This window comes from Sphingobium sp. WR1 (assembly GCF_059693745.1).
The window spans coordinates 1-56,022 of the sequence record NZ_JCATID010000018.1 but is presented as its reverse complement, the minus strand read 5'-3'; the positions used below and the strand labels follow the sequence as shown (position 1 = coordinate 56,022).

At 65.5% G+C, this 56,022-nt stretch carries 55 protein-coding genes (1 of these 55 only partly in view); 30 read left to right on the top strand and 25 right to left on the bottom strand.

All coding sequences use genetic code 11. The annotated features are described in order from the left end of the window. On the top strand, positions 1-359 hold the 3' portion of the coding sequence (locus AC58EF_RS19200; protein ID WP_497277977.1) for a ferredoxin--NADP reductase. It extends 457 nt beyond the left edge of the window; 359 of the gene's 816 nt are visible here — the last part of the coding sequence; its start codon lies beyond the left edge, outside the window; it ends in the stop codon at positions 357-359. 143 nt (positions 360-502) lie between these two features. On the opposite strand, the gene AC58EF_RS19195 is transcribed toward AC58EF_RS19200, so the two are convergent. After that, a complete protein-coding gene (locus AC58EF_RS19195) occupies positions 503-2,350 on the bottom strand; it encodes a DUF885 domain-containing protein (RefSeq protein WP_497277976.1) in 1,848 nt (615 codons plus the stop codon). Positions 2,351-2,818: 468 nt separating this feature from the next. Then, the gene (locus AC58EF_RS19190) at positions 2,819-3,634 is read right to left on the bottom strand and encodes an HpcH/HpaI aldolase/citrate lyase family protein (RefSeq protein WP_497277975.1); all 816 of its coding nucleotides are present in this window, start codon (positions 3,632-3,634) and stop codon (positions 2,819-2,821) included. Between the two features lie 97 nt (positions 3,635-3,731). On the opposite strand from AC58EF_RS19190, the gene AC58EF_RS19185 reads away from it, so the two are divergent. The 4 genes from AC58EF_RS19185 to AC58EF_RS19170 all read left to right on the top strand — a co-directional run bounded on the left by AC58EF_RS19185 (position 3,732) and on the right by AC58EF_RS19170 (position 6,214). Further along, on the top strand, positions 3,732-4,703 hold the full coding sequence (locus AC58EF_RS19185; RefSeq protein WP_497277973.1) for an SPFH domain-containing protein: 972 nt from the start codon (positions 3,732-3,734) through the stop codon (positions 4,701-4,703). 136 nt (positions 4,704-4,839) lie between these two features. Continuing rightward, on the top strand, positions 4,840-5,286 hold the full coding sequence (locus AC58EF_RS19180) for an NfeD family protein (protein WP_497277971.1): 447 nt from the start codon (positions 4,840-4,842) through the stop codon (positions 5,284-5,286). A gap of 15 nt (positions 5,287-5,301) precedes the next feature. Further along, a complete protein-coding gene (locus tag AC58EF_RS19175) occupies positions 5,302-5,910 on the top strand; it encodes a hypothetical protein (protein WP_497278067.1) in 609 nt (202 codons plus the stop codon). After that, positions 5,792-6,214, top strand: coding sequence for a GSCFA domain-containing protein (locus tag AC58EF_RS19170; protein ID WP_497277970.1), 423 nt, complete (start codon positions 5,792-5,794; stop codon positions 6,212-6,214). Before AC58EF_RS19175 ends, AC58EF_RS19170 begins: the two co-directional genes overlap by 119 nt. Here the strand turns inward: AC58EF_RS19170 and AC58EF_RS19165 are convergent. After that, the gene (locus tag AC58EF_RS19165; protein ID WP_497277969.1) at positions 6,097-6,696 is read right to left on the bottom strand and encodes a YdeI/OmpD-associated family protein; all 600 of its coding nucleotides are present in this window, start codon (positions 6,694-6,696) and stop codon (positions 6,097-6,099) included. The two genes, AC58EF_RS19170 and AC58EF_RS19165, sit on opposite strands and share 118 nt — an antisense overlap. A 30-nt stretch (positions 6,697-6,726) precedes the next feature. After that, positions 6,727-7,461, bottom strand: coding sequence for a bifunctional 2-polyprenyl-6-hydroxyphenol methylase/3-demethylubiquinol 3-O-methyltransferase UbiG (gene ubiG, locus AC58EF_RS19160; RefSeq protein WP_497277968.1), 735 nt, complete (start codon positions 7,459-7,461; stop codon positions 6,727-6,729). A gap of 202 nt (positions 7,462-7,663) precedes the next feature. Here ubiG and AC58EF_RS19155 point away from each other — a divergent pair, with 202 nt between their 5' ends. From AC58EF_RS19155 to AC58EF_RS19145, 3 genes are all read left to right on the top strand, one after another. Continuing rightward, the gene (locus AC58EF_RS19155) at positions 7,664-8,929 is read left to right on the top strand and encodes an aspartate kinase (protein ID WP_497277967.1); all 1,266 of its coding nucleotides are present in this window, start codon (positions 7,664-7,666) and stop codon (positions 8,927-8,929) included. Positions 8,930-9,052: 123 nt separating this feature from the next. Further along, positions 9,053-10,066, top strand: a complete 1,014-nt coding sequence (locus AC58EF_RS19150; RefSeq protein ID WP_497277966.1) for an NAD(P)H-dependent flavin oxidoreductase — start codon at positions 9,053-9,055, stop codon at positions 10,064-10,066. Between the two features lie 86 nt (positions 10,067-10,152). Continuing rightward, positions 10,153-11,064 carry a hypothetical protein gene (locus AC58EF_RS19145; protein ID WP_497277965.1) on the top strand — a complete coding sequence of 304 codons (912 nt, stop codon included), beginning with the start codon at positions 10,153-10,155 and terminating at the stop codon, positions 11,062-11,064. 40 nt (positions 11,065-11,104) lie between these two features. On the opposite strand, the gene AC58EF_RS19140 is transcribed toward AC58EF_RS19145, so the two are convergent. From AC58EF_RS19140 to AC58EF_RS19120, 5 genes are all read right to left on the bottom strand, one after another. Then, positions 11,105-11,572, bottom strand: a complete 468-nt coding sequence (locus tag AC58EF_RS19140) for an SRPBCC family protein (protein WP_497277964.1) — start codon at positions 11,570-11,572, stop codon at positions 11,105-11,107. Beyond that, a complete protein-coding gene (locus AC58EF_RS19135) occupies positions 11,569-12,060 on the bottom strand; it encodes a VOC family protein (RefSeq protein WP_497277962.1) in 492 nt (163 codons plus the stop codon). The genes AC58EF_RS19140 and AC58EF_RS19135 overlap by 4 nt, the downstream gene beginning before the upstream one ends. Next, positions 12,060-12,860, bottom strand: a complete 801-nt coding sequence (locus AC58EF_RS19130; RefSeq protein WP_497277961.1) for a VOC family protein — start codon at positions 12,858-12,860, stop codon at positions 12,060-12,062. The genes AC58EF_RS19135 and AC58EF_RS19130 overlap by 1 nt, the downstream gene beginning before the upstream one ends. A gap of 80 nt (positions 12,861-12,940) precedes the next feature. Continuing rightward, positions 12,941-13,303, bottom strand: coding sequence for a DUF1428 domain-containing protein (locus AC58EF_RS19125; protein WP_497277960.1), 363 nt, complete (start codon positions 13,301-13,303; stop codon positions 12,941-12,943). 24 nt (positions 13,304-13,327) lie between these two features. Next, on the bottom strand, positions 13,328-13,774 hold the full coding sequence (locus AC58EF_RS19120; protein ID WP_497277959.1) for a VOC family protein: 447 nt from the start codon (positions 13,772-13,774) through the stop codon (positions 13,328-13,330). Positions 13,775-13,898: 124 nt separating this feature from the next. Here AC58EF_RS19120 and AC58EF_RS19115 point away from each other — a divergent pair, with 124 nt between their 5' ends. After that, positions 13,899-14,591: a winged helix-turn-helix transcriptional regulator gene (locus AC58EF_RS19115; RefSeq protein ID WP_497277958.1), complete on the top strand. Its 693-nt coding sequence runs from the start codon at positions 13,899-13,901 to the stop codon at positions 14,589-14,591. Here AC58EF_RS19115 and AC58EF_RS19110 read toward each other — a convergent pair. Both AC58EF_RS19110 and AC58EF_RS19105 read right to left on the bottom strand, forming a co-directional pair. Next, entirely contained in the window at positions 14,566-14,886 is a 321-nt protein-coding gene (locus AC58EF_RS19110) for a DMT family transporter (RefSeq protein ID WP_497277956.1), read from the bottom strand. The two genes, AC58EF_RS19115 and AC58EF_RS19110, sit on opposite strands and share 26 nt — an antisense overlap. 126 nt (positions 14,887-15,012) lie before the next feature. Continuing rightward, the gene (locus AC58EF_RS19105; protein ID WP_497277955.1) at positions 15,013-15,753 is read right to left on the bottom strand and encodes an SDR family oxidoreductase; all 741 of its coding nucleotides are present in this window, start codon (positions 15,751-15,753) and stop codon (positions 15,013-15,015) included. Positions 15,754-15,851: 98 nt separating this feature from the next. Between AC58EF_RS19105 and AC58EF_RS19100 the strand changes: the two genes are divergently transcribed. After that, positions 15,852-16,289: a winged helix-turn-helix transcriptional regulator gene (locus tag AC58EF_RS19100; RefSeq protein ID WP_497277954.1), complete on the top strand. Its 438-nt coding sequence runs from the start codon at positions 15,852-15,854 to the stop codon at positions 16,287-16,289. A gap of 79 nt (positions 16,290-16,368) precedes the next feature. Here AC58EF_RS19100 and AC58EF_RS19095 read toward each other — a convergent pair whose 3' ends face one another. Beyond that, positions 16,369-17,535: a pyridoxal phosphate-dependent aminotransferase gene (locus AC58EF_RS19095; protein ID WP_497278061.1), complete on the bottom strand. Its 1,167-nt coding sequence runs from the start codon at positions 17,533-17,535 to the stop codon at positions 16,369-16,371. Positions 17,536-17,746: 211 nt separating this feature from the next. Continuing rightward, positions 17,747-18,904 (bottom strand): pyridoxal phosphate-dependent aminotransferase, encoded by a 1,158-nt coding sequence (locus tag AC58EF_RS19090; protein ID WP_497277953.1) that lies wholly within the window; start codon positions 18,902-18,904, stop codon positions 17,747-17,749. A gap of 169 nt (positions 18,905-19,073) precedes the next feature. Between AC58EF_RS19090 and ptsP the strand changes: the two genes are divergently transcribed. The 7 genes from ptsP to AC58EF_RS19055 all read left to right on the top strand — a co-directional run bounded on the left by ptsP (position 19,074) and on the right by AC58EF_RS19055 (position 28,486). Next, on the top strand, positions 19,074-21,350 hold the full coding sequence (ptsP, locus tag AC58EF_RS19085) for a phosphoenolpyruvate--protein phosphotransferase (RefSeq protein WP_497277951.1): 2,277 nt from the start codon (positions 19,074-19,076) through the stop codon (positions 21,348-21,350). 193 nt (positions 21,351-21,543) lie between these two features. Further along, entirely contained in the window at positions 21,544-22,413 is an 870-nt protein-coding gene (locus AC58EF_RS19080; RefSeq protein ID WP_497277950.1) for a helix-turn-helix domain-containing protein, read from the top strand. 182 nt (positions 22,414-22,595) lie between these two features. Then, complete coding sequence (locus tag AC58EF_RS19075) at positions 22,596-23,534, top strand: hypothetical protein (protein ID WP_497277949.1); 939 nt, start codon at positions 22,596-22,598, stop codon at positions 23,532-23,534. Next, the gene (gene tilS, locus AC58EF_RS19070; RefSeq protein WP_497277948.1) at positions 23,525-24,481 is read left to right on the top strand and encodes a tRNA lysidine(34) synthetase TilS; all 957 of its coding nucleotides are present in this window, start codon (positions 23,525-23,527) and stop codon (positions 24,479-24,481) included. The genes AC58EF_RS19075 and tilS overlap by 10 nt, the downstream gene beginning before the upstream one ends. 129 nt (positions 24,482-24,610) lie before the next feature. Beyond that, a complete protein-coding gene (locus AC58EF_RS19065; protein ID WP_497277947.1) occupies positions 24,611-24,802 on the top strand; it encodes a hypothetical protein in 192 nt (63 codons plus the stop codon). 66 nt (positions 24,803-24,868) lie between these two features. Next, positions 24,869-26,815, top strand: a complete 1,947-nt coding sequence (gene ftsH, locus AC58EF_RS19060; protein ID WP_497277946.1) for an ATP-dependent zinc metalloprotease FtsH — start codon at positions 24,869-24,871, stop codon at positions 26,813-26,815. A gap of 381 nt (positions 26,816-27,196) precedes the next feature. Continuing rightward, on the top strand, positions 27,197-28,486 hold the full coding sequence (locus AC58EF_RS19055) for an amino acid permease (RefSeq protein WP_497277945.1): 1,290 nt from the start codon (positions 27,197-27,199) through the stop codon (positions 28,484-28,486). An 82-nt stretch (positions 28,487-28,568) separates the two neighbouring features. Here the strand turns inward: AC58EF_RS19055 and dnaJ are convergent, their stop codons facing one another. After that, entirely contained in the window at positions 28,569-29,711 is a 1,143-nt protein-coding gene (dnaJ, locus tag AC58EF_RS19050; RefSeq protein ID WP_497277944.1) for a molecular chaperone DnaJ, read from the bottom strand. Between the two features lie 123 nt (positions 29,712-29,834). After that, positions 29,835-31,742: a molecular chaperone DnaK gene (gene dnaK, locus AC58EF_RS19045; RefSeq protein ID WP_497277943.1), complete on the bottom strand. Its 1,908-nt coding sequence runs from the start codon at positions 31,740-31,742 to the stop codon at positions 29,835-29,837. Positions 31,743-31,916: 174 nt separating this feature from the next. On the opposite strand from dnaK, the gene AC58EF_RS19040 reads away from it, so the two are divergent. The 4 genes from AC58EF_RS19040 (at position 31,917) to AC58EF_RS19025 (ending at position 33,669) form a co-directional block, all read left to right on the top strand. Next, positions 31,917-32,384: a copper chaperone PCu(A)C gene (locus tag AC58EF_RS19040; RefSeq protein ID WP_497277942.1), complete on the top strand. Its 468-nt coding sequence runs from the start codon at positions 31,917-31,919 to the stop codon at positions 32,382-32,384. Beyond that, positions 32,381-32,836: a vgr related protein gene (locus AC58EF_RS19035; protein WP_497277940.1), complete on the top strand. Its 456-nt coding sequence runs from the start codon at positions 32,381-32,383 to the stop codon at positions 32,834-32,836. The genes AC58EF_RS19040 and AC58EF_RS19035 overlap by 4 nt, the downstream gene beginning before the upstream one ends. A gap of 253 nt (positions 32,837-33,089) precedes the next feature. Next, the gene (locus AC58EF_RS19030; RefSeq protein WP_497277939.1) at positions 33,090-33,299 is read left to right on the top strand and encodes a hypothetical protein; all 210 of its coding nucleotides are present in this window, start codon (positions 33,090-33,092) and stop codon (positions 33,297-33,299) included. Positions 33,300-33,480: 181 nt separating this feature from the next. Then, positions 33,481-33,669 (top strand): hypothetical protein, encoded by a 189-nt coding sequence (locus tag AC58EF_RS19025; protein ID WP_497277938.1) that lies wholly within the window; start codon positions 33,481-33,483, stop codon positions 33,667-33,669. A gap of 61 nt (positions 33,670-33,730) precedes the next feature. On the opposite strand, the gene AC58EF_RS19020 is transcribed toward AC58EF_RS19025, so the two are convergent. Both AC58EF_RS19020 and AC58EF_RS19015 read right to left on the bottom strand, forming a co-directional pair. Continuing rightward, complete coding sequence (locus AC58EF_RS19020; RefSeq protein WP_497277936.1) at positions 33,731-35,533, bottom strand: acyl-CoA dehydrogenase C-terminal domain-containing protein; 1,803 nt, start codon at positions 35,531-35,533, stop codon at positions 33,731-33,733. A gap of 47 nt (positions 35,534-35,580) precedes the next feature. Beyond that, positions 35,581-35,991 carry a MerR family transcriptional regulator gene (locus AC58EF_RS19015; RefSeq protein WP_497277935.1) on the bottom strand — a complete coding sequence of 137 codons (411 nt, stop codon included), beginning with the start codon at positions 35,989-35,991 and terminating at the stop codon, positions 35,581-35,583. Between the two features lie 117 nt (positions 35,992-36,108). Here AC58EF_RS19015 and AC58EF_RS19010 point away from each other — a divergent pair, with 117 nt between their 5' ends. The 8 genes from AC58EF_RS19010 (at position 36,109) to AC58EF_RS18975 (ending at position 45,882) form a co-directional block, all read left to right on the top strand. Beyond that, on the top strand, positions 36,109-36,519 hold the full coding sequence (locus AC58EF_RS19010) for a DUF2946 family protein (RefSeq protein ID WP_497277934.1): 411 nt from the start codon (positions 36,109-36,111) through the stop codon (positions 36,517-36,519). 70 nt (positions 36,520-36,589) lie between these two features. Further along, positions 36,590-38,620: a TonB-dependent receptor family protein gene (locus AC58EF_RS19005; RefSeq protein ID WP_497278060.1), complete on the top strand. Its 2,031-nt coding sequence runs from the start codon at positions 36,590-36,592 to the stop codon at positions 38,618-38,620. After that, a complete protein-coding gene (locus AC58EF_RS19000; protein WP_497277933.1) occupies positions 38,620-39,906 on the top strand; it encodes a PepSY-associated TM helix domain-containing protein in 1,287 nt (428 codons plus the stop codon). Before AC58EF_RS19005 ends, AC58EF_RS19000 begins: the two co-directional genes overlap by 1 nt. Before the next feature lie 201 nt (positions 39,907-40,107). Next, on the top strand, positions 40,108-41,730 hold the full coding sequence (locus tag AC58EF_RS18995; protein WP_497277932.1) for an NAD(P)/FAD-dependent oxidoreductase: 1,623 nt from the start codon (positions 40,108-40,110) through the stop codon (positions 41,728-41,730). Positions 41,731-41,808: 78 nt separating this feature from the next. Next, positions 41,809-42,861, top strand: a complete 1,053-nt coding sequence (locus AC58EF_RS18990; protein ID WP_497277930.1) for a D-alanine--D-alanine ligase family protein — start codon at positions 41,809-41,811, stop codon at positions 42,859-42,861. Position 42,862: 1 nt separating this feature from the next. After that, complete coding sequence (locus AC58EF_RS18985) at positions 42,863-43,684, top strand: NTP transferase domain-containing protein (RefSeq protein WP_497277929.1); 822 nt, start codon at positions 42,863-42,865, stop codon at positions 43,682-43,684. Between the two features lie 3 nt (positions 43,685-43,687). Then, a complete protein-coding gene (locus AC58EF_RS18980; RefSeq protein ID WP_497277928.1) occupies positions 43,688-44,773 on the top strand; it encodes a sugar-transfer associated ATP-grasp domain-containing protein in 1,086 nt (361 codons plus the stop codon). Next, entirely contained in the window at positions 44,770-45,882 is a 1,113-nt protein-coding gene (locus tag AC58EF_RS18975) for a glycosyltransferase (RefSeq protein WP_497277926.1), read from the top strand. Before AC58EF_RS18980 ends, AC58EF_RS18975 begins: the two co-directional genes overlap by 4 nt. A 25-nt stretch (positions 45,883-45,907) precedes the next feature. Here the strand turns inward: AC58EF_RS18975 and AC58EF_RS18970 are convergent, their stop codons facing one another. The 4 genes from AC58EF_RS18970 to AC58EF_RS18955 form a co-directional block, all read right to left on the bottom strand. Beyond that, the gene (locus AC58EF_RS18970; protein WP_497278058.1) at positions 45,908-46,657 is read right to left on the bottom strand and encodes a 3'(2'),5'-bisphosphate nucleotidase CysQ; all 750 of its coding nucleotides are present in this window, start codon (positions 46,655-46,657) and stop codon (positions 45,908-45,910) included. 23 nt (positions 46,658-46,680) lie between these two features. Further along, entirely contained in the window at positions 46,681-48,597 is a 1,917-nt protein-coding gene (gene cysN / locus AC58EF_RS18965) for a sulfate adenylyltransferase subunit CysN (protein ID WP_497277925.1), read from the bottom strand. Then, positions 48,597-49,511 carry a sulfate adenylyltransferase subunit CysD gene (gene cysD, locus AC58EF_RS18960; protein ID WP_497277924.1) on the bottom strand — a complete coding sequence of 305 codons (915 nt, stop codon included), beginning with the start codon at positions 49,509-49,511 and terminating at the stop codon, positions 48,597-48,599. Before cysD ends, cysN begins: the two co-directional genes overlap by 1 nt. Positions 49,512-49,610: 99 nt before the next feature. Next, positions 49,611-50,402, bottom strand: coding sequence for a sulfite exporter TauE/SafE family protein (locus AC58EF_RS18955; protein ID WP_497277923.1), 792 nt, complete (start codon positions 50,400-50,402; stop codon positions 49,611-49,613). Positions 50,403-50,655: 253 nt separating this feature from the next. Between AC58EF_RS18955 and AC58EF_RS18950 the strand changes: the two genes are divergently transcribed. After that, positions 50,656-51,747, top strand: coding sequence for a mannose-1-phosphate guanylyltransferase/mannose-6-phosphate isomerase (locus tag AC58EF_RS18950; RefSeq protein WP_497278056.1), 1,092 nt, complete (start codon positions 50,656-50,658; stop codon positions 51,745-51,747). Between the two features lie 80 nt (positions 51,748-51,827). Here AC58EF_RS18950 and AC58EF_RS18945 read toward each other — a convergent pair whose 3' ends face one another. The 4 genes from AC58EF_RS18945 to gmd all read right to left on the bottom strand — a co-directional run bounded on the left by AC58EF_RS18945 (position 51,828) and on the right by gmd (position 55,916). Next, positions 51,828-52,658, bottom strand: a complete 831-nt coding sequence (locus AC58EF_RS18945; RefSeq protein ID WP_497277922.1) for a class I mannose-6-phosphate isomerase — start codon at positions 52,656-52,658, stop codon at positions 51,828-51,830. A 7-nt stretch (positions 52,659-52,665) separates the two neighbouring features. Further along, a complete protein-coding gene (locus AC58EF_RS18940; RefSeq protein ID WP_497277921.1) occupies positions 52,666-53,841 on the bottom strand; it encodes a polysaccharide biosynthesis/export family protein in 1,176 nt (391 codons plus the stop codon). 126 nt (positions 53,842-53,967) lie between these two features. Then, entirely contained in the window at positions 53,968-54,867 is a 900-nt protein-coding gene (locus AC58EF_RS18935) for an NAD-dependent epimerase/dehydratase family protein (RefSeq protein ID WP_497277920.1), read from the bottom strand. 14 nt (positions 54,868-54,881) lie between these two features. Beyond that, complete coding sequence (gene gmd / locus AC58EF_RS18930) at positions 54,882-55,916, bottom strand: GDP-mannose 4,6-dehydratase (protein WP_497277919.1); 1,035 nt, start codon at positions 55,914-55,916, stop codon at positions 54,882-54,884. Positions 55,917-56,022: the final 106 nt, after the last annotated feature.

Genomic DNA, 56,022 nt, shown 5'->3' with positions numbered 1-56,022 from the left:
CCGTCGTCCATTCGGTGCGCCGGGTGAGCGACCTCGCCTTCCGCGAGGAAATGGAAGGCAAGCTGGCGGAAGACCCGCTGGTCGCCGAACAGGCCGCGACCCAGTTCCATTATGTGCCGACCTGCACGCGCGAGCCGTTCCACAACAATGTCCGCATCGACAAGCTGGTCGAAAGCGGCAAGCTGTTCGAGGGCATTCCGGGTCCGGCGAAGTTCGACCCCGAAACCGACCGGATCATGATGTGCGGCAGCATGGAGATGATCAAGCAGTTCGCGGCCTATTTCGAGGAAAATGGCTTTACCGAAGGCTCCAATGCAGCGCCGGGGCAGTTCGTGATCGAGCGGGCGTTCGTGGGCTGAGGGCTGACACAGAGAGATTGGAAAGGGCCGGGGGTGATTCTCCGGCCCTTTTTGCGCTGAGTTCCGTTCGCTTCGAGCGAAGTCGAGAAGCAGATAGCACTGCGCTTCTCGTTTCTCGACACGCTCGAAACGAACGGAGGTAGTTAGGCGCTCCGTCGCTCCTTTACATAGGCGTCGACCGTCTTCGCCAGCACGGTCATCGGCACGCCGCCGCCCTTCACCACGGCGTCGTTGAACAGGCGGAAGTCGAATTTATCGCCAAGCGCCGTCTTGGCCATCTCCCGCAGGCGGACGATTTCGCCATGGCCGACCTTGTAGCCGCAGGCCTGTCCCGGCCAGGCGCAATAACGATCCACCTCACCCTGCACATCCTCGACCGTGGAGCCGTTGGTGGTGGCGAACCAGTGGATGGCATGATCGCGGGTCCAGCGCTTGGCATGAAGGCCGGTGTCGACCACCAGCCGGCAGCAGCGATAGGCGATGGACTGGAGATAGCCCAGCCGCCCGGCGACATCGCCGTCATAGACGCCCAGCTCGTCGCCCAGCTGCTCGGCATAGAGCGCCCATCCCTCACTATAGGCGTTGAAGGCGAGCAGCGAGCGGATCAGCGGCAGCTTGTAGGTATATTCGCCCTGCCAGATATGGCCGGGAATCCCCTCATGATAGCAGAGGGTGGGGAGCGCGTAGCGCGGCCAGATGCTGGTGTCGCGCAGGTTGATATAATAGTTGCCGGGGATGGAGCCGTCGATCGACCCCGCGCCGGCATAGGCGCCGGGCGCGCCCGCCTCGATCTCCACCGGCACGCGCTTCACGATCAGTTTCGCGGGGACCAGCGTGGCGAAGGCGCGGGGCAGGCGCGTGCGGATGTCGGCCAGGCGGCCGTCGATGAAGCTGAGAATCTGCTGGCGGCCAGTGTCGTCATTGGGGAAGAGGTAGCGCGGGTCTTTCCCCATGGCCGTCATGCGTTCGCCGACAGTGCCCCTGGTCATGCCCAGCGTCTTGAGCAGCCGGTCCATTTCGGATTGCAGCGCGGCGAGCTGGTCGAGGCCGAGCCTGTGGACCTCCTCCGGCGTGCGGTTGGTGGTGGTGCCGGCGCGCAGCGCCCAGGCGTAATAAGCTTCGCCCTGCGGCAGTTTCCATACGCCCGCGTCCATGGTCGCGCCGCCGCGCTGGCGCTGGAGTTCGGCGATCTGGCGGGTAAGGGCGGGGGCGACCTTCTCCCGCACGATCTGCTGCGCTTTCGCGGCATAATCGCCCGGCATGTCCTTCGTCCGGCGGGCGATCGAGGTGACGGGCGCCCATTGGCCTACGGCCAAGCCCTGCACGCTCGTCATCTGCCGGAGCGTCTTGTCGAGCAGGAAGGCGGGCGCGACGACGCCCATCCCGGCATCATGTCGCAGCCGTTCGGTCTCGCCGTCGAGATTGGCGGCATAGGCGGTGAGGCGGGCGAGGTAGGCGTCGGCATCCGCCGCGTTGGCGATGGGATGGTTGGAATCGAGGAAATCCGGGGTCTCGACGAAGCTGCCGGTGTTTTGCGCCACGGCATAGGGCGCGTTGCGATAGGACCAGTTGCTGTTCATCATCGCCATGTCGCCAAAGGGGAAGGCGAAGCCGTCCGCCGCCAGCTCATGGCTCGCCAGCACGACCTCGACATCGGTGCGGGTGGCGGGGGAGAGATGGGTGAGGTCGATGCCGCGGAGTTTGGCGAGGCGATCCTGCACATGGGCGGCGATCCGCGCCTGACCGGCGGGGCTTTTGTCGCCAAGGCGGCGCTTGAGCGCGCGCCGCGCTCCGGTGTCGATGCCAAGGCCGCTGGCGGTTTCGGGCGCGTCGGCCAGCATCGCTTCGGCCATGTCGGACAGGATCGCCTGCGCCCGCGCATCGGGCGCGGCGATGGCGGCGGCGCTTTGGGCAAGGGCGCGGGCGGGGAGAGCGGCAAGGGCAAGGGTGGAAGAGCCGGCGACCAGGAAATCGCGGCGGGAGGTCGTCATGGGAAAAGAGTCTCCGGTGGAAAACGCTCGCTCAACTTGGCATATTTCCTGTAGATTTCGACATGATATTTCCTGCTCGCGACAGATTATGACAGGGGCGCGGGTCGGCGCGGGGGTGTGTGAAGCCTGCGAAGTTCACACTATTGTGGCCGACGCATTTGCGCGGGAACGGAAGGGCGGCGTGCACTTCGCAATAGGAGAATTTTTGCGAAATCGCGCGCAGCCCCTTTCCGGCAGGGTGCAGGACGAGGAGGTGCGACGGGAAGGGGATGGTTCATGATTGGAACATATCATGAATTTTGACGTGTAGGACAGCGGGCCATGGCCGCCGGCCGCCATGAGAGCATTTTTAAATCAGATGGAAACATCTGACGACTCGGAAAATGCGGAAAACAAAGGAAAATTAGAGCATGATCCGATTCAATCTGATCGGGTCATGCTCTAGCGGAGGGAAACAACGCCTCCCACTTACTCCCCCACCGCCTCCGCCCGCGCGATCAGCGTTCGGGCTTCCTCGACATGCATCGTCTCGATCATCCGGCCCTCGAAGCGCTCGGCCCCGCCGGTTGCCGCCTCGACCAGCCGCCGGGCATCCGCCACCGCCTGCGCGTCCGGGCCGAACACCTGGTTCGCCACCGTCACCTGGCTCGGATGGATCAGCGTCTTGCCGTCGAAGCCTTGGCGGTGACCCTCGGCGCATTCCGCCTCCAGTCCCGTCTCATCGTCCAGCCGGTTGAACACGCCGTCGAACACCGCGATGCCCGCCGCCCGCGCCGCCAGCACCACTGCCTGCAACGCATGGGACAGGCCCGCCCGCCCGGCCGATGGCGGAATGCCCAGATCCTTGCGCAGATCGTTATTGCCCATGAACAGCGCGGCGCAGCCTTCCCCCGCCGCGATCGCCGGCGCCGCCAGCACGCCGCGCGCGCTCTCGATCATCGCGATCACCGGCTTCTGGGTGACGCTGAACACATCCTTCACCTGCTTGGGATGCTCCACTTTGGGCAGCACGACATAGTCCGCGCCCGACGCCTTGACCGCGATCATCTCGACCCCGTGCCAGCGCGTGCCCTCGACATTGATCCGCACCGCACTCAGCCTGTCGCCAAATCCTTCGCCCAGCGCCTCGACCGCGCCGGCCCGCGCCGCTTCCTTGGCGTCGTCGGGCACCGCATCCTCCAGGTCCAATATGACCATGTCGCAGGGCAGGGTCCGCGCCTTGGCGATGGCGCGCGCATTGGATGCGGGCAGGAACAGCAGCGAACGGGCGTGGCGCAGTTGCATGGACTCACTCTCCTTTTGGCTCGGCCTTGGGCGGTTTGACTTTCCCCGTTAATGATTAGCGCGCATAATCCAACCCATGATCGGGGGAGAGATAGAGATGCTGACCACCTTCGCGCTTACCGTCACCGGCCTCGTTCTCTTCTACCTCGCCGTCAGCGTGAAGGTCGTGCGGCAGGGCTATCAATATACGATCGAACGTTTCGGCCGCTTTACCGAAGTGGCCCGGCCCGGCCTCAATTTCTACCCCGCCTTCTTCTACGGTGTGGGGCGCAAGATCAACATGATGGAGCAGGTGGTCGATATTCCGGGGCAGGAAATCATCACCAAGGACAATGCCATGGTGTCGGTCGACGGCGTGGTCTTCTTTCAGGTGCTGGACGCGGCCAAGGCGGCCTATGAAGTGGCCGAACTCTATGTCGCCATCATGCAGCTCGCCACCACCAATCTGCGCACGGTGATGGGGTCGATGGATCTGGACGAGACGCTGTCCAAGCGGGACGAGATCAACGCCCGCCTCCTGTCCGTGGTCGATCATGCCACCAACGCCTGGGGCATCAAGATCACCCGCGTCGAACTGAAGGACATCCGCCCGCCCGCCGACATCGTCAACGCCATGGGCCGGCAGATGAAGGCGGAGCGCGAGAAGCGCGCCAACATCCTGGAAGCCGAAGGCCTCAAAAGCGCCGAAATCCTCCGCGCCGAAGGCCAGAAACAGTCGCAGATACTGGAGGCGGAAGGCCGCCGCGAGGCCGCTTTCCGCGACGCCGAGGCACGCGAGCGCGAGGCGGAGGCCGAAGCCAAGGCGACGCAGATGGTGTCGGACGCGATCGCCGCGGGCAATCCGCAGGCGCTCAACTATTTCATCGCGCAAAAATATACCGACGCGGTGCAGCAGTTCGCCATCTCTCCCAACGCCAAGACCATCCTCTTCCCGGTCGAGGCGACCCAGCTCATCGGCACGCTGGGCGGGATCGGCGCGCTTGCGAAGGAGGCGCTGGGCGACGCGCCGGCGCCTCCGCCGCCGCCCGCCCCGCCGCGCCGCGGCCCCTTCGGCCAGAGCCAGGGATGACGGGGATGGCGATGCCGCTTTCTTCCATCCTCCATCGTCGCGGGAACCCACCTCCCGACCGTTCCACCGGACGCAGGGCCAGCGCCACAGCGCCTCGCCTCCACCGGGATGATGGCAGAAGGACGACCATGCACCCATGACCCACTGGCTCGCCCTCCTCCACGATCATTGGGCCTGGCTGGTCTTCGCCGCGCTGCTGGGCATGGCCGAGGTGGTGATGCCCGGCGTCTTCCTGATCTGGATCGCGATCGCGGCGGCGCTGACGGGGCTTGTCGCGCTGGCCGTGCCGATCGGCCTGCCGCTCCAGCTGCTCCTCTTCGCCGCGCTCAGCCTGATCGCGGTGTGGGGCGGACGCCGCTGGTATGCCGACCATCCGGTGGCCTCCACCGACCCCCTGCTCAACGATCGCACCGCGCGGTTGATCGGCCAGATCGTGACCGTGGTGGAGCCGATCAGCGGCGGCGAAGGCCGGGTCAAGGTCGGCGACAGCGTCTGGACCGCCCGCGGCGCGGATGCGGCCGTCGGCGTCCGGGTCCGCGTGACCGGCGCCGAAGGCGCGGTGTTGCGGGTGGAGCATCTGTAAAGGCGCCCCGCCTCCATGATCATCCGCAAAGGGCTCATCCGGTCCCGCCAGTCGCGCCTGAATCACATCCTTGGAGAGACAGTCCGTAACATTTCGGCCAGGCAGGCCGTCCGCAACATGCGCAGCATCGGCGAATATGCCCAATGGTCCGTCGGCGGCCCGGAAGCGGACGCCCAGGGATATGATAATGTCGTCGGCGCCATGGCGGGGGCCAGGGTCTTTCGCGAATTCACGCCCGTCATCACGCCCAAATTCCGCCTTGGCGAAAATCCGGCCCTGTTTACCAGCGGCTCCTGCTTCGCGCGCGAGATCGAATATGCGCTTCATGCGTTGGGCAAGACGGTGCTGAGCTGGTCGCCCGACAGCGGCCTGAAGGGCGGCTCGTTCAATCGCTACAATATCTTTTCCGTCATCAACGGCTTCCGCCTGGCACAGGGCGGCGGCTATGACGAGGGTCTGATGTGGGGAAACGCCGATCGGATGGATCGACTATTCCGGCAACGACGTGGAACCCACGCGGGAGGCGCTGGCCGCGGCCCGCAACGCCTCGATCCAGATCCACAAGCGGATCGCGCAGGCCGATGCCTTCATCCTGACCCTCGGCCTGGTCGAGACATGGTATGACCTCCAGACCAGCAATTATCTCAACTTCACGCCCAGCGAGGTTCTGGCGAGCAATCTCAGCCGCTTCGAATGCCGGATATCCGACTATGAGGAAAATCTTGAGGCGGCCAGATATCTGGTCGAGTTCCTGCGCACCCATTTCAACCCGGATCGTCCGTCATCCACCCTTCCCGTCATGCCCGTCTTTCACCGCTTCTCATATTTCCAGTTGCGGCTTTTGCCCTGCGCGATCCATTCGACCGCCTGGGCGACGCGCCTGTCTCGGGTGGCGTCGGTCTTCGCCTCGCCGATCCATTCGGCATAGTCGCGGATCTTGCCGGGCGGGAAGGCGGCCCAGATGGAGGCGGCGGCGGGGTTCGCCAGAATCGCGGCGGTGAGGGCGGGCGGAACGGGGAGCGCCTCGCGCGGCTGGCGGCGCTCCATCCATTGCGGTTTCGCGCCCGCGTCGATCATCGCGGCGGCCTTTGCCAGCATGGCGCGCAGATCGTCGTCGGAGGGGAGGTCGGCGAGGCTGGTGATCTTGCCGAGATGGCCCATGCCGCCCTGCTCGGCGCGGGCGGCGGTCTGGTCCTCGCTATACCAGAAGCCGATCGCGGCATGGCCCTTGAACGCGGCCATGGAGGCGAGATTCTTGGTCCGGTAGACGAAGTGGGGGAAGCTCCATTTGATCGCTTCGGCGACGTCGGGCCGGGCGGCGTGGACCAGTGCGCGGAAATGCGTGAGGATCGGGCGGGCGAAGTCGGCCTGGGCGGCGATATAGGCGTCGATTTTCGACTCTGGGGTCATCGCTCTTCCCCTTCAAACTGTCCGTCCGCTTTACGCCTTATGCCGCGCGGTCAGGAGATAGTTGATCGCCTTGTTCGCCGACAAGGTGAAGCCGCGCGCCGGATCGAAGCCGAGGCCGATGCTGTCCGTCACCTCCAGGCCCGCTTGCTCCAGCAGCGCGGTCAGTTCTTCGGGCCTGACGAACTTGCGCCAGTCATGCGTGCCCTTGGGGATGCCGCCGACGCTTTCGCCGATGGTGATCATGGCGAGGCGGGAGAGGGGCGTGCGGTTGGGGGTGGAGAGGATCATCAGGCCGTCAGGCGCCAGTTTCGCGGCGAGGGCGCGCACGAAGGCGGCGGGATCGGCGACATGCTCGATCACCTCCATCGACGTGACGAGATCATAGCCGGTGTCGGCCATCGCCTCGACCGGAGTGGCGCGATAGTCGATGGCGAGATGCTGGCCCCGCGCATGGGCATGGGCGGCGGCGATATTTTCTTGAGCCGCGTCGAGGCCGGTGACGGATGCGCCAAGGCGCGCCAGCGGTTCGGCGAGCAGCCCCGCGCCGCAGCCGACGTCGAGCGCGCGCTTGCCGTCGAGCGGGCGGAAGGCCTGTTCCTTCCCCGGCCAGTGCCGGTCGATCGCGGTGCGGATATAGCGCAGCCGCACCGGATTGAGCTTGTGCAGCATCGCGCTGGAGCCGGCGGGGTCCCACCAGTCGGCGGCCATCGCGCCGAAATGGGCGGCTTCCTTCGGATCGATCGTTGCGGCTGTCTCGGTCATCATGCATCCTGTTCTAGCAGGCCGGGGACGGGAGGCAAATGCGCCTATCCCGTTGAACGCAAAAGAGCCGGGCTGGCGGGGTGCGTCGATGCGGCGAAGCGCGCAGTGCGATTGCTTGCCATATCCGCCGCGGCTGCTAATAGGAGCGCCGTTTCGCCCCTTTGGGACATATTCTTTCACAACAGCAAGCAGGTTCGACAAGCAAATGGCGCGCATCGTGATGAAATTCGGCGGCACCTCCATGGCGGGGATGGAGCGAATTCGCAACGTGGCGGCGCGCGTCAAGCATGTCGTCGAACAGGGGCATCAGGTGGCGGTCGTCGTGTCAGCCATGGCGGGCGAAACCGACCGACTGGTGGGCTTCTGCAAGGAAGCCTCGCCGCTCTACGATCCGGCCGAATATGATGTCGTGGTGGCGTCGGGCGAGCAGGTGACGAGCGGGCTGCTGGCGATGACGCTGAAGTCGATGGGCGTGGACGCGCGCAGCTGGCTCGGCTGGCAGATGCCGATCCGCACGACCGAGGCCCATGCCAAGGCGCGCGTCGAGAAGATCGACACCGGCGCGCTGCTGGCGGAGATGGCGTCGGGCCAGGTGGCGGTGATCCCCGGTTTCCAGGGCATGATGGCCGATGGCCGGGTGTCGACGCTGGGCCGAGGCGGATCGGACACGTCGGCGGTGGCGGTGGCGGCGGCGGTCAAGGCCGATCGCTGCGACATCTATACCGACGTCGACGGCGTCTACACCACCGACCCGCGCATCGTCGCCCGCGCGCGCAAGCTGGACCTCGTCACCTATGAGGAGATGCTGGAGCTGGCCTCGGTCGGCGCCAAGGTGCTCCAGACCCGCTCGGTCGGCCTCGCCATGAAGGAAGGCGTGGTCGTGCAGGTGCTCTCTTCCTTCGATGATCCCACCCAGGACGACCTCCCCGGCACGCTGATCGTGAGCGACGAGGAACTGGAAGCCAAGCTCAAGGAAAGCAAGATGGAACGTCAGCTCATCACCGGCATCGCCCATGACAAGAATGAGGCGAAGATCATCGTCACCCGCGTGCCCGACAAGCCCGGCGCGGTCGCCAGCATCTTCGGCCCGCTGGCCGACGCGGCGATCAATGTCGACATGATCATCCAGAATGATTCCAAGGACAATGAGGAGACGGACGTCACCTTCACCGTCCCGCGCGCCGACCTGGCCCGCAGCGTCGACCTGCTGGAAGCGCACAAGGATGAGATCGGTTTCCGCCGCATCATCACCGACACCGAAGTCGCCAAGATCAGCGTCGTGGGCGTTGGGATGCGCAGCCATGCCGGCGTCGCCGCCACCATGTTCAAGACGCTCGCCGAACGCGGCATCAACATCGAGGCGATTTCCACCAGCGAGATCAAGGTCAGCGTGCTGATCGACGAGGACGAAACCGAACTGGCGGTGCGTGTGCTGCACACGGCCTATGGGCTGGACGCCCCGACGGCTTGATTTTTTGCCTCTCTCCGGTCAGGGGAGAAGAGATGATGGGCGAGGGGTCTGTTGCGGCACGCCCCCACCCCAACCCCTCCCCTGAAGGGGAGGGGCTTTTTGTGATTCTTGAAGGCTAGACTTATGACCACCGCCAAACTCGCTTCCCTGATGGCCCGCGGCACCGAATTTCTCGGCTGCGAGACGGCGATATTGTGCGGGGCGATGAGCTGGGTGAGCGAGCGGCATCTGGTGTCGGCCATCTCCAATGCCGGCGGTTTCGGCGTGATCGCTTGCGGTGCGATGACGCCCGAACTGCTGGACAAGGAGATTGCGGCGACCAGGGCGCTGACCGACAAGCCGTTCGGCGTGAACCTCATCACCATGCACCCGCAATTGTTCGACCTGATCGACGTCTGTGCGAAGCATGATGTCGGCCATGTCGTGCTGGCGGGCGGGCTGCCGCCCAAGGGCAGCATCGAGGCGATCAAGCAGAAGGGCGCGAAGCTGATCTGCTTCGCGCCGGCGCTGGCGCTGGCGAAGAAGCTGGTGCGATCGGGCGTCGACGCGCTGGTGGTGGAGGGCATGGAGGCGGGCGGCCATATCGGCCCGGTCGCGACCAGCGTGCTGGCGCAGGAAATATTGCCGGAAATGGCGGAGCAGGTGCCGGTCTTCGTCGCCGGCGGCATCGGCCGGGGCGAGGCGATCGCCGCCTATCTGGAAATGGGCGCGTCGGGCGTGCAGCTGGGCACCCGTTTCGCCTGCGCCACCGAGAGCATCGCTCATCCCGCGTTCAAGAAGGCCTTTTTCCGCGCTTCGGCCCGCGACGCCATCGCCAGCGTTCAGATTGACCCGCGCCTGCCGGTCATTCCCGTGCGCGCGCTCAAAAATGCGGGGACCGAAAGTTTCACCGCCAAGCAGCGCGAGGTCGCCAACCTGCTGGACAGCGGCGCGGTCGACATGGGCGAGGCGCAGTTGCAGATCGAACATTATTGGGCCGGTGCGCTGCGCCGCGCGGTGATCGACGGCGATGTCGAGGGCGGATCGCTGATGGCGGGCCAGTCGGTGGGCATGGTGACGAAGGAAGAACCGGTCGCCGACATCATCGCCCAGTTGATGGCCGAGGCGCGCCAGGCGCTGGAACGGCGAGCCGCCTGAAGGGTTGCGGTGAACGGAGCATAAGGCATATTCCCCCCGGCCCTTTTGCCCGGCATGACCGGACATAGTGATTTTCGGAGTGTTTAATGTCCGCAACGTGCCGTTTCTATGGGCGGATTTCCCTTGTGTCGCTGGCGGTGCTGGCGGCCTGTTCGACGCCCAAGCCGCCCCCGCCGCCGCCTGCGCCCCCGCCGCCGGTCGTTCCGACCGTCCGTCCTGTGCCGCCGAACAATGCGGCCGAGGGGATGAGCCTGCCGACCAAGGACGAGGCAGGCGACTATCTGACGCCCAACCGCAAGGTGACGTCGAACACCGCGCTCTGGCATGTGCGCATGGCGCTCAATGTCGCGGCGCTCAATTGCGAACGTTTCGGCTCCACGGCGCGCATCCAGTATAACCAGATATTGACCGTGCACAGGGCGATCCTGACGGACGCCAATGCGGCGGTCGACCGCAACTACAAGGTCGCCTACGGGCGGGCGGGCGTGGGATCGCGCGAGCAGCTCAACACCATCGTCTATAATTTCTTCGCGCTGCCGCCGGTCATCAAGAGCTTCTGCCCGGTGGCGACCGCCGTGGGTGCGAAGATACTGACGATGCCGTCCGGTGCGCTGCTGGCCTATGCGCCAGAGGCGCTCAAGGAGCTGGAAAAGCCCTATCAGGAATTTTACGCGGCCTATGCGGACTATCTGCGCCGGCTGGCCGAATGGCAGTCCCGCTTCGGCGGGACGGTGACGGTGGTGGTGTCGCCCACGCCGCTGCCGCCGCCGCCCGTGCCGCCAGGCGAAGCGCCGCCGCCGGCCGGCTGGTCGCCCAGCTACACGACCGCGCTGGAAAAGGCGGCTCCGATTCCGGGCGAGGCGCCAGCGGGAGCGGCCACGCCGTCCGTTGCGCCGGTGCTTTCCGGCCCGCCGGCAGTGACGCGGACACAGCCGGCCCAGCCGGGCACGGCCGCGCCGACATTGACGGTGCAGCCGCTACCGGCGCCGGTGGAGTAGGCGTGCATCGACCTGCGTTTCCATCTGGCTCGAAATCGCTCTAGGCGCTCGCCGCCGACGTCTCGCTCAGCGCCTTGAACTGCTCGATCATCTGGTCCCAGCCGGGATGGAAGCCCATTTCCTCGTGCCGCGCCATGGCCTCCGCGTCCCAGTGGCGCGCGGTCGCGGTGAAGCGCGTTCCCTCGCCTTCGTCCGCAAATTGCCAGATCGCGGTCATGAAGGGCGTCTGCGGAATCCAGCCCGACGCATAAGCGTCGGTCGTCACCACCCGCTCGCCCGGCACGACTTCCAGGAACACGCCCTCCATCGGCCCCGTCTCCTCGCCGTCAGGGCCGAACATCTGCACCGCGCTGCGCCCGCCGGGGCGCAGGTCCTCCTCGATCACCTCGGCGCGCCAGGGCTTGGGACAGAACCATTCGTCCTTCAGGTCGGTCCATACCTTCCAGCAGATCGCGCGCGGGGCGGCGACATGGCAGGTGACGGACAATTCATGGCTTGCGTCGCTCATGCCGTCCTCCCTTCGAAAGCCGCCTGCATCGCGGCGGTGTCCAGCTTCCGCATCGTCATCATCACCTGCATCATGCGGGCAATGCCGTCCTTGTCGTCGGTCTGGTAATTGGCCATGATCTGCCGCGTCACGAGCTGCCAGCACAGGCCATATTTGTCCGTCACCCAGCCGCATGGCCCATCCTTGCCGCCATCGGCGGTCAGCGCGTCGAAATAGCGATCCAGTTCGGCCTGATCCTCGCACTCCACCGACAGCGACACCGCTTCGTCGAAGGTGAATTGGGGACCGCCGTTCAACGCCTGATAGCCTTGCCCGAACAGGGTGAATTCGACCAGCAGCACGCTGCCGCCCGGCAGCGGCGATGGCGAGGGATTCTGCTCGGGATAATAGCTTATATGGTCCACCGATCCGCCGAATACCGACACGTAGAAACGCGCCGCCTCCTCGGCCTGACCGTTGAACCAGAGGCAGGGGGAGATCTTGCTCATCACGCCGCTCCCTTGCTGCCGACCAGCGCGAACATCGCGCCCTGCGGGTCGGTCGCCTGGATGATCCACGCGCCGCCGGGCACTTCCATCGGCTCCTGCATCAGCTGGCCGCCGCCCGCCTTCACCCGCTCGACCGCGGCGTCGATGTCGCCGACGATGAAATAAAAGAGCCACAGCGGCATTGGCATCTGTTCGGGACGCGGCATGATGCCGCCCGTCATACCCTGAAAATCGGTCGCGCCGGTCTGGGAAACGAGTTGGTAGCTGCCCATCTCGCCCATATCCATCGCCTCCCCCTTGGTCCAGCCGAACTGGCCGGTGTAGAAGGCCAAATCCTTGTCGAAATCGCCGGCATAGAGTTCATGCCAGCCGACATGGCCCATAGGCATCCCCGCCGGCGCCTCCATCCCGTCCGGGCTGGAGCCTTTGAGCAGCATGAATATCGCCCCGCCCGGATCGGCCATCACCGCGAAGCGGCCGACGCCGGGGATATCCTCGGGCGGGCGCTTCACGCTGCCGCCCGCCGCGCTCAGCCGCTCGGCGTCCGCATCGACATCGTCCGACCCGACATAGCCGCCCCACCAGGGCGACATGCCGCAATCCTTGGCTTCGGCCGGGATCGCCATGATCCCGCCCATCGGCCCGGCGCTGCCCGACACCACATTATAGGGATCACCGCCCAGATCATCGCCGAAGGGCGCGCTGGTCCAGCCGACCACGTCGCCATAGAAGGCCAGCGCGGCTTGCGGATCGCTAGTCATCAGTTCGTACCAGAAGAATTTGCCGGAAAAGTCGGTCATCACGCCTCTCCTTTGAAATCTAAGCCCGTTCGCCCTGAGCCCGAACGGATGAGATGAAAATTCCAGAGCCAGTCCGGCGCTCAAGCCTTGGCGTCGAGCAGCACCTCGAACCCGCCATAGATCAGCCGTGCGCCGATGAAGGGCATGTCCTCGCCCTCCTTGGGCTGCATCCGCTCGTCCTTCATCACCTTCTCGGCGCCGGCGTCGCGGGTTTCCTTGTCGGGCCACTCGATCCAGGAAAAGACGACCTCCTCATCCTCCTCCGCGATCACGGCGGTGCGGAAGTCGTTGACCTTGCCGATCTTGACGTCGTTGCCCCAGCATTCGACGACGCGGGTCGCGCCATGCTCGATGAAGATCGGCGCGGCATAGGCGGCGACCTCCTTGTAGCGTTCCTTGTTGCCCTTGGGCACGGGGATCACGAAACCGTCCATATAGGCCATCGTCTCTCTCCTTTCATATTTGCTTTACGCCGCGGCGGGTTCGCCCTGTCCGCCGGCCATCGCCGCTTCGACGTCCATCCACATCACTTCCCAGATATGGCCGTCCAGATCCGCGAAATTGCGGCCATACATGAAGCCATGATCCTGTTTCGGATTGGGCTCGGTTCCGCCCGCAGCCAGCGCCCTGCCGACCACATCGTCGACCGCATCGCGGCTCGTCTCGCTCAAACACAGAAGAACCTGCGCGGTTTCATGGGCGTTCGGAATCTTGCGCGGCGTGAAACTGCTAAAGCGCGCATGGGTCAGCAGCATGACATGGATCACGTCCGAAAAGCGCATCATCTGCGCGCTGTCGTCGGCGAAATCATCGTTCCGCACGCCGCCCACCGCTTCATAGAAGGCGATGGCGGCGGGCAGGTCGCTGACGGGCAGGTTGACGAAAATCATCTTCGGAGCGGGTTCGTTCGACATCGCACTTCTCCTCGGGATTTTATCGGTTCGGCAGCACCCTTCTCTCCATCAGGGCGACTCACCGCTTGAACTTTGTGAACTCATCTATTATTTTATGCAACAGTTAAGTTAGAAAAGATAACCAATGAGTCAGCAAAACAAAAAGCGAGCCTATCAGGACGGATGCGCCGTCGCCCATGCGCTGGATATCATTGGCGATCGCTGGGCGATGCCGATCATGCGCGAACTGATGCTTGGTCCCAAGCGCTTCACCGACCTGCGCGCCGGCCTGCCCGGAATCAGCGCCAATATGCTGACGCAAAGGCTGGAGGAGCTGGAGGCGTCCAGCATCCTCGTCCGCCGCCGCCTGCCGCCGCCCGCCGCCAGCCAGATTTACGAGCTGACCGACTGGGGCCGCGAGTCGGAGATAGTCTTCCAGGTGCTGGGCCGCTGGGCCTGCCGCTCGCCCACGATGGAGCCGGGCAAGCCGATGAGCCAGGTGTCGGTGATATTGTCGATGCGCACCATGATCGACCGCGACCGCATCGGCGATCTCGACGCCAGCATCGGCTTCCGCTTTGGCGAGGAGGAGTTTCGCGCCACGCTGAAAGATGGCGATTTCCTGATCGACCGGGGCGAGGCGGCAGGCGCGGACACGATCATCACCGGCGACCAGAATGCGCTGGTCGCCATCCTCTATGGCGGCGCGCGTTATGCGGAGATGGCGGGCGTGCTGAGGGTCGAGGGGGACATGGCGCTGGCCGAACGCTTCGCTGGCCTTTTTCCGCTGCCCCCCAAGGCGCCCGACATGGTCAATGGGCCGCCGACAGCTTCATGAGCACCAGCCCCGCGAGGATCAGCCCCGCGGCGACCAGCCGCGCGGCGCTGACGCCCTCGCCCAGAAAGGCGACGCCGACCGCGAACGCGCCCAGCGCGCCGATCCCCGTCCAGATCATATAGGCCGTCCCCAGCGGCAGGCTGCGCATCGCCATCGCCAGCAGCCCGAAACTGGCGACCATTGTGCCCAATGTAACGAGGCTGGGGACGAGCCGGCTGAACCCGTGCGACTGTTTCATCGCAAAGGCCCAGACGATTTCCAGCAGACCGGCAACAAAAAGATAAACCCAGGCCATGACGGCTCTCCTTCCACAAGAGAACCGGGCCGTCCCGGACTTGAAACCCATGGTTGGGGGAGGACGTGGCCTCGCTTGCGAGGCGTGAGATAGGCATCCCCCCTTCAAGAGGCAAGCCCTTCGCCTTCAATGCGCCCCGTTCAGCATCCCGAACACCTGCGCGAATTCGCCGCGCTTCGTCGCCTCGCTCAGGAACTTCACCCGCTCGACATGGATTTCCGCCGGGGACGGCTGCTGCCGCAGCAGCCCCATCGTCTCGCTGATGAAGTCCGCGAGCGGCATCATCTGTTCATTCTCCGCATGGCCGGGCATCAGGTCGGTCTGCACGCCGGGCGGCACGATCTCGACCACTTCGACGCTGGTCGCCTTCAACTGTTCGCGCAGGGCGATGGACCAGCTATGGATCGCCGCCTTGGTCGCGCAATAGGTCGGCGTCGCCGCCAGCGGCACGAAGGCGAGGCCCGACGACACGGTCAGGATGGTCGACGCCGGCCGCCCCTCCAGATGCGGCAGCAGCGCATAAGCGAGGCGGATCGGGCCGAGCAGGTTGGTGGCGATCGTCGCTTCGGCGGTGGGAAGGTCGATCTTTTCCTCCGCCACCATGATCCCGGCGTTGAGCAGCACCGCGTTGAGCGCCGGGAAATCCGCGACCAGCCTGTCCGCGAAGGCGATGATCGCGGCGGGATCTTCCATGTCGAGCGTCATCGCCGCCATGCCGGGATGATCGGCCACGACCGCGTCCAGCGCCGCCTGCCGCCGCCCGGCGATGATGACCTGATTGCCCGCCGCATGAAATTCATGCGCCAGCGCCGCGCCGATGCCCGAACCGCCGCCGGTGATGAGGATGGTGTTGCCTGTGGATTGCATGGGTGGCTCCTTTCGATTGGCTTCGAAGGCAATCTAGGCCTACGCTCTCTTTTGGAAAGAAGGCACCTTTTTGTTCCATACATACCTGAAGGTTAGAAATGGCCAATCCGCTGCAAAATCGCTTCCGCGCTACCGATATCGCGCAGGCCGAACAGTATCTGGCGACCGAGCCGCCCGCCGATATCGACCCGCGCGTCGAACGACTCGTCAACGATTTGATCGGCCGCATCGCCGACAAATGGACGCTGCTCGTGCTGGAACTGCTGGAGGAGAAGGGCACGCTGCGCTTCACCGAGATCGGCCGGCAGGTGGAGGGCATCAGCCAGAAGATGCTCACGCAGACGCTGCGCCAGATGGAGCGCGACGGGCTGCTCACCCGCACCGTCCATCCGGTGGTGCCGCCGCGCGTCGACTATGCGCTGACCCCGCTCGGCAACAGTCTCAGCGCGGCCTTCTGCGGCGTCTGGGTCTGGGCAGAGCGCAATCTGGAAACGGTCGAGGCCGCACGCGCCCGTTTCGACGCGCGGGATCGATAGCGCCCGCCAGCGGCGCTTCTGACAGGAAAAGGCGCCCGGTTGCCCGGACGCCCTGACTGCCGGGATCGATAATCCTGATTCAGGCCTTGTAGACCTTGTCCACGGCGGCGCGGAACTTGGCCATGTCGTCGGCGGACCCCACGGTCACGCGCGAGACATTGGGCCAGATGGCCCAACTGCGGCCGATCTGCACCTTTTCCGGCGTGGCGAGCAGCGCCGTCTGCATCTCCTTGGCCGGCTTCTTCCAATTGACCATGAACATATTGGCCTGGCTGCCGGACTGGACTTCTAGGCCCTTCTTGGTCAGCCAGGCGATGGTTTCCTCGCGGTTGGCGATCATTTCCGCGCGACGGGCCTTGATGTGGGCCGCTTCGGTATAGACCGCATTGCCGCAGGCCATGGCCGTGATCGACAGGCCACCGGCGGTGGGGTTGAAGAGGTTGATGCGCTTTTGCACGTCCGGGTCGGCGAAGGTGAGGCCCAGGCGCACGCCCGCCATGCCGAACAGCTTCGAGAAGGTCCGCATGACGATCAGGTCCTTGCGGCCCGCCACCAGCCTCGCCGCGCTGGGCGCTTCGGAGAAGTGGATATAGGCTTCGTCGACCAGCAGGATGCTGTCCGCCGGCTTGTTCGCCAGCAGCCATTCGATGTTGGCCAGCGGCGTGACGGTGCCGGTGGGATTGTTGGGCGAGCAGATATAATAGAGGCCAGCATTGGGATTGGCGGCCAGCATCGCCTTCACGTCATGGCCCTTGCCGATCGCCTGGGGCGCCTTGGCGATGGGCGCCTTCAGATAATCGGCGGTGCGCCAGGCGGATTCGAAGGTCGGGTCAGCCGTCACCAGTCCCCTGGCCGGCGAGCAGAAGGCCGCGACGGTGCTGACCAGCGGGCCGCCCGATCCGGGCCACAGCATGACATGGCTTTCGGGAATGCCCTCGACCCCGGCGACGGTCTTGATGAGGTCGCCCTTGTAATTGTCGGGATCATACCAGTTGCCGAGCGAGGCGGCTCTGGCGGCGGCGTCGACACCCGACTGGAAGGGGCCGGTCCAGCATTCGTTGGAGCCGATGCGCACCGCGCCGGCGATGCCGCGCGCGGCCTGCTGCTGCGCCTGGGCCGCCCCGCCCAGCAGCGAACTGGCGGCGACGCCGGCGCCAAGCAATGCGGCGACCTCCCCCAGCTGGCGGCGCGAATAGCCGCGTTCGATCAGGTCGTCCCTGGCATCCTTGTTCAGCATCATGCTCATGTCGTCCGTCCCCGTTCCTGCAAATATGTCGGTCATGGGGAAGAACGAAGCGGCGGCGCATTTCCGCAATGCGCCGCCGCCGGGGAATTTAAATTTATGGGGCTTGCTCAGGATATTTCGTCATTGCGAGCGGAGCGAAGCAATCCACCCTTGCGCCATGGATTGCTTCGCTCCGCTCGCAATGACGATGCGGGGATTGCGGCGCGCGCCTTTACGCCTTCCAGACCTTGTCCACCGCCGCGTTGAAGGCATCCATTTCCGCCATCGATCCGACCGACACGCGCGAGACATTGGGCCAGATCGGCCAGTTGCGGCCGATCTGCACCTTTTCAGCGAGAATGGCGGTCTGCATCTCCTTGGCGGGCTTGCCCCAGTCGACCATGAACATATTGGCCTGGCTGCCGGGGATGACCTTGATCCCCTTGGCCTTCAAATGGCTGACCGCCTTTTCGCGCGCGGCGTTCATTTCGGCGCGGCGCGCCTTGATGAGGTCGGCCTGCGCGACCGAGACGGTGCCGCAGGCGACGGCGGTCATCGGCAGCATGGCCGTCACCTGCCCGCCGTCATAGCGCATCATCTTTTCCATCAGCGCGGGCGAGGCGAAGGTGAGGCCGAGGCGCATCCCCGCCATGCCGAACAGCTTCGAGAAGGTGCGCAGGATCAGCACGTCGTCGCGCGTGGCGGCGAGCCTGGCGGCATTGGGGCCATCGACCCAGTGGATATAGGCTTCGTCGACGACCAGGATCGCGTCCTTGGGCTTGTTGTTCGCCAGCCATTCGATGTCGGCGATCGGCGTGATCGTGCCGGTCGGGTTGTTGGGCGAGCAGATATAATAGATGCCCGCATTGGGATCGGCCGCCAGCATCGCCTTCACATCATGGCGATAATCGGCGGTCAGCGGCACGCGCGCCACCTTGGCCCCGATCCAGTCGCCGGTGCGCCAGATGGCTTCATAGGTCGGGTCGGCGGTGACGATGCCGCGGGTGGGCGAGGCGAAGCTGACCGCGACGCGGTTCAGCGGATCGGACGAGCCGGGCCAGGCGGTGACGCGGTCGGCCGCTATGCCCTCGACCGAGGCGACCGCTTCGAACAGCTTCTGATGCTCATTGTCGGGTTCGTAGCGATTGCCCTCCCGCACCAGCTTGAAGGCGGCTTCGGCGGCGACGGGAAAGGGGCCGGTCCAGCATTCGTTGGCGCCGATGCGCACCGCGCCGGCGACGGGCTTGGCCGCCTGCTGCGCGGCCGCGCCGGTGACGCGGATGGCGGCGGCGGCGCCGCCGATCAGCGCGGCCGCCTTGGCCAGTTGGCGGCGCGAATAGCCGCGGTCGAGAAGATCCCGTTCGAATGCCGTGTCGGATTGAGTCGCCATGGTCCCTGTCTCCCTGCGAGCCTGCCAAAGGCTCTTCAGCCTGCTGGACGAGTGTACAGAATGTTTCCGCCATGCAAATGGCCACCGGCGTCGGAATTGCTGCTTTTCCGCGCAACTTTTTTGCGCATGAATCTTGGAAACTGATGCTTCAATCTGTTAGCGCATCGATATGCCCAGCACCCCCGCCGCCGCCGCCCGCCAGATCCTCATCCGCCTGCAGGAAGTGATGGCGTCGCGCACCAGCGCGCAGGCGAAACTGAACAAGGTGGTGGAGATTATCGGCGAGTCGCTGTCGAGCGAGGTCTGCTCCATCTATCTGGTGCGCGAGGGCGTGCTGGAACTGTTCGCGACGCGCGGGCTGAAACAGGAAGCCGTCCATGTCACCCGCATGGCGATGGGCGAAGGGCTGGTCGGCCTGATCGCCACCAATGTGGAGACGCTGAACCTGGACGAGGCGGCGGCGCATCCCGACTATAGCTATCGCCCCGAGACGGGCGAGGAACTGTTCCACAGCTTCGCGGGCGTGCCGATCGTACGGCGCGAGCGCGCCATCGGCGTCCTGTGCGTGCAGCATGTGGAGCCGCGCAAATATGAAGAGGTCGAGATCGAGGCGTTGCAGACGGTGGCCATGGTGCTGTCCGAACTGATCGCCAATGCCGAGCTGGCCGATGACGGCCCGGCCGACGCGCGCGTGACCGATACCGGCACGACCATGCTGCACGGGTTGCAACTGGTGATGGGCATGGCGCGCGGCCATGCGGTGTTCCACCAGCCGCGCATCCATGTCGAACATACGGTGGCGGAGGATACGGAGGCGGAACGGGCGCGCGTCATTTCCGCCTTCGCCAAGATGCGCGAGCAGATCGACCGGATGACCGGCGCGGCCGAGTTCGGCACCGAGGGCGAGCATCAGGAGGTGCTCGAAACCTACAAGATGTTCGCCTATGACGAGGGCTGGATCCGGCGGATCAACGAGGCGATCGACAGCGGCCTGACCGCCGAGGCGGCGATCGAGCGGGTGCAGCAGCGCACCCGGATGCGGATGCGGCAGATCGACGATCCGCTGCTCCAGGACCGGATGCACGATCTGGAGGATATGGCGAACCGGCTGCTGCGCATCGTGTCGGGGCAACTGGGCACGGCGGCGCAACTGGGGCTGCGGCAGGACGCCATATTGATCGCGCGCAACCTGGGACCGGCGGAACTGCTGGAATATGACCGGCGGCGGCTGAAGGGCGTGATCCTGGAAGAGGGATCGCTGACCGCCCATGTCACTATCGTCGCGCGCGCCATGGGCGTGCCGGTGCTGGGGCGCGTGCGCGACGTGCGGCATCAGTTGAACGAGGGCGACCTCATCCTGATGGACGTGGGGGAAAATACCCTGCTGATCCGGCCGAGCGCCGACATGGACGAGGCGTTCGAGAACAAGCTGCATGTGACGCAGAAGCGCCGCGCCGAATTCGCCGCGATGCGCGACCTGCCGTCGGTCACGACCGACGGGCAGCGGGTCGAGCTGATGGTCAATGCCGGCCTGCGCGAGGATGCGCAGGCGCTGGACCTGGTCGGCGCGGACGGCATCGGCCTGTTCCGCACCGAGTTCCAGTTCCTGGTGTCGGCCACCCTGCCGCAGCGCGAAAAGCAGCAGCGGCTCTACAAGGATGTGCTGGACGCCGCGGGCGACCGGCCGGTCATCTTCCGCACGGTCGACATCGGCGGCGACAAGGCGCTGCCCTATATGACGCGGGACGGCGACGAGGAACTGGAGGATAATCCGGCGATGGGCTGGCGCGCGCTGCGGCTGGCGCTGGACCGCGACGGGTTGATGAAGGCGCAGGCGCGCGCGCTGCTGGAGGCGAGCGCGGGCAAGGTGCTGAACGTCATGTTCCCGATGGTGTCGGAACCCTGGGAATATGAGGAAGCGCACGCGCTGGTCGAGCATCAGCGCGAATGGCTGCATGGGCAGAAGAAGAAGCTGCCGATCGCGGTCAAATATGGCGCCATGCTGGAAGTGCCGGCGCTGGCCGAGGTGCTGGACATATTGCTGCCCCGCATCGATTTCCTGTCGATCGGCACCAATGACCTGACCCAGTTCCTGTTCGCTGCCGACCGGGCGCATCCCAAGCTGGCCGAGCGTTACGACTGGCTGAGCATCGCGATCCTGCGCTTCCTGGACCGGGTGGTGCGGGCGTGCCAGACCTATCAGGTGCCGGTCGGCGTCTGCGGCGAGATGGGTGGGCGCACATTGGAGGCGATGGCGCTGATCGGCCTTGGCATCCGCCGCCTGTCGATCACTCCGGCGTCGGTCGGGCCGGTCAAGGCGATGATCCGCGCGGTCGATGCGAGCGAGCTGGAAGCCATGATGCGCGCATGGCTGGATGCCGGTGCGCGCGACATTCGCGAACGGCTGACGGCATGGGCGGTCGAACGGGATATAGAACTGAATTGAGGCGGCCAGGTGGTGAGCGTATTTCAAATCCACCACACTAGAATCATATATTTGCTAGTGACCCTGATGAATCTGAAGTTCGTTCAACCCATACCCGACAGCGTGACGAACTTCAGATTCGGGTCACTAGTGCGGCGTTGACAACGCCCGTCCGGCAATGAGACAAGGCCGCCCTCAAAGGTCGCGGAGCAGCATGGCAGAAGAACCCGAAGTGGAAACCGGCGCGGCAGAGGCGCAGGACCTGCAACCCATGACGCCGGGCGCGAAGCTGCGCGCCGCGCGGGAGGGGCAGGGCCTGTCGCTTCAGGATGTCGCGACCCGCACCCGCATCGCCCAGCGCCAGCTGGAGGCTGTCGAGCGCGACGACTATGCCGCGCTGCCCGGCATTCCCTATGCGGTCGGCTTCGCCCGCGCCTATGCGCGCACCGTGGGGGTCGATGAAGTGGTGATCGCGGCGGACGTGCGCAACGCGGTGCACGGGTCGGACCTGGGCGCGAACCGCTATGAAGCGTTCGAGCCGGTCGACCCCGCGCGCGTGCCGTCGCGCGTGCTGGCATGGACGGCGGCCGTTGTCGTCGTTCTGCTGATCGCCGGCTTCATGGTGTGGCGCACGCAGATGTTCACCCCGCCCACCAGCGAGGAAATCGTTGCGCAGGATCAGGCGGCGCCGGCCACGGCTGCGCGTCCGGCCGGCGCGCCGCCGGCCGCGCCGGTGGCGCAGACGGTCGTCTTCACCGCCGTCGACGATGTGTGGCTGCGCATCTATGACGAGGCGGGCGAGCGGCTGAAGGATGGCCTGATGAAGAAGGGGGAAAGCTTCACCCTGCCGGCCAATGCGCGCAACCCGATGATCCTGACCGGCCGCCCGCAAGCGCTGAACGTCACGGTCGGGGGCAAGCCGGTGCCGCCGCTCGGCGCGGCCGACCGCACCATCGCCGACGTGCCGGTGAGCGCCGAGGCGCTGTTGGCGCGGGGCACCGCCGCCGGAGCGGCGGCCGGGCAGCCTGCCGCCGGCGGCGCGGCGGCCCCGGCGCAGCCCGCGCCGCAGCCGGGCGCCAACTAAAAAAACAGCATTGCCGCCGGCCTGAATGTCGCGCTTTACCCCGCGAAATAACGGCTTATGGTTAAGGCGCAGAGTGGAGCGGCCGACCCGATCGGACCGGGCGCTCCTGTTTTGGTTTAACGCGATTTCCGAACCGTCGGATGGGGCTATCTGACAAGAAATCGCTCTAGTCGGGGATCATCATGCGTCACGCCTTTTTCGCGACCTCAGCCTTGATAGGGGGGGCGTTGCTGTCGATCGCGGCGCCGGCCGCCGCCCAGAGCGGCGGGGTCGAGGTGCGGGTCGACCGGCTGGAGAAAGAAATGCGCGCGGTGCAGCGCAAGGTCTTTCCCGCCGGCGCGCCGCTGGAGGCGGAGATCACGCGGCCGGCTGCGCCCACGGTGGCGCCGGGATCGCCGGCCAGCGCGCCGATCGCGGACCTGACCGCGCGCGTGGGCGCGCTGGAATCGCAGCTCGCCTCCGTCACCGGGCAGGTCGAGGAGAATGGCTTCAAGCTGCGCCAGCTGGAGGAGGCGTTCAACAAATATAAGGCGGAGACGGAAAGCCGCCTGGCGCAGCCCGCGGCGCCTGCGCCAGCGACGCGGCCGACCGTGAATGCCCCGGCCGAGCCGGAGGCGATTGCGCCCCGGTCCGCCGCGCCCAGTCCGGCCGCGTCCAGGCCCGCCGCTCCCGCCGCCGCGAGCGAGGAGCGCAAGACCGCTGTCGCCGCGATCGAGCGGCCCAATAGCGGCAATGCGGCTGAGGACGCCTATAGCTATGGCTTCCGCCTGTGGGATGCGAAATTCTATCCCGAGGCGCAGGCGCAGTTGAAAGCTACGGTCGACAAATATGGCGACAGTTCGGTCGGCAGCCGCGCCGCCAATCTGCTGGGCCGCGCCTATCTGGACGACGGCAAGCCGGCGCTGGCTTCGGTCGCCTTCTATGAAAATTACCAGAAGCGCCCGCGCGGCGACCGCGCCGCCGACAGCCTGACCTATCTGGGCGAGGCGCTGATCCAGCTCAAGAAGCCGGCCGACGCCTGCAAGGTCTATCAGGAACTGGAGCAGGTCTATGGATCGAGCCTGTCTGCCAGCCAGCGCGGCATGATGGACAAGGGCCGCACCAGGGCGAAGTGCAGCTGAGCGACGATCTGGGTTGGGCGGCGCTGGAGGCCCGGCTGATCGCGGCGGTTGAGGCGCTGGTCGGGGCCGACCCGGCGGCGCGCTATGGCATCGCCGTGTCGGGCGGGCCGGACAGCATGGCGCTGCTGTTCCTGGCCGCGCGCGCCTTTCCGGGGCGGGTGGCGGCGGTGACGCTGGACCATGGGCTGCGCGCCGAATCGGCGGACGAAGCGGCGATGGTCGGGCGTTGGTGCGCCGGTCAGGGCATCGACCACAGCATCCTGACGCCCGATGCGCCTGTGGCGGGCAATGTGCAGGCCTGGGCGCGGGGGCAGCGCTATGCCCGGATCGAAACGTGGCGCGCCGGGCGCGGCATCGACTGGATCATGACCGCGCATCATGCCGACGACCAGCTGGAAACCATGGTGATGCGGCTCAATCGGGGATCGGGCGTTGGCGGTCTGGCCGGGGTGCGGGCGCGGGCGGGGCGGGTGATCCGGCCGCTGCTCGGCGTGCGCAAGGCGGCGTTGCAGGCGCTGGCGGAGGCGGAAGGCCTGCCCCATGTCCATGATCCGTCCAATGCCGATCCGCGGTTCGACCGCGCGCTGATCCGTTCCGCGCTGGCGGCGGTCGACTGGCTGGACGCGGAGGCGGCGGCGCGCAGCGCGGCGGCGCTGGCGGAGGCGGAGACGGCGCTGGAATGGAGCGTCGCCGATCTGGCTGCGCGCCATGTGTGGGCGGAAGGGGCGGGCTATCGACTCGACCGGACCGACCTGCCGCGCGAATATCTGCGGCGGCTGGTGCTGCTGATGCTGGAGCGGGGCGCGCCTGACAGTCCCCCGCCGCGCGGTGATTCGCTCGATCGGGCGATCGTGGCCGCCGCCGACGGGGGGCAGGCGAGTCTGGGCGCATGGCTGTTGAAGGGCGGAGCGGGCTGGACGCTGATGCCCGCGCCGCCGCGCCGCTGATCGTTACGATAAGGTTCCACGGCCGGACCCGCGACTCTCACGACTGATCGCTTTGCTGCGCTGCAATGATGTTTTCTTAACATCCCTCATGGTTAATCCCTTCCCGATTTCTGCGGGGATAATGACGACATGATGGAATTTGCGGCCCTGACCTATGGCCTGCTGGCGAGCGTGATCCTTTCGGCGGCGCAACGGAACCGCCGGCTGAAGCGCCCGCATCCGCCGCTGCTGCTCTATATGGGCTATCTGTTGTGCGGCCTGTCGGGCGGCGCGGCGGTCGCGCTCGGCTATATCGCGATTTCGGCGATCTTCGGCGGCTGAACGCCGCGCGCATCCGCTTGCGCTTTTACGGGCGTTCCCTATCTTGGCGGGTGAAAGAGAGTGATGATGAACGACGAGAAAGACCCGCAGGGCAATCCCTGGATCAAGAGCGCGATGATATGGGCCGGCGTGATCGTCGCCCTGTTGCTGTTCGTATCCATGTTCGACCGCCCGGTGGGCGCGACGGGCAGCGAGATCGCCTATTCCGAATTCCGCGCCAAGGTGCAGGAGGGACAGGTCAAGGACGTCGCCATCGCGCCGGACAAGATTTCCGGCACGCTGTCGAGCGGCCAGAAATTCTCGACCCTGCCGGTCAGCGATCCGGGCCTCACCGGCCTGCTGGACGATTATAACGTCAAATATTCGGGTCAGGCCGAAGCGCAGCCCAGCTTCTGGATGATCCTGATCTACCAGTCGCTGCCCTTCCTGTTGATCCTGGGCATCGCCTTCTTCGTGCTGCGCCAGATGCAGAAGGGCGGCGGCGCGGGCGGCGCCATGGGCTTCGGCAAGTCGAAGGCCAAGCTGCTGACCGAGAAGCACGGCAAGGTGACGTTCGACGACGTCGCCGGCATCGACGAAGCGCGCGAGGAATTGCAGGAAATCGTCGAGTTTCTGAAGGACCCGAGCAAGTTCGCGCGGCTGGGCGGCAAGATTCCCAAGGGCGCGCTGCTGGTCGGTTCGCCCGGCACCGGCAAGACGCTGCTGGCGCGCGCGATCGCGGGCGAGGCGGGCGTGCCCTTCTTCACCATCTCCGGCTCCGACTTTGTCGAAATGTTCGTCGGCGTCGGCGCGAGCCGCGTGCGCGATATGTTCGAGCAGGCCAAGAAGAACGCGCCCTGCATCGTCTTCATCGACGAGATCGACGCGGTCGGCCGCCATCGCGGCGCGGGCCTGGGCAATGGCAATGACGAGCGCGAGCAGACGCTGAACCAGCTTCTGGTCGAGATGGACGGCTTCGAGGCGAATGAGGGCATCATCATCGTCGCGGCGACCAACCGCCCCGACGTGCTGGACCCCGCGTTGCTGCGTCCGGGCCGCTTCGACCGCCAGGTCGTGGTGCCCCGTCCCGACATCGAGGGCCGCGAGAAGATCCTGGCCGTGCACATGAAAAAAGTGCCGCTGGCGCCGGACGTCAACCCGCGCACCATCGCGCGCGGCACGCCCGGTTTCTCGGGCGCCGATCTTGCCAACCTCGTCAACGAAGCCGCCCTGATGGCCGCCCGTCGCGGCAAGCGTCTGGTCGCCATGGACGAGTTCGAGGCGGCCAAGGACAAGGTCATGATGGGCAGCGAGCGCCGCTCCATGGTCATGACCGACGATGAGAAGAAGATGACCGCCTATCATGAGGCGGGCCATGCCATCGTCGCGGTCCATGAACCGGCGTCCGACCCGATCCACAAGGCGACGATCATCCCGCGCGGCCGTGCGCTGGGCATGGTGATGCGCCTGCCGGAGCGGGACAGCTACAGCTATCATCGCGACAAGATGCACGCGAACATGGCCGTCGCCATGGGCGGCCGCGTCGCCGAGGAGATCATCTTCGGCTATGACAAGGTGTCGAGCGGCGCGTCGGGCGATATCCAGTACGCCACCAAGCTGGCGCGCGACATGGTCACGCAATGGGGCATGTCCGACAAGCTGGGTCCGCTGCAATATGAGGAGCAGCAGGGCGAAACCTTCCTCGGCTATTCGCAGAGCCAGCGCGTCCATATGTCGGACGAGACGGCCAAGCTGATCGACAAGGAAATTCGCGGGCTGGTGGAACAGGGCTATGCCCGCGCGCAGGAAGTGCTGAAGGGCCATGAGGACCAGTTGCATCTGCTGGCCAATGCGATGCTGGAATATGAGACGCTGAGCGGCGAGGAGATCAAGACCCTGCTCGACAAGGGTGAGATCACCCGCGACGACGGCACCACGATCAAGCCCTCGGTGATCCCCGCGGCCGGATCGTCCATCCCCAAGACGCGCAAGCGGAAAGGGCCGTTCGGCGATCCCACGCCCGCCGGCGTGTGAGACGCGAACAAGCGGATGGAGAAGGGCGTGGCCGATAGCCGCGCCCTTCTTCGTTGGCGATTATGGTGTTTACAAACGCCATAGTCGCCTTTTCACTGGGGTGCATCCGGCGGATGGGAATCGCCGGACCTGTCTGGAACCTAAAAGGCGCCAGACCATCCGCTTAAGCGCAGCGCGCTCTAGTGGATTGATTTTGACATTTGCATCCCCTGGCGGTTGGGATGGGTCTGCAAATGTCAAAATCGTAAAATCCACTAGAATCAAATATTTCTAGTGGTCCGAATAGATTCTGACATTCCTGTGGGACATGGCCTCAAGCGGTGTCGAATGTCAGAATCGGACCACTAGCCATCGGTCGCCTGCGCTATTAGGCATCCGGGCATGAGCAATCAGTCGAACGACGTGGCCTCCCTCCCTTCCTCCTCTCGAACCCTGGGCCTCGCCGCCTGCATCGCACTGGTCATGGGCAACATGATCGGATCGGGCGTGTTCCTGCTGCCGGCCAGCCTCGCGCCTTTTGGCTGGGACGCGGTGGCGGGCTGGGTGTTCACCATCGCCGGGTCGCTGGTGCTGGCCTTCGTCATCGCGCGGCTGACCGTCGCCATGCCCGACGCCAACGCCTCGCAGATGATCGCGCGTGCTTATGGTCCGCTGGCGGGCTTCGCGATCGGCTGGATCTACTGGATCTCGATCATCATCACCAACGTCACCATCGCGGTGGCGGCGACGGCCAATCTCAGCAGCATCGTGCCGGCGCTAGCTCAGCCGGGCATGGGCGCGCTTTGCTCGATCGCCTTCCTGTGGGCGATGACCGGCATCAACCTGATCGGCGCGCGCGCCGCCGGCCTGACGCAGATCGGCACGACCGTCATCAAGCTGATCCCGATTATCGTCGTCCTCATCCTGTTGCTGCTGATCCTGGGCAGCGGCAGGGCGCAGGTCGCCCCCTTCCCGGCGCAGGGCCTCACGGGCGCGGGCATCACCGCATCGGCGGCGCTGACGCTCTGGGCGCTGCTGGGCTTCGAATCCGCGTCCGTCGCCGCCGACAAGGTGCGCGACCCCGCGCGGACCATCCCGCGCGCGACATTGATCGGCACCGCCGCGACGGGCCTCATCTATCTGCTGGTATGCTCGGGCATCGCTCTGACCCTGCCCGCCGCAGAGACGCAGACCGGATCGCCCTTCGGCGCGTTCGTCAGCCATTATTGGTCGTCCGGCCCGGCCGGCTTCATCGCCATCTTCGTGGTGGTGAGCTGCCTCGGCGCGCTCAACGGCTGGACGCTGCTCCAGGGCGAAGTGCCGCTGGCGATGGCGCGCGCGGGCGAATTGCCGCGCTGGCTGGCGGGCACGGATGCCAGGGGAACGCCCGTGCGCGGGCTGATCCTGTCGACGGTGCTGGCCAGCCTGATGCTGGTGGCGAACAGCCTGCAGGGGCTGGTGGCGCTGTTCACCGCCATGGCGCTGCTGGCGACATCGGCGACGCTGTGGCTTTATGTCGGCTGCGCGCTGGCCAGCCTGCGCTTCCGGCTGGTGGTGCCGATGGCGGTCATCGGCCTTGGCTATGCGTTCTGGACGCTCTGGGGCGCGGGGCTGGTGGCCAGCGGGTCCAGCATCCTGCTGATGGCGGCCGGCCTGCCCTTCTACTGGTGGGCGCGGCGGGAGCGTCGATAGGTTCGTCATTGCGAGCGTAGCGAAGCAATCCATGTGCGCGACAGTGGATTGCTTCGCTACGCTCGCAATGACGAGGGGAGGCTCAATCCCCCCATAATTCCTTGAGCTTGGAGAAGAAGCCCGTCGATTGCGGGCATTCCTCGCCGGTTTCCGTCTCGCGGAACGCTTCCAGCAGTTCGCGCTGCTTGGCCGTCAGCTTGGTCGGCGTCTCGACATCGACCTGGATCACGAGGTCGCCCTGTCCCCGGCCGTTCAACACCGGCATACCGGCGCCGCGCTGGCGAATCTGCTTGCCCGACTGGATGCCGCTCGGGATTTTGATCTCATGCCGCACGCCGTCCAGGCCCGGCACCTCGATCACGCCACCCAATGAGGCGGTCGTGAAGCTGACCGGCGCCCGGCAGAACAGGGTCGTGCCGTCGCGCTCGAAAATCGAATGCCGCTTTACATGCAGGAAAATATAGAGGTCGCCCGCAGGCGCGCCGCGCGCGCCAGCCTCGCCCTCGCCCGACAGGCGGATGCGGGTGCCTTCGTCGACGCCGGCGGGCACGTTGACCGACAGCGTCTTGGGCTTGTCCACCCGCCCTTCACCCCGGCAGGAGCGGCAGGGACTTTCGATCACCTGGCCCGCGCCATGGCAGGACGGGCAGGTGCGCTCCACGACGAAGAAGCCCTGCTGCGCGCGGACCTGGCCATGGCCGCCGCAGGTGCCGCAACTCTTTACCCCGGTGCCGGGCTGGGCGCCCGAACCGTCGCAACTGTCGCAGGCGGCCGACACCTCGATCTGGATCTCGGTCTGCTTGCCATGATAGGCTTCGTCGAGCGTGATCTCCATGTCGTAGCGCAGGTCCGCGCCGCGCCGCTGCTGCTGACGCCCGCCGCCCGCGCCGCCGAAGCCGGACTGGCCGAAGATCGTCTCGAAAATATCGCCCAGGTCGGAAAAGCCGCCCGCGCCGCCACGGAAACCACCGCCGCCACCGCCGCCATTTTGCGCATTGGTGTAGGCCGCATGGCCATAACGGTCATAGGCCGCGCGCTTTTGCGGGTCCTTCAGGCACTCATAGGCTTCGGATACGGCCTTGAACTTGGCCTCGCTGTCGGTGCAGCCCCCGGTCTTGTCCGGGTGATATTTCATCGCCAGCTTGCGATAGGCGCTCTTGACGGCCGTGCCGTCCGCCGTGCGCTCGATTTCGAGCAGCGCATAATAATCCATTTCGGTAGTCATATCGCCCCCGGCGCGCCTTCACCGTCACCCCGGCGAAAGCCGGGGTCTCCCTTGCCTTCATGCGCCGGGGCCGAAGAAGAGAGATTCCAGCCTTCGCCGGAATGACGGTTGATAGGCATGGCCTTACGCCTTGTTGTCATCCACTTCCGAGAATTCGGCATCGACGACATCGTCGTCGGCCTTGGCGCCCGAGGCACCTTCTCCGCCCGGAGCCGCCGCTGCCGCCTGCTCCTTCTCGTAGATCGCCTGGCCCAGCTTCATCGCGACCGTGGCGAGTTCCTGCGCCTTGGTTTTCATCGCTTCGGCGTCGCCGCCCTCGATCGCGCTCTTGGTCGCAGCGATCGCGGTCTCGATCTCGCCCTTCAGCGATGCATCGACCTTGTCGCCATGTTCGGCCAGCTGCGCCTCGGTGGTGTGGACCAGGCTTTCGGCGTTGTTCTTGGCCTCGGCCGCTTCACGACGCTTCTTGTCCTCCTCGGCGAAGCGCTCGGCATCCTTGACCATCTGGTCGATATCAGCGTCGGAAAGGCCGCCCGACGCCTGGATGCGGATCTGCTGTTCCTTGCCGGTGCCCTTGTCCTTGGCCGACACGTTGACCAGACCGTTGGCGTCGATGTCGAACGTCACTTCGATCTGCGGCACGCCGCGCGGCGCCGGCGGGATGCCGACCAGGTCGAACTGGCCCAGTATCTTGTTGTCCGCCGCCATTTCACGCTCGCCCTGGAACACGCGGATCGTCACCGCCTGCTGATTGTCGTCGGCGGTCGAATAGACCTGCGACTTCTTGGCGGGGATGGTGGTGTTGCGGTCGATCATGCGGGTGAACACGCCGCCCAGCGTCTCGATGCCCAGCGACAGCGGGGTCACGTCGAGCAGCAGCACGTCCTTGACGTCGCCCTGCAGCACGCCCGCCTGGATCGCCGCGCCCATGGCGACGACTTCGTCCGGGTTCACGCCGGTGTGCGGTTCCTTGCCGAAGAATTCCTTCACGGCTTCGCGCACCTTGGGCATACGGGTCATGCCGCCGACCAGGACGACTTCGCTGATCTCGCTGGTCGAAACGCCGGCATCCGCCATCGCCTTCTTGCAAGGCTCCATCGTGCGCTTGATGAGGTCGGCGACCAGACGCTCCAGATCGGCGCGGGTCACGGTCTTCACCAGATGCTTCGGACCATTCTGATCGGCGGTGATGAAGGGCAGGTTGACTTCGGTCGTCTGCGCCGAGGACAGCTCGATCTTCGCCTTTTCCGCCGCTTCCTTCAGCCGCTGCAGCGCCAGCTTGTCCTTGGTCAGGTCGATGCCTTCGGCTTTCTGGAAGTCGGCGGCCAGATATTCCACCAGCTTGGCGTCGAAATCCTCGCCGCCCAGGAAGGTGTCGCCATTGGTCGACTTCACTTCGAACACGCCGTCGCCAATCTCCAGGATGGAGATGTCGAAGGTGCCGCCGCCAAGGTCATAGACCGCGATCGTCTTGCCGTCCTGCTTGTCGAGGCCGTAGGCTAGCGCCGCCGCGGTCGGCTCGTTGATGATGCGCAGCACTTCCAGGCCCGCGATCTGGCCGGCGTCCTTGGTCGCCTGACGCTGGGCGTCGTTGAAATAGGCCGGAACGGTGATGACCGCCTGCGTCACGGTTTCGCCGAGATAGGATTCAGCGGTTTCCTTCATCTTCTGCAGGATGAACGCGCTGATTTGCGACGGGCTGTAATCCTGGCCGCCGGCCTTGACCCAGGCGTCGCCATTCGGACCCTTGGCGATCGAATAGGGGACGAGTTCCATGTCCTTCTTGGTCATGGGATCGTCGAAGCGGCGGCCGATCAGGCGCTTCACCGCGAAAATCGTGTTGTCCGGGTTCGTCACCGCCTGGCGCTTGGCCGGCTGCCCGATCAGACGTTCGCCATCCTTGGCGAAGGCGACGATCGAGGGGGTGGTGCGCGCCCCTTCCGCATTCTCAATGACCTTGGGCTTGCCGCCGTCCATCACGGCGATGCAGCTGTTGGTGGTGCCCAGGTCAATCCCGATAACTTTTGCCATCTTTTCCTCTTGTAACCCCAAATATACTCAGCGGTTGACGGCCCCATACCTCACTAAAGCGCCAAGGCAAGGCCGGTTTGCAAGGAGGGATATAGGCGTGCTTTCGCTTGGCACAAGAAGCCGGCGCGATTACCTAAGCATACGACCGAAAACGAGACAGTCATGGAGTGTCGGATGCGTGCGCCCTTTGCCCTTTTCGTCCTCGCGGCGCCCCTGGCGCTCAGCGCCTGCGGCGATCCCGCGCCGGCCTATATCGATCAGGCCTGGATTCGCCTGTCCCCCAATAAGGAGATGCCGTCCGCCGGCTATTTCGTGGCGCATGGCGGCGATGCAGGCGCGCAATTGCGGGGCGTCATCACCGATTATGCGCTCAAGGTCGAAATGCATGAAAGCCTGACGAAGGACGGCATGACGACGATGGAGCGGATCGACAGCGTCGACATTCCGGCCAAGGGCAAGGTCGCCTTCGCGCCGGGCGGCAAGCATCTGATGCTTTTCGGCATCAACGACACCGCGATCAGCCGGGGCAAGATGCAATTGACCTTCCTGATGGGTAATGGCGATCGCCTGCTGGTCGACGCCGTGATCCGCAAGCCCGAAGCGGCCGCCGCGCCCAGGGCCGGCGACACCGCCGCCCATTGACCGGCCGCCCGCTCACCCCGCAGGAAACGGCCCTCGCCCGCTCGGTCTTCGGGCGGGCGATCGATTATGGCCGCGTGCGGGTGCATAATCGCAAATGGTGGCCGCTGCAGCCGAAAGGCGTGACCATGGCGCCCGATGGCGATCTCTGGTTCCATCCCGAAGGCGGCCTGTTCTGCGCCGATTTCTGCGAAAGCCCGCTGCATCTCCAGGGCCATTTCCTCCATGAAATGACCCATGTCTGGCAGGCGCAGCGATCGGGCCGCTGGTGGTTGCCGCTGATGCGCCATCCTTTCTGTCGCTACGGCTACCAGATCGTGCCGGGCAAGCCGTTCGCGAACTATGGCATCGAGCAGCAGGCGGAGATCGTGCGCCATGCCTTCCTGTTGCGCCGGGGCGTGGCGGTGGAGGGAAAGCCCGGTGCGGATGTGTACGAGGCGCTGCTGCCCTTTTAAGGTGTGAATGGGGAAAAGGGGTGGTTTGCGACCTGTCGGCTTTCGGAGCATAAAGAAGACGAACCGGACACGAGAGGCCCAATCGCAAATGTTTTGGGAATCAAACCCATGGAAGGCGAGCTTTTTGCGATCTCGTTCTATGAAGAAGGGGTATCGCGAACGCGCAAGCTGGCCACTTACTTGGCGGCGTGCGGGCTTAAACGACTGGCCAGCGATATCCGCACTCGGAGACGACCACGATTGGGCGCGAAAGATGGGAACGGGGTTCGTTGCCGAGTTTGGCAACGAAATCTTGTTTTTGATTGATCGGGATTGGTTTGGCTGGCCTGACCCACCCCAATGGGGACTGGCATCGTTTGATGCAGCTAACGGCGAGTGGAACCTGTGGGGTAACTTTTCAGATTTGCCTTCTGCGTGGACTGTTCCCGATCCCTTATACGGGCCGGAACGAAATCCTGCTTAGTCCGGTTCTGGAACAGGTTTATTTGCAATTGAATTTCCGGCTTTGGCCGCTTCCAGCCTTCCCGAATATCTCCACCCCATGGCGCAACCCTATGCGCCATGGGGTGGAGATACATTAACTGCAATCGCCTTCGATTCCATTGCATTTGCGAAAAGCCCCGCGGAAGCCCACATAAGTCGTAATGCTGCAACGCAGCAAATTCCCCAATCGAGGCTCCAAGATGTTTTCCCTGCTGTCGCTTTATTTCGCCTATCGTCGTGATGTGGTTTCGGCCAAGCGCTATATCGCCGCGCTTAATAGGACCAAGGCGCCGGTCGCCGATCATGTGACCCCGGTTCCGGTCGAGGAACAGCTGTCGCTCGCAGCCTGAGCCATGCGAAAAGGGCGGCCATATGGCCGCCTTTCGCTTGCCTTGATGCTGGTCGCCTGGTTCAGGCGGCCAGGAACATTTCGGGATCGAGCGCCATCAGCGCATCGGCGCCGCCCTCGATCTTGCGGCGCAGTGACCCCGCATCGGGCATGATCCGTTCGGCGAAGAAACGTGCCGTAACCAGCTTGGCTTCCAGATATTTGGCGTCGCCGTCTCCCGCCTCGATCAGCGTGGCGGCCGCCTTCGCCATGCGCAGCCACATCAGGCCCGTCGCGACGATGCCCAATATATGCATGTAATGATGCGCGCCGGCCCCGGCATGGTCGGGGTTCTTCATGGCGTTCTGCATCAGCCACATGGTCGCCGCGCCGAGCTGCCCGCTGGCCTTTTCCAGTGCTTCGGCGATGCCCGCCAGCTTCTCATTATCCTTCGCGGCGGCGACTTCGTCACCGACCATCTTCAGGAAGCCCTGGAGCGCGCGGCCACCGTTCATCGGTAGCTTGCGCCCGACCAGGTCCATCGCCTGCACGCCGTTGGTGCCTTCGTAGATCTGGGCGATGCGCGCGTCGCGGACATACTGCTCGACGCCATTTTCCCAGATATAGCCATGGCCGCCGAACACCTGCTGCGCCATCACCGCGACGTCGAAGCCCTTGTCGGTGCCATAGCCCTTGAGCACCGGCGTCAGCAGCTGGACCAGATCGTCGGCGGCCTGCCGCTCCTCTTCGGTTGCGGCCTGATGGGCCAGGTCCACCTGCAACGCGCCCCACAGCATCAGCGCGCGCAGCCCCTCGGTCAGCGCCTTGGCTTCCATCAACATGCGGCGCACGTCGGGATGGACGAACAGCGTATCGGCCTTTTCGCCCGGCTCCTTGGGGCCGGTGAGCGCGCGGCCCTGACGGCGATCATGGGCATAGTGAACGGCGTTCTGATAGGCGATTTCGGCCTGACCCAGCCCCTGCATTCCCACCCACATGCGCGCGGCGTTCATCATGATGAACATGGCGGCCAGGCCCTTATTCTCCTCGCCCACCATCCATCCGGTCGCGCCGTCATAGTTCATGACGCAGGTCGCGTTGCCATGGATGCCCATCTTATGCTCCAGCGACCCGCAGGACACGGCGTTGCGGTCGCCCAGCGAGCCGTCGGCGTTGACGAGGAACTTCGGCACGACGAAGAGCGAGATGCCCTTGCTGCTGTCGGGCGCGCCCGGCGTCTTGGCGAGGACGAGGTGGATGATATTCTCCGCCAGGTCATGCTCGCCGGCGGAGATGAAGATTTTCGTGCCGCTGATGGCGTAGCTGCCATCGTCATTGGGCGTGGCCTTGGTCTTGATGAGGCCAAGGTCGGTGCCGGCGTGCGGCTCGGTCAGGTTCATCGTGCCGGTCCATTTGCCCGACACCATGTTGGGGACATATTTCTGCTTCAGTTCGTCGCTGCCCTTGGCCAGCAGGGCGGAAACGGCGCCGCTGGTCAGGCCATGATACATTTCGAAACTGTGGTTGGACGACAGCACATATTCGCCCACCGCCGCCGCGACGACATTGGGCAGGCCCTGGCCGCCATATTCGACCGGGCCGTGCAGCGTCGTCCAGCCGCCCTCGACATAGGTGTCGAACGCCTGCTTGAAGCCGGTCGGCGTGGTCACGCTGCCGTCGGGGTTGCGGGTGCAGCCTTCCTTGTCGCCAACCGCGTTCAGCGGGAAGAGAATCTCCGCCGCCAGCTTGCCGCCTTCGGTCAGGATCGCATCGACCAGGTCGGGGGTGGCGTTCTCGAAGCCGGGCAGGTTGGCGTAGCGGTCCAGCCCGACGACATGGTCCAGCACGAAGCGGGTGTCACGAATGGGGGCGGCATAGCTGGGCATGATCTTCTCCTGACATGTTATTCGGGACCCCCGGCGGGGGGGAGGGCTTAATTGTCTTCGATGGTTGCGACGAAAGCGGCGAGTTCGTCGATGGCGGCGTCGATATCGTCCTTCTGCCGCGTCAGCAGGTCGATGCGCGCGCGGCACTTGTCCACGGTGACGCGGCGCTGTTCCTCATGCGCCTCGTCGGCGTCATAAAGGTCGATCATCTCGCGGATTTCGGTGAGGCTGAAGCCGACTCGCTTGCCCCGCAATATCCACGCCAGCCGGGCGCGGTCGCGGCGCGAATAGATGCGGGACAGGCCTTGCCGTTCGGGCGAGATCAGCCCTTCATCCTCGTAGAAGCGCAGCGCTCGCGCGGTGACACCGAACTCTTCGGAAAGGTCGGTGATGCTGTAGCTCTGCCGTTCGCTATGGTCGGGCAGTTCGATGCCGGCGATGCTGCTGCGCTTGTCCATGATGCCGATGTAACCCCGCTTTACGTTTACGTCAAGGTTAGTGAAAGAGAGTCCAATCCGTTCCCATGGTCCTTTTGCCTCAGTGACAGGCGCGGGCCAAGCCGCTACGGCGGGCGCATGATGGGGGCGATCCGACAGAGCGAAGGCGCGCGTGGCCTGCTGGCCGCGCTGGCGCTGCTCGTCCTGGCGATTCAGATCATCGCGCCGGCGGGCTTCATGCCGGTAAGGACGGAAAAGGGCGTGGTGGTCACGCTCTGCACCGGAACCGGGCCTGTCAATGTCGTTGTCGACCGCGGCCAGGCGCCCGATCGGCGCGACCATCGACCCGATGACGGCATGACGGGGCGGCAGCATTGCCCCTTCGCCGCCTCGGTCCAGCCGGTGGTGCCGCCGCTGCTGCTGGCCGACCTGCCGTTGCCGGCCTGGCAACTGGCCTTTGGTCCCATCGCCTTCGCGCTCAAGACCGGTCTCATCGCCCGGCTCGCCGCGCCGCCGCCTCCGTCCGTGGGACCGCCCGCGATCTTCTGAAAGCCGATATCCGCCTCGCCCTGCATCGGCGCGTGGCTTTGTCATGCCTTTTCAGAAAGTTACCAAACTAATGCATCATGTCCATGCCGCGCGCAGCCTGCCGCTGTGCGCCCTCCTCCTGTCCGCCACTCCCGCCCTCGCCGAAGAGGGCGATCAGAGGGCGATCATCGTCACCGCCAGCCCGATCGTCGAAGCGGCGGCGTCCCGCGTTCAAAAGACCCCCGGCGGCGTCGATGTCGTTGCAGCGGAGGATTTTGAAGACAGGCTCGCCGTCTCGCTCCGCGACGCGCTGGCCTTTTCGCCAGGAGTCTACACCCAGCCGCGTTTCGGGCAGGAAGTGCGCCTCTCGATCCGCGGCTCCGGCCTGTCGCGCGGCTATCATATGCGCGGCCTGACCCTGTTGCAGGATGGCATCCCGATCAATTCGGCCGACGACAATGGCGATTTCCAGGAACTGGACCCGCAGATTTTCCAGCATATCGAGGTGTATCGCGGCGGCAATGCGCTGCGCTTCGGCGGATCGACGCTGGGCGGGGCGATCAATGCGGTGACGCCGACCGGCCGCAGCGCGCCGGGCGTGGAACTGCGCCTCGATGGCGGCAGTTTCGACACGCTGCGTGGCAAGATCGCCTATGGTCACGCCGATGACCGTGGAGATGTCTATTTCGCTGTCGCGGGCGACCGATCCGACAGCGACCGCGCCCATGGCGATCGCAAGGCGCTGCGCTTCAACGGCAATGTCGGATTGAGGCTGGGCGAGGGCGTCGAAACCCGTTTCTATGCCAGCGCGCAGACGATCCGCCAGCACCTCGCCGGCGCGCTGAGCGAGAAGGATGTCCTGACCAACCCGGCCAGGGGAAGTTTCGTTGGCGATCAGGCGCGCGACATCGATTCGATCCGCCTGCAAAATCGCACGACCGTCGATCTGGGCCATGGCAGCCTCGCCTTCGGCCTCTTCTATAATGCGAAAAGCCTGTTCCATCCCATTTATCAGGTCATCGACCAGAAATCGGAGGATCGCGGCCTGTTCGTCAGCCTCGACCTGGCGGGCGAGATCGGCGCGATGCCCGTCGAACTGACGATCGGCAGCCAGGCGCGGTTCGGCACGGTCGAGGCAAGGCAGTTCGTCAATGTTTCGGGCCGGCGCGGCGCGATCACCGCCAATGCCCGGCAGACGGCGCAGACGATCAACAGCTATGGCGAAGTCCGCATCGCGCCCGTGCCCAATCTCTGGCTGATCGGCGGCGGCCTCTACAGCCATGGTGAGCGCCGCATCACCAATCGCTTCGCCCCGGCGCGCAGCGGAGAGGCTGATTTCGACGCCTTCGCGCCCAAATTCGGCCTGCTCTACCAGCCGGTCGAAACGCTGCAATTCTACGCCAATGTCAGCCGGTCGGTCGAACTGCCCGGCTTTGGCGAACTCAGCCAGACCCCGGCCGGCGGCGCGCCCGGATTCACGCCCGTAGGCCTGCAAAAGGCATGGACGGCGGAAGTCGGCACGCGCGGACGGCTGGGTATCGCTGCCTGGGACATCAGCCTCTATCGCGCCGACATAAGGGGGGAGATGCTGCAATATAGCGTGGTGGCGGGCACCATCCCGGCCGCCACCTTCAATGCCGGCAAGACCCGGCATCAGGGGCTGGAGGCGGGGCTGGACCTGACGTTTGCGCCCTGGGCCAGCCTGCGGCAGGTCTATCAATATAGCGATTTCCGCTTCCGCGATGATGTCCAGTTCGGCGACAATCGCCTGCCGGTCGTGCCGCGCCATTTCTACCGGGCGGAATTGAAGCTGGGCACGGATCAGCTCAGCGTCTCACCGGCGGTGGAATGGTTGCCGCAGGGCGCCTGGGTCGACTATGCCAACACGAAGCGTGTCGGCAGCTATGCGCTGCTCAACCTTGGCGCGCAGGCGCAGGTCCGCGATGGCGTCACCCTGTTCCTCGACGCACGCAACCTGACGAAGGAACGGGCGATCGGCGACATCAGCGCGCTGGTCCGCTATACGCCCGACAACCCGACCACCGCCCCCGACGAGGGCAGCGTCAGCTTCTATCCCGTCGAGCGCCGCGCCTTCTATGCCGGCGTGCGGGCGCGTTTCTGATGGGCGCGACCGTGGAACAGGGCGCCTTCTATCGCGCCATGTGGCGCTGGCATTTCTATGCCGGGCTGATCGTCCTGCCGGTGCTGGCGCTGATGGCCGTTACCGGCGCGCTCTACCTTTACAAGCCGGAGCTGGAGGCGCTGATCTATCCGGTGCGGCTGTCGTCCGGCGTCGCCATGCCGCTACTGCCGCCCTCGCGGATCGTCGCCGCCGCCGAGCGGCAGGCGGGCGCGAAGGCGACGCAAGTGCTGCGCCCGGCAGCGGATGGGGAAAGCTGGCGCGTGGTCACGCCGACGGAAGGCGGAGGAACGATCATCCATTTCGTCGACCCGCGTGACGGGCGCGTCCTGGGGCAGATGCGCGACGGCGGGCTGATGCAGACGGTCAAGACCCTGCACAGCCTGGCGATCACGGGGCCGGTGGGGAACCGGCTGGTCGAGGTGGTGGCCGGATGGGCCATCATCCTGTGCGTCACCGGCCTCTATCTGCGCTGGCCCCGGCGTGGCCAGCCGGCGCTGGCGGTTCGGGGCAGCGCGCGCGGCCGGCTTTTCTGGCGTGACCTGCATGGCACGCTCGGCTTCTTGTCGGCGGCGCTGATCCTGTTCCTCGCGGTGACGGGTATGCCCTGGACCGATGTCTGGGGCGGCGGGCTGCGCGCGGTGATCGCCGCCAATGGCGCGGGGCGTCCACCGATGCAGGTCAATCCCTGGGCGCCCGCCGCGAAGGAGGCGTTGCCCTGGACCCTGCGGGAGGGCGATGCGCCGGCGGCACGGGCGCCGCGCGACATCGGCATCGACGCGGTCGTCCGCATCGCCGGGCGGCGCGGCCTGTCGGCGGGCTATCAACTCTTCCTGCCCGCGACCCCGGGCGCGCCCTATCTGGTGACGGCGACCGCCAGCCGCGCCGACGACGCCCGCGCCATTGCGATCGATGCAGCGGACGGCGCGGTGGTGCAGGACATGGACTGGCGTGAGTTCGGCATGGGCGCGAAGACGGTCGAATGGGGCATCGCCACGCATCAGGGCGAGCAATATGGCGAGGTGAACCGCCTGCTGATGCTGGCGGGATGCCTGTGCCTGCTGGCGCTCTGCCTTACCGCGCCGGTCCTGTGGTGGAAGCGTCGGCGCGATGGCCGCCTGTCCGCACCGCCGCCGCCATCATCGCGCGCAAAGCGAACGGTGGCCGGGCTGATGGTGATGCTGGGTCTGGTCTTTCCGCTGACAGGACTCAGCATGGCGGCGGCGCTGGCGGGCGAGTGGCTGGCGGGGCGGGTGCGGCGCGCCTAGTGGATTGATTTTGACATTTGCATCCCTTGGCGGTTGGGATCGGCCTGCAAATGTCAAAATCGTAAAATCCACTAGAATCATAAAATTACTAGTGGTCCGAAAGGATTCTGACATTTGAACGCCCCCATCCGATAGGGTAGCAAATGTCAGAATCGGACCACTAGTTTCCTTTCGCGGCCCAAGCCATTATGGGCTCGCACCATGATCCGTCTTTCCGGCCTGAAACTGCCCCTCGACCACCCGGCCGAGGCGATGCCCGTCGCCATTTGCCAGCGCTTGGCGATCGAACCGCAGGCGTTGCGGGGCCACAGCGTCGTGCGGCGCGGCAATGATGCGCGGCGTAGGAACGCGATCCAGCTCGTCTACACGCTCGACGTCGATGTCGCCGACGAAGCCGCCGTGCTGGATCGCTTCGCCGGCGACCATGACGTCCGCCCGACGCCGGATACGGCCTACAGGTTCGTCGCCCATGTTCCCGAAGGCTGGCAGGGCAGGCGGCCGGTGGTGATCGGCGCGGGGCCGTGCGGGCTGTTCGCGGGCCTGATCCTGGCGCAGATGGGGTTCAGACCGATCATCCTCGATCGGGGCAGGCAAGTGCGCGAGCGGACCAGGGATACGTGGGGCCTGTGGCGCCGCGCCGAACTCAATCCCGATTCCAACGTCCAGTTCGGCGAGGGTGGGGCGGGCACCTTCTCCGACGGCAAACTCTATTGCCGGGTGAAGGACCCGCGTTTCCTGGGCCGCAAGGTGCTGGAGGAATTCGTCGCCGCCGGTGCGCCGGACGATATCCTCTGGGAAGCCCATCCCCATATCGGCACCTTCCGCCTCGTCTCGATGGTGGAATCGATGCGCAGGCAGATTGAATCGCTGGGCGGCGAATATCGCTGGCAGCACCGCGTCGACGATCTGGTGCTGGAGCGGCAGGGCGACGGGACGCAGCGGCTGCGCGGGCTTGTCCTGCACAACGGCAGCGTGATCGAGACGGACCATGTCGTCATGGCGGTCGGCCACAGCGCCCGCCCGACCTTCGAGATGCTGCACCGCCAGGGCGTCCATATGGAGGCCAAGCCCTTTTCGATCGGCGTGCGGATCGAGCATCCGCAAAGCTGGATTGACCGCGCCCGCTACGGCCAGTGCGCCGGCCACCCCGATCTGGGCGCGGCCGCCTACAGCCTTGCCCATCATTGCGACAATGGCCGCACCGTCTACAGCTTCTGCATGTGTCCGGGTGGGCGGGTGGTCGCCGCCACGTCCGAAGAGGGGCGCGTCGTCACCAACGGCATGAGCCAATATAGCCGCGCCGAATTCAACGCCAATTCGGGGCTGGTCGTCGGCATCGACCCGGCGCGCGACTATCCGGGCGGGCCGCTCGCCGGGATCGATTTCCAGCGCCATTGGGAAAGTCTGGCCTATGTCGCGGGCGGTTCCTCCTATTGGGCGCCGGGACAGACGGTGGGCGATTTCCTCGCCGGGCGGCCTTCGACGGCGTTCGGATCGGTAACGCCCTCCTACAAGCCCGGCGTCACCCCGACCGACCTGTCGATGTGCCTGCCACCCTTCGTGATCGAGGCGTTTCGCGAGGCGCTGCCTGTCTTCGGCCGGCAACTCGCCGATTACGACCATCCCGACGCGGTAATGACGGGCGTGGAAACCCGCACATCCTCGCCGCTGCGCATCACGCGAGGCAAGGATTTCCAGAGCCTCAACGTCGCGGGCCTCTATCCGGCGGGCGAGGGCGCGGGCTATGCCGGTGGCATATTGTCCGCCGCGATCGACGGCATCAAGGTGGCGGAGGCGGTTGCGCGGGCGATCACCGCCGACTGACATCTTCCCGTCATTGCCCCGTCACGACCGTGCAGCCGTCCCGTCTCGGGGGCGTCATCGCCCGGTCAAGGGCATGTCATGCGCATCGGGCAAAAGGGCCGCATGACCCATATGGACCGTTGCGTGCGCATCTCCCCGGCCGACAAGGCCCGGCTGCGCGTCCTCTTCCTCGCCAAACATGCGCGGGCGACCGGCGCGCCCGACGCTGTCGACGGCAATCACGCCATCTATCATCATGAGATGCGCACCACGCTGGAGGATATCGGCCTCCATATCCGGGTCGCCAACAGCTATGAGGCGCTGTTCGAGCGGCCGGACGTCGATTTCGTCGTCACTCTGCTCAATCGCGGCGGTTTCCAGAATAGCGAGATGATGGCGCCGCTGCTGCTCAGTTGGCGCGACGTGCCGCATATGGGCGCCAGCCCGATCCTGCGCGGCGTGTCGGACGACAAATATTTGAGCAAGCTGATCGCCAGCGCCCATGGCGTGCCGACCATGCCCGCGCAGATTTTTCGCCGGGGCGGCCTGCCCGCCGAACCCGCCTTCCGCGCCGAACGGCTGGTGGTGAAGCCCAACGCCTCTTCCGCCTCCTGGGGCCTCGCCATGGTCGACAGCTGGGCGCAGGCGCAGGCGCAGATCGACTATCTGCATGGCGAAGGGCATGACGTGCTGGTCGAAGCCTGGGCGCCGCTGCTGGATGTCGCCGTCCCCGTGGTCGGCGGCAGCGGCGGACAGCCCTGGCTGTTGCCGCCTATGATGTATGTCCCCGCCGATCCCCATCGCGCGCGCAGCCATGAGGAAAAGCGCGGCCTGGTCGAAGCGGGCGACGATCCGCTGGTGCTGGTCGAGGACCGCGCGTTGCTGGCGCAGCTGGAGGAGATGACCCGCCGGCTGCTGCCGGAATTGTGGCCGTTCGACTATGGCCGGTTCGAGTTTCGCTATGATCCGGTCAGCGGCGCGGTGCAGTTCATGGAAGTGAACCTGTCCTGCAACCTCTGGTCGAAAAAGACGATTTCGCGCTCGGCCCGGTCGATCGGGGTGGATCATCAGACTTTGGTCGAAACGATCATCGGCCACAGCCTGGAGCGGCAGGGGCTGCTGACCGAAGCGCCTCTGCGGGTCGCGGCCTGACATGGGCGGCCGAAAAGAAGGCGCCGCGACGGCGTTGGTGCTGGCCGGCAAGCGCGATGGCGCGACCGATCCGCTGGCGCTGGAAGCGGGCGTCACCCATAAATGCCTGGTCCCGGTCGCGGGCCAGCCGATGCTGGTCCATGTCATCGACGCGCTGGCGGCGAGCGACCGGATCGGTGAAATCCGCGTCGCGATCGAGCAGCCGCAGGTGCTGGAAAGGCTGCCGCAGCTGCGCGGCCTGATCGCCACCGGCCGGCTGGTCCCGGTCGCCGCCCGGCCCAATCTGGTCGATTCGGTGCTGGCGGCGGCGGAGGGCGCCGCTTTCCCGCTGCTCATCACCACCGCGGATAATGTGCTGCTAACCCCGCCGGCGGTGGCGGAGATGCTGGACGGCTGCAAGGCGCAGAGCGCCGCCGCCGCCGTCGCCTTCACCCGGCGCGCTTCCGTGCTGGCGGCCCATCCCGAAGGACAGCGCAAATTCTACCGCTTCGCCGAAGACAGCTATTCCAACTGCAACACCTATTGGCTGAGGGACCGCGCGGCGCTGGCCGCGGCCGAGACATTCCGGTCGGGCGGGCAGTTCGTGAAGCATCCGCTGCGCATTATCGGCGCATTCGGCCTCCTGAACCTCATCCGTTTCCGTTTCGGCCTCGGCACGCTGGCGGCGACGTTCGAGCGTTTTTCCCGCCGCTTCCGCATGACGATCGCGCCGGTGATCTTGTCGGACGGCGCAGTGGCGATCGATGTCGACAACAGCCGCTCGCATGGCGTCGCCACCGAATTGCTCGACCAGCGCGCGATCCTGATGCAGGCCGCGGAGTAACATTTGCTCACCATTCGCGCGGTCCCGGCCCGGGACGAGAATAGCCTGCTCGCCGCCTATCATGGCGGGCTGCGTCGGCACTGGGCGCCGGGCGCGCGCGGCCTTGCGCGTTTGCTGGCAAAGGCGGGTGGGGGCGGCTGGTCCTCGTCGGAGCGATTATTGCTGCCGGAGGACGTGCGGCGGGCCGGCCTGTCGATGCGCGACCGCAAGGGCGTGCACCGGCTGCTTAATCCGGCCGCCTTTCCCTTCACCGCCAACCCGCTCAAGAACAAGCAGCTTTTCGCCTGCGTCGCGCGGCAGGCCGACCTGCCGATCGCCGCGGCCTGCGATCCGGTGCGCGAGGATCTGGGCGATTGGCTGGCGGGGGAATGCGACATCATCGCCAAGCCGAGTTTCCGGTCCAAGGGACAGGGGGTGGAGCGGTTCCGGCGCATCGACGCGGGGTGGCAGGGAGCCGACGGACCGATCGCCGATGCTGCGCTTCATGCCCGGCTGCGCGACCTGTGGCGGGCGGGCGGGGTGATCCAGCGGCGATTGCCGACCCATCGGGCGCTGGCCGACCTGTCTCCCGGCGCGCTGCCGACCCTGCGGGTCGTCACCTGCCTGGACGAAAGCGGCGCGCCCGAAGCCTGCGGCCTGGCGCTGCGCCTGTCGGCGGGCGGGTCGCGGCCGGTCGACAATTTCAACGCCGGCAATCTGGTGCTGGGGATTGACGATCAGGGGCGCTGCCTGACGGCCTGGCTGGGTGGCGTCGAACGGCCGACGCCGCATGACCGGCATCCGACCACCGGCGCCGTGATCGCCGGCAGGCCCGTTCCTGACCTGGCCGGAGCGATCGCACTGGCCTGCCGCGCGCATCTGGCCTTTACGGGCTTCACCGTGATCGGATGGGACGTCGGCCTGACCAGCGAAGGGCCGGTGCTGATCGAGGGAAACTGGAATCCCGGCACCGACATATTGCAACTGGTGAGCGGGCAGGGTCTGGCCGATACGCGGCTGGGCGCGCTCTATCGTCATCATCTGGGCCAGCTGCCGGTCGAGCGCTGGCGCGGCGCGCGGGTCGTGCAATGGGACCGGCGCGGCCGTTGATCTGCATCTATGTCCATGCGCTGGTCGCGACCGGCGTGGTGCGTAATGCGCGGCTGATCGCGGCCGACCTCGCCGCACAGGGGCATGACGTGCAACTGGTGACGGCGCTGCCGGGAGGCGAGGGCGTGGCGGGCGTCGCACATCATGCGCTGCTGCCGCGGGCGCGGCCGTCGCGCCTGCGGGAAAAGGCGCAGGCGGCGCTGGCGCTGCGCCGACATCTGCTGCGCGAACGGCCGGCCATGCTGATCTCCGCCGGCAATCATGGCCATGGCACCGCCTGGGCGGGAAGCCGCGGCGTGCCGGGCGTAAAGCGCGTCTATCGCATCAGCAACGACATCATGCGCAGCATGGCCGGCGCGCCGTCAGGCGGCCTGAAGCGTTGGGGTCGCAGCGCGATGGCGCGGCTGATCGCGGCAGACGCGGCGCATCTGGTGCTGGTGTCGCCGACCCTGGCCGATACGCCGGCCTTTGCGGGCGCGGCGCGCGATGAACGGCTGAGCGTGATCGTCAATGGCATCGATGCCGCCGCCGCGCGTCGTCGGATCGGGGACGGGCCGCCTCATCCGTGGTTGGGGCAGGATGTGCCGGTGCTGCTCGCCATCGGCCGGCTGGCGCCGCAAAAGAATTTCGGCACCCTGTTGCGCGCCTTCGCGCTGCTGCGCCGGGAACGGCCCGCGCGCCTTATCATCCTGGGTGAAAGCCGCGACGACGCGCGGGAGACGCTGGCGGCGCAGGCTCGCCAGCTCGGCATCGCCGATGATCTGGCGCTGCCGGGCACGGTCGCCAATGTCTTCCCCTGGCTGGCGCGCTGCGACGCCTTCCTGCTGCCCTCCTGGTGGGAGGGATCGGCGAATGTGCTGCTGGAGGCGATGGCCGTCGATGCACCCTGCGTCGCGTCGGTGAGCGCAGGCAATGCGGCGCAGCTGCTCGGCGATGGCCGCCACGGGCTGCTGGTCGACCCGGCCGATGCGCAGGCGATGGCGCAGGCCATGGCCCGGCAGGTCGATCCCGCGACCCGGATACGGCCCGGCGATCGTATCGCGATGTTCGAAATGGACAGCGTGTCGGCCGGCTGGGCGAAGCTGGCCGGACGATTGCTGGCCGGGTGATCCACATCACCCGGCCGTTCCGTGGTCAGGCGGCGTCCCTCGCCAGCGCGGCGATATGGCCCAGCACTGCGTCGGCATGTTCCTTGCGGCAGATGAGCAGATCGGGCAGGTAGACGTCGCTCTGGTTATAGACGAGCGGGCTGCCGTCGATGCGGCTGGCGTGCAGGCCGTGGGCAAGGGCGACGGCGACCGGCGCCATGCTGTCCCATTCATATTGGCCGCCGCTATGCAGGTAGATGTCGGCCTGGCCCAGGATCACGGCCATGGCCTTGGCCCCGGCGCTGCCCATCGGCACCAGTTCGGCGTCGAGCGCCTGCGCCACGGCGACCGCCTCGGCGGCGGGGCGGGTGCGGCTGACGACCATGCGCAGCTTGTCCGGCGCGGGCGGCACCGCGCGCGGCTGGTCGGACCGCAGCACCGTGCCGCCATCCAGTCCCGGCAGCGCGACCGCGCCGATCGCCGGCTGACCGTCGATCGCCAGCCCGACATGCACCGCCCAGTCGGACCGTTCCTCGCCATATTCGCGCGTGCCGTCGACCGGGTCGACGATCCATACCCGGCTCTTGTCGAGCCGCAGGGGATTGTCCTTCTCCTCCTCGGACAGCAGCCCGTCGTCGGCACACACCTCGCGCAGGGCGTGGCAGAGGAACTGGTTGGCGGTCTGATCGCCGGCCTTGCCCAGCGCCTTGGCGCTGAACAGGCCGGACGCGCGGACCTCCACCAATATGCGCCCTGCCACATCGGCGAGATGGGCGGCGAGATCGGCGTCGGTCATCGCCGCGATGTCGATCGCGCCGCTCATGGGATCAGCCTCGCGACGATAGCGTCGGCCGCTTCCTCGGCGGTCATGGCCGTGGTGTCGATGCGGATTTCCGGGTCGTGCGGCGCTTCATAGGGGCTGTCGATGCCCGTGAAGTTCTTCAGTTCCCCCGACCGCGCCTTCTTGTAGAGGCCCTTGACGTCGCGCGCCTCGGCTTCGGCCAGCGGCGTGTCGATATGCACCTCGACGAACTCGCCCGGCTGCATCATCTGCCGCACCATGTCGCGTTCCGACCGGAAGGGCGAGATGAAGGCGGTGATGACGATCAGGCCCGCGTCGGTCATCAGCTTCGCCACCTCGCCCACGCGGCGGATATTCTCCACCCGGTCGGCATCGGTGAAGCCCAGATCCTTGTTCAGGCCATGGCGGACATTGTCGCCATCCAGCAGGAAGGTGTGACGGTTCATCCGGGCGAGCTTCTTCTCGACCAGATTGGCGATGGTCGATTTGCCCGCGCCCGACAGGCCGGTGAACCACAGCACGGCCGGTTTCTGATTCTTGAGGCCCGCATGGAAGTCGCGGCTGACGTCGGTCGCCTGCCAATGGACATTCTGCGCGCGGCGGAGCGAGAAGTGCAGCATCCCCGCAGCGACGGTCGCATTGCTGATCTTGTCGATCAGGATGAAGCCGCCCAGCGTGCGGTTCTTCTCATAAGGCTCGAATACGATCTGCCGGTCGGTCGACAGGTTGGCGACGCCGATGGCATTGAGTTCCAGCGTCTTGGCCGCCAGATGCTCCATCGTGTTGACGTTGACCTGATATTTGGGCTGCTGGATCGTCGCGGTCACGGTCTGCGTGCCGATCTTGAGCCAGTAGGAGCGGCCTGGCAGCATCTCGTCATCCGCCATCCAGACGATGGTCGCCTCGAACTGGTCGGCCGCCTGGGGCGGATTGTCGGCCAGAGCAATGACGTCGCCGCGCGAACAGTCGATCTCATCGGCGAAGCACAGCGTCACCGACTGGCCGGCCACCGCCTGATCGAGGTCGCCACCCAGCGTGACGATGCGGGTGACGGTCGATGTCTTGCCCGAAGGCAGCACACGCACCGCGTCGCCCGGCTTCACCGTGCCGGTCGCGATCAGGCCGGAAAAGCCGCGGAAGTCCAGGTTTGGCCGATTGACCCACTGCACCGGCATACGGAACGGCTTGTCCGCGTCGGTGGCGCTGTTGACCTCCACCGTTTCCAGATGCTCGATCAGCGCCGGCCCCTTATACCAGGGCGTGTTGGCCGACGGGCCGGTGATATTGTCGCCCTTGAAGCCGGAGATCGGCATGGGCGTGAACGCCTTGATCCCGATCGAATTGGCGAACGCGGTATAATCCTTGACGATCGCGTCGAAGACCGCCTGATCATAGTCGACCAGGTCCATCTTGTTGACCGCCAGCACGATGTTGCGGATGCCGATCAGGTGCGCCAGATAGCTGTGGCGGCGCGTCTGGGTCAGCACACCCTTGCGCGCGTCGATCAGGATGACGGCCAGGTCGGCGGTGGACGCGCCCGTCACCATGTTGCGCGTATATTGTTCATGGCCGGGCGTGTCGGCGACGATGAACTTGCGCTTTTCGGTGGCGAAGAAGCGATAGGCGACGTCGATGGTGATGCCCTGTTCGCGCTCGGCGGCCAGGCCGTCGACCAGCAGGGCGAAGTCGATTTCCTGCCCCTGGGTGCCGACCTTCTTGCTGTCCGCCTCCAGCGCGGCGAGCTGATCCTCGAAAATCATCTTGCTGTCGTAGAGCAGGCGGCCGATCAGCGTCGACTTGCCGTCATCCACCGACCCGCAAGTGATGAAGCGCAGCATCGTCTTGTGTTGATGGACTTCCAGATATTTGTCGATGTCCTCGGCTATTAGGGCATCAGTCCGGTAGACCGGTTCGTCAGCGATAATGTCCGACATCAGAAATACCCCTCCTGCTTCTTCTTCTCCATGCCGGCGCCGCCGGCATCCTTGTCGATCGCGCGGCCCTGCCGTTCCGAGGTGGTGGTCAGCAGCGTCTCCTGGATCACCCCCGGCAGCGTCTTCGCCTCGCTCTCGACCGCGCCCGTCAGCGGGTAGCAGCCCAATGTGCGGAAGCGGATCGATCGCATCACCGGCTCCTCGCCGGGCTTGAGCGGGAAGCGCTCGTCATCGACCATCAGCAACATGCCGTCGCGCTCCACGGTCGGGCGCTGGTCGGCGAAATAGAGCGGCACGATCGGCACGTCGTTCAGGTGGATATATTGCCAGATATCCAGCTCGGTCCAGTTGCTGATCGGAAAGACGCGGATGCTCTCGCCCTTGTTCTTGCGGGCATTGTAGAGGTTCCACAATTCCGGCCGCTGATTCTTGGGGTCCCAGCCGTGCGAAGCGGTGCGGAAGGAGAAGATGCGCTCCTTGGCGCGGCTCTTTTCTTCGTCGCGACGCGCGCCGCCGAAGGCCGCGTCGAAGCCGTAGAGGTTGAGCGCCTGCTTCAGCCCTTCGGTCTTCCACATATCGGTGTGGAGCGGGCCATGGTCGAACGGGTTGATGCCGCGTTCCTGCGCTTCGGGATTCTGGTAGACCAGCAATTCCATGCCGCTTTCGCGCGCCATCCGGTCGCGCAGCTCGTACATCGCCTTGAACTTCCAGGTCGTGTCGACATGCAGCAGCGGGAAGGGCGGCGGCGAAGGGTAGAAGGCCTTGCGCGCCAGGTGCAGCATCACCGCGCTGTCCTTGCCGACGGAATAGAGCATCACCGGCTTCTCCGCCTCCGACACCACTTCCCGCAGGATGTGGATGCTCTCGGCTTCGAGTCGCTCCAAATGGGTCAGAGTCTTTGCGTCCACCAACATATCCTCGCAATTTCTGTGCGCGGAGTCATGACAGCAAGCAATGTGAATGAAACCTCCCATATGGGAGGGGTGCCATTTGCCCCGCCTTCGCTGCCCCGGTCAGCCGATCAGGCGCCATCCCGCGACCAGCAGCACCAGGGCCAGCAAGGGCTGCAACACCCGCTCGGGCACCTTCGACGCCAGCATCGATCCCAGGATGATGCCGGGGATGGAGCCGATGAGCAGGTTGAGCAACAGCATCAGGTTGAAGTTGCCGATCCACAAATGCCCCATGCCCGCCACCAGCGTCAGCGGCACGGCATGGACGATGTCGGTTGCGATCAGCCTCTGCAACCGCATCCGCAACGGGTAGAGCGCGAGCAGCAGCGTCGCGCCCAGCGCGCCGGCGCCTACCGATGTCAACGTCACCATCACCCCCAGCAGCGCGCCGGCCGCCACGGTCAGCCCGGCCTGATAGCGCAGGAAACTGCTCGCCGTATCGGTGCGGGCATGAACCGCCCAGTGGTGGAAACGGCTGCGGAACAGGGTCGCGATTGCGGTCAGGATCAGGACGACGCCGAGCGCCGTCATGATGAGGCCGCTCTTGATCTGGTGGGCGTCAATCCGGGACAGCAGAATCAGGACGATGAGAGCGGCGGGCAGGCTGCCGATGCAGAGGCGGCGGATGACCTCATAGTCGGGGCCGCCATGCGCGCCGCCATGATGATGATGGACGAAGCCGCCCACGGACTTGGTGATGGCCGCGAACCAGAGGTCGGTGCCGACTGCGGTGGTCGGCGAAACGCCGAACAGCAGGATCAGGATCGGTGCCATCAGCGATCCGCCACCTACGCCGGTCATGCCCACCATGACGCCGACGAACAGTCCGGCGACCACATGCAACCAATCCATTCGCGCCCCCAGGTCCGCAAGGCCCTGATCGGGCGATCACTTGCAGGGGATATCCGCAGCAACCCGCGGCGAACAACCTTTTTTGTTGATCGGGCGCAATGCACAAAAAGGATGTCGGTTCGTTACATCGCATTGCATCGGTTCATTTGCCCGAATAGACAGGCGTAAATGGGCCGATTGACATGCTGCGTCGACTTTTTGGTCGCGTCGGTATGCGGATCAAGCCCAAGACAATTAACAGGGACGATTAGCCATTTCTGCCATCTCTTCTCAAGCATCCATCTATCCGGTCATCTTGTCTGGTGGTTCCGGCACACGTCTATGGCCGCTGTCGCGACCGGAATGTCCCAAGCAGTTCATTCCGCTCGTGACCGAACGGTCCATGATGCAGGAGACTTTGCTGCGCACCATGGGTGTGAGCGGGTTCAAGCCCGCACTGGTCGTGTCGAGCGCCGGCCATGGGCCGCTGGTGCGGGAACAGGTGGCGGCGCTGGATCATGTCCCGGCAGCCGTCATCCTGGAGCCGATGGCGCGGAACACCGCGCCCGCCATCGCCCTTGCCGCCTGCTGGATCGCCGCTCGGGATCGTGATGCGCTGATGCTGGTCATGCCTTCGGATCATGTCATCGCGGACGTGCCCGCCTTTCATGCCGCGATCGCGGCCGCCGTTCCGGCCGCGCTTGACGGACGACTCGTGACCTTCGGCATTCAGCCGCATTATCCAGAAACCGGCTATGGCTATATCGCCAAGGGCGACGCGCTGGGCGAAGAGGCTATGGTCCATGCGGTGGCCCAATTTGTCGAAAAACCGCCGCGCGCCCAGGCCGAAGCCTATCTGGCGGGCGGCCGTCATTATTGGAATGGCGGCATTTTCCTGTTCAGCGCAGGCGCCCTGCTCGACCAGATGGAGCGGCACGCACCGGAGGTGGCGGCTTGCGCCGCGCGCGCCATGGCCGACGCGCGGGAAGAGGACGGCTTCATCCTACCCGATGGTTCCGCCTTCGGCGCCAGTCCCGATGTGTCGATCGACGTCGGCGTGATGGAAAAGACGGATCGCGCGGCCGTGGTGCCGGTCGACATGGGCTGGTCCGATGTCGGTTCATGGGACGCACTTTGGGCGATCCGCGACCGGGATGATGCCGGCAATACGACGAAGGGCGGGTCTGTCAGCGTCGATGGCGCGGGCAATCTCATCTATGTCGATGGCGGTCCGCCGGTCGCCACGATCGGATTGCGCGATTCGGTGGTCGTGTCGACGGCGAAGGGTGTGCTGGTCATGCCGCGCGACCGTTCCCAGGACGTCAAGGCCGTGGTGGAGAAGGTCAAGGCCGGCGCTTTCGGCTGATCCGCTGATTGCGACACCCGCCGTGCCGGTCCGACGTGGCGGGTGTCTGTGATATCGATTGCGTGCGCGGCGCGCCGTTGTCAGGCGAGCGTGGCGATCAGCGCGGATGCAGGCGCCAGGGCTTCGATCCGGCATCCACCATCCAGCAGCCAGCATTCGCCCCTGGCCCAGTCCGCACCGTCGACGGTGCCATGGCCATCCAGCGGCGTGAACCAGATCTGCTCGGCCGCCGGTAAAGTAAGAACGCCAGCGTCCCAATGGCGCAGCGTCAGGCGAAACGGTGCGTCGGCGGGGGTGAGGAGGCTGTCTTTCGCCCCGAGCGGCGCATGAACCGCAGGGCGCCGATAAGGCTCCAGCAGGCTGACCGACAGCCCCTGGTCTAGATGCAGTTCACGCGGTCGGCCATAGTCATAGAGGCGATAGGTGATGTCGGCATTCTGCTGGATTTCGGCCAGGACGATCCCGGCCCCGATGGCGTGAACGGTGCCGGCCGGGATGAAATAGCAATCGCCGGGCTGCACCGGTTTCCAGTCGATCATGTCCTCGATCGAACCATCGAGCGCTGCGGCATGGAAGGCCTGCGGAGTCATGGACTGCTTGATGCCGATCCCCAGCGTCGCGCCCGGCTCGCAATCGAGGATATACCAGATTTCTTCCTTGCCGCGCGGCAGGCCGGCGGCCTGGGCCGTCGCATCGTCGGGGTGAACCTGAATCGACAGCCGCTCGCTGGTGAAGATATATTTGACCAGCAGCGGCAGGTCCTGTCCGGCTTCGCTTTCGAACCAGATCTCGCCGACCGGCGCCCCGCCTGCCTCCCCGAAGATGGCGGGCAGGGTCGAGCGCCCCCATGGCTTTTCCACAAGGCGTGGTTGCAATCGTTGCATGGCGCTGACCGGTTCGCTGCGCTTCATGGTTGCGTCAATTCGAACTGACGGCATTGTCGATCGCGACCAGCGGCAGGACGGTGGACGCGAACAGGCCGATGATGCGCTGGACCTCGGCAACCGGGTTGTTGGATATGTAGAGCACATCCTTGTTCCGCACGGCGAAATGCTGCATCGCGAAATAGGTGGCCGGATCCTTCATGTCGACGCGATAGATGACCGGAATCTTGCCATCGGGTCCCGGTACGACATCGGTGCCGCGGTTGGGAACCAGTGCCGGGTCTTCCCAGCGGAAAAGAAACAAGCCCTTCGCATCGGCCCGGCCGTCCTGCAGGCCGCCCATGCGGCCTATCGCCTGGGCAAGGGTAATGCCGGTCGCCTCGAAAAGAACCTCTTCATTCTTGCCGGCCGCGCCCAGGGCGGTGAAGCTGTAGGGCTGGAACAGCGCGGTCACGACATCGCCCTGTTTCAGCACGACATTCTGGTTGGGGTCGCCGATCACGGCCGCCATCGGCATGGCATAGATTTGTCCGTTCCGGCTGACCTGAATAGTCACCTTGTCCGATGGCGCTCGCGTGCCGCCGGCCGCGGCGATCGCGTCGAGAATTCGCTCGCCCTTGGGCGTCAACGGCATCCGCGTGCTGGACGTCACCTCGCCGACCACCGCGACGTTGGCGCTCTGGTTGCGGAGCAGGCGCACGGCGACCTGCGGCAGATGGGCCTTGCCGCGCAGCCGCGCCGTGATATCGCGCTCGATCTCGTCCAGTCGCCGGCCCCTGACAGGCACCAGCCCGGCGAAAGGCACGGAAATGCTGCCCGTTTCGCCGACGATGAATTCCGGCAACGCCGTGGCGCGGCTGGTGTCGACCGAACTGACGGCGGGAGCGGAACTGAACAGAACCGCCGGCGGCGCTTCCCAGATGGTGATTTCCAGCACATCGCCCTGGCCGACCGTTTCCCCGACCGCATTCGTCTGGCCCAGGGCCGATGCGAAGTCGGTCGCCGTGGCGCGCGGACGCGCCGCCAGCATCTGTTCGTCCAGGCGGATCACCTGGATCCCGCGGATGGAGACATTAGGGCTGTCGCCGACATTCGCGATCCTTTGCGTACTCGGCCCGACCGACGTGCAGGCGGCTGTGGCCAGCAGCGCGGCGGTCAGGCACAGGCGAGGAAGACGGGTGCCGATCCGACGATGCAACAAGCTATTCATGAAGTCTCCTAATGCCCCGGGGCTAAATTCGGCATCCCGGTGCAAGCTGTTCAGATGCCACTCTTTCAAAACAATCGGCCACAGCCGGTTGCAAGACTAATATCGACCGGCTGCAATGCTGTCACCTCATGTCGTCAGCATCCAGCGGAGCGTGTCGTCCAGCGGAACATGATCCAGCGCTCCGATCACGGCTTCGATCCTCGTGGCGTCGCCGCACAGCGATTTGACTTCATCGGCGCGGACGAAGGCGGGGTTGACCCGCACGGCGAAATCATGGCCGGAAAGGCGTCGGACGGAATCGAGGACCTCGTGCAGGCTGGTTGCGTGGCCTGAACAGACGTTGAAGGTGCCGCCGACGGCCGCCGGGGTTTCCAACAGCCGGGCATAGGCATCCACGACCATGCGGACGTCCGAAAAGTCGCGCGCCACGTCCAGATTGCCCAATTCGATCTCCGGCGCGCGGCGACGCACATGATCGACGATCTTGGGGATCAGGAAGCTCTTGGACTGGCCGACCCCGGTATAGTTGAACGGCCGGGTCACGATGACCGGCAGGCGCACGGCGGCAAGGCCGCAAATCAATTCGCCCGCCACCTTCGTCACGCCATAGTCGTTGGCGGGGGAGGGGGACATGCTTTCGTCCAGCACGCCGGCGCGTCCATTGCCATAAATGTTGGCGCTGCTCGCGACCAGAACAGACCGCGGCTTATGCTCCATCGTTTCCAGCGCGCCCAACAGGGTGCGCGTGCCGATTATGTTGGTGCGATACATTTCGCCGATATCGCCATGAGCGACAAAGGCGATGGCCGCCAGATGGACGACATGATCGGGCCGGACAGCGTCCAGCACGGCCTGCAGCCCGGCGCCGTCCGTCAGATCGCAGACTTGGCTTTCCGCGATGCCCTCGATGGCTTCCTCGGGTGCGTCGCGGAACAGGCCGCATATGCGATGGCCTTGCCCGGCGAGCCGCCGAGCAAGGTAGCGGCCCGTAAAGCCACCCGCGCCGGTGATGAGGGTCGTCGCCATCGCCCGTCCTCCGGTCAGAAGCTCGCGCCCGCCTCATTGCGGCGGAGATCGGCCTGCACCATCATGTCGCACAATTGTTCGAGCGACGTCTGAGGCTCCCAGCCGAGCTTTTCCTTGGCATAGCTAGCGTCGCCGATCAGCAGGTCGACTTCGGCCGGACGATAGAAGCGCGGATCGATCCGCATCAGCGTCTTGCCCGATGCGGTGTCGATGCCGATCTCCTGTTCCCCTTCGCCGGAAAATTCGATGTCGACGCCGGTCGACTTGAACGCCAGGCGCACAAAATCGCGCACGGTTTCAGTGCGGTTGGTCGCCAGCACATAGGTGTCGGGTTCGTCTGCCTGAAGCATCCGCCACATACCCTCGACATATTCCTTGGCGAAGCCCCAGTCGCGCTTTGCGTCGATATTGCCGAGCGCCAGGCAGTCCAGCTTGCCGAGCGCGATTTTCGCGACGCTGTCGGTGATCTTGCGGGTCACGAACTCGCGGCCCCGCAACGGGCTTTCATGGTTGAAGAGGATGCCGCTGCAACCAAAAATGCCGTAGCTCTCGCGATGATTGACCGTGCACCAATGGGCGTAGAGCTTCGACACGCCATAGGGGCTGCGCGGCCAGAAGGGGGTGGTTTCGGTCTGCGGGACCGCCTGCACCTTACCGAACATCTCCGACGTGCTGGCTTGGTAGAAGCGGATCGCCGGATTGACGATGCGGATCGCCTCCAGCAGGTTGAGCGGGCCGATGCCGGTAATGTCGGCGGTCGTCAGCGGCTGTTCGAATGACACGCCGACAAAGCTCTGCGCCGCCAGATTATAGACCTCGGTCGCACCGGACTTCTGCAGCAGCCGGATGGTGGTGGACAGATCGGTCAGATCATATTCGACCAGATGCAGATTGGGATGGTCGGCGATGCCCAGTTCCTCGATCCGCCAGAAATTGACCGAACTCGTCCGGCGATAGGTGCCATAGACCATATAGCCCTTGGCCAGCAGCAATTCGGCCAGATAGGCGCCGTCCTGGCCGGAAATGCCCGTTACAATAGCTGTTTTCATGAATCTCTGCCTGGTTTGAGTTAGTGTGTTGTGCCCGCGCCACCGACGCGGGAGAGTTGGAAGCCGGCGTTTGCGGCTTCGGCGAGGGGGTATATGTTGCGCAGGT

Coding starts and splice junctions, on each gene's coding strand:
- AC58EF_RS19195 (WP_497277976.1), bottom strand. CDS start 2,350: ATGACGACCTCCCGCCGCGATTTCCTGGTCGCCGGCTCTTCCACCCTT.
- AC58EF_RS19190 (WP_497277975.1), bottom strand. CDS start 3,634: ATGCAACTGCGCCACGCCCGTTCGCTGCTGTTCCTGCCCGCATCCAAT.
- AC58EF_RS19185 (WP_497277973.1), top strand. CDS start 3,732: ATGCTGACCACCTTCGCGCTTACCGTCACCGGCCTCGTTCTCTTCTAC.
- AC58EF_RS19180 (WP_497277971.1), top strand. CDS start 4,840: ATGACCCACTGGCTCGCCCTCCTCCACGATCATTGGGCCTGGCTGGTC.
- AC58EF_RS19175 (WP_497278067.1), top strand. CDS start 5,302: ATGATCATCCGCAAAGGGCTCATCCGGTCCCGCCAGTCGCGCCTGAAT.
- AC58EF_RS19165 (WP_497277969.1), bottom strand. CDS start 6,696: ATGACCCCAGAGTCGAAAATCGACGCCTATATCGCCGCCCAGGCCGAC.
- ubiG (WP_497277968.1), bottom strand. CDS start 7,461: ATGATGACCGAGACAGCCGCAACGATCGATCCGAAGGAAGCCGCCCAT.
- AC58EF_RS19155 (WP_497277967.1), top strand. CDS start 7,664: ATGGCGCGCATCGTGATGAAATTCGGCGGCACCTCCATGGCGGGGATG.
- AC58EF_RS19150 (WP_497277966.1), top strand. CDS start 9,053: ATGACCACCGCCAAACTCGCTTCCCTGATGGCCCGCGGCACCGAATTT.
- AC58EF_RS19145 (WP_497277965.1), top strand. CDS start 10,153: ATGTCCGCAACGTGCCGTTTCTATGGGCGGATTTCCCTTGTGTCGCTG.
- AC58EF_RS19140 (WP_497277964.1), bottom strand. CDS start 11,572: ATGAGCGACGCAAGCCATGAATTGTCCGTCACCTGCCATGTCGCCGCC.
- AC58EF_RS19135 (WP_497277962.1), bottom strand. CDS start 12,060: ATGAGCAAGATCTCCCCCTGCCTCTGGTTCAACGGTCAGGCCGAGGAG.
- AC58EF_RS19130 (WP_497277961.1), bottom strand. CDS start 12,860: ATGACCGACTTTTCCGGCAAATTCTTCTGGTACGAACTGATGACTAGC.
- AC58EF_RS19125 (WP_497277960.1), bottom strand. CDS start 13,303: ATGGCCTATATGGACGGTTTCGTGATCCCCGTGCCCAAGGGCAACAAG.
- AC58EF_RS19120 (WP_497277959.1), bottom strand. CDS start 13,774: ATGTCGAACGAACCCGCTCCGAAGATGATTTTCGTCAACCTGCCCGTC.
- AC58EF_RS19115 (WP_497277958.1), top strand. CDS start 13,899: ATGAGTCAGCAAAACAAAAAGCGAGCCTATCAGGACGGATGCGCCGTC.
- AC58EF_RS19110 (WP_497277956.1), bottom strand. CDS start 14,886: ATGGCCTGGGTTTATCTTTTTGTTGCCGGTCTGCTGGAAATCGTCTGG.
- AC58EF_RS19105 (WP_497277955.1), bottom strand. CDS start 15,753: ATGCAATCCACAGGCAACACCATCCTCATCACCGGCGGCGGTTCGGGC.
- AC58EF_RS19100 (WP_497277954.1), top strand. CDS start 15,852: ATGGCCAATCCGCTGCAAAATCGCTTCCGCGCTACCGATATCGCGCAG.
- AC58EF_RS19095 (WP_497278061.1), bottom strand. CDS start 17,535: ATGAGCATGATGCTGAACAAGGATGCCAGGGACGACCTGATCGAACGC.
- AC58EF_RS19090 (WP_497277953.1), bottom strand. CDS start 18,904: ATGGCGACTCAATCCGACACGGCATTCGAACGGGATCTTCTCGACCGC.
- ptsP (WP_497277951.1), top strand. CDS start 19,074: ATGCCCAGCACCCCCGCCGCCGCCGCCCGCCAGATCCTCATCCGCCTG.
- AC58EF_RS19080 (WP_497277950.1), top strand. CDS start 21,544: ATGGCAGAAGAACCCGAAGTGGAAACCGGCGCGGCAGAGGCGCAGGAC.
- AC58EF_RS19075 (WP_497277949.1), top strand. CDS start 22,596: ATGCGTCACGCCTTTTTCGCGACCTCAGCCTTGATAGGGGGGGCGTTG.
- AC58EF_RS19065 (WP_497277947.1), top strand. CDS start 24,611: ATGATGGAATTTGCGGCCCTGACCTATGGCCTGCTGGCGAGCGTGATC.
- ftsH (WP_497277946.1), top strand. CDS start 24,869: ATGAACGACGAGAAAGACCCGCAGGGCAATCCCTGGATCAAGAGCGCG.
- AC58EF_RS19055 (WP_497277945.1), top strand. CDS start 27,197: ATGAGCAATCAGTCGAACGACGTGGCCTCCCTCCCTTCCTCCTCTCGA.
- dnaJ (WP_497277944.1), bottom strand. CDS start 29,711: ATGACTACCGAAATGGATTATTATGCGCTGCTCGAAATCGAGCGCACG.
- dnaK (WP_497277943.1), bottom strand. CDS start 31,742: ATGGCAAAAGTTATCGGGATTGACCTGGGCACCACCAACAGCTGCATC.
- AC58EF_RS19040 (WP_497277942.1), top strand. CDS start 31,917: ATGCGTGCGCCCTTTGCCCTTTTCGTCCTCGCGGCGCCCCTGGCGCTC.
- AC58EF_RS19030 (WP_497277939.1), top strand. CDS start 33,090: ATGGGAACGGGGTTCGTTGCCGAGTTTGGCAACGAAATCTTGTTTTTG.
- AC58EF_RS19025 (WP_497277938.1), top strand. CDS start 33,481: ATGCTGCAACGCAGCAAATTCCCCAATCGAGGCTCCAAGATGTTTTCC.
- AC58EF_RS19020 (WP_497277936.1), bottom strand. CDS start 35,533: ATGCCCAGCTATGCCGCCCCCATTCGTGACACCCGCTTCGTGCTGGAC.
- AC58EF_RS19015 (WP_497277935.1), bottom strand. CDS start 35,991: ATGGACAAGCGCAGCAGCATCGCCGGCATCGAACTGCCCGACCATAGC.
- AC58EF_RS19010 (WP_497277934.1), top strand. CDS start 36,109: ATGATGGGGGCGATCCGACAGAGCGAAGGCGCGCGTGGCCTGCTGGCC.
- AC58EF_RS19005 (WP_497278060.1), top strand. CDS start 36,590: ATGCATCATGTCCATGCCGCGCGCAGCCTGCCGCTGTGCGCCCTCCTC.
- AC58EF_RS19000 (WP_497277933.1), top strand. CDS start 38,620: ATGGGCGCGACCGTGGAACAGGGCGCCTTCTATCGCGCCATGTGGCGC.
- AC58EF_RS18995 (WP_497277932.1), top strand. CDS start 40,108: ATGATCCGTCTTTCCGGCCTGAAACTGCCCCTCGACCACCCGGCCGAG.
- AC58EF_RS18990 (WP_497277930.1), top strand. CDS start 41,809: ATGCGCATCGGGCAAAAGGGCCGCATGACCCATATGGACCGTTGCGTG.
- AC58EF_RS18985 (WP_497277929.1), top strand. CDS start 42,863: ATGGGCGGCCGAAAAGAAGGCGCCGCGACGGCGTTGGTGCTGGCCGGC.
- AC58EF_RS18970 (WP_497278058.1), bottom strand. CDS start 46,657: ATGACCGACGCCGATCTCGCCGCCCATCTCGCCGATGTGGCAGGGCGC.
- cysN (WP_497277925.1), bottom strand. CDS start 48,597: ATGTCGGACATTATCGCTGACGAACCGGTCTACCGGACTGATGCCCTA.
- cysD (WP_497277924.1), bottom strand. CDS start 49,511: ATGTTGGTGGACGCAAAGACTCTGACCCATTTGGAGCGACTCGAAGCC.
- AC58EF_RS18955 (WP_497277923.1), bottom strand. CDS start 50,402: ATGGATTGGTTGCATGTGGTCGCCGGACTGTTCGTCGGCGTCATGGTG.
- AC58EF_RS18945 (WP_497277922.1), bottom strand. CDS start 52,658: ATGAAGCGCAGCGAACCGGTCAGCGCCATGCAACGATTGCAACCACGC.
- AC58EF_RS18940 (WP_497277921.1), bottom strand. CDS start 53,841: ATGAATAGCTTGTTGCATCGTCGGATCGGCACCCGTCTTCCTCGCCTG.
- AC58EF_RS18935 (WP_497277920.1), bottom strand. CDS start 54,867: ATGGCGACGACCCTCATCACCGGCGCGGGTGGCTTTACGGGCCGCTAC.
- gmd (WP_497277919.1), bottom strand. CDS start 55,916: ATGAAAACAGCTATTGTAACGGGCATTTCCGGCCAGGACGGCGCCTAT.